Source organism: Streptomyces sp. NPDC029296 (assembly GCF_055569255.1).
In genome coordinates this window covers 415-57,088 of sequence record NZ_JBVHXT010000008.1, presented here as the reverse complement: position 1 = coordinate 57,088, position 56,674 = coordinate 415, and the positions used below count along the sequence as shown (strand labels likewise).

Genomic DNA, 56,674 nt, shown 5'->3' with positions numbered 1-56,674 from the left:
CGTCGCACTCGCACCCGGAGGAAACCCCCCCCCCCTTTACGACCCCCCCCCCCCCCCCCCCCCCCCCCCCCCCCCCCCCCCCCCCCCCCCCCCCCCCCCCCCCCCCCCCCCCCCCCCCCCCCCCGGGACGACGGCCACCGCACACGGGGGCCGCGGGGAAGCGCCCGGCGCCGGGAAGCCCACCAGGGCCTCCCGGCGCCGCCCCGCGTGTTCACGGGCCCACCCGCCCGACGCGGGCACCCCCGGCCGCGGGCACCTTCCGTGCCCGCGGCCCAGGAGTTGTCCACAAGGCCGGGCCCGAGGTTGTCCACAGGCCCCCGCACGGCCGCCGACACCGTCGTACGCTGGACAGCCCCGGCCCGTCGCACGAGTCGGGCCCTTCGTGTTGCCGACCCCCTGGACGGAAAAAGCCTCCATGAGCCTGCACGGTCTGCTCGACGCCGTCGTCAAGGACCCCGCCCTCGCGGAAGCGATGCGCGCGGCAGCGGACGGCAACCGCCCGCACGTCGACCTGGTCGGCCCCCCGGCGGCCCGCCCCTTCGCCGTCGCCGCCCTGGCCCGGGACGCCGGCCGCCCGGTGCTGGCGGTCACCGCGACCGGCCGCGAGGCCGAGGACCTCGCCGCCGCCCTGCGCTCCCTGCTGCCGCCCGAGGGCGTCGTGGAGTACCCCTCCTGGGAGACCCTCCCGCACGAGCGGCTCAGCCCGCGCAGCGACACCGTCGGCCGCCGCCTCGCCGTCCTGCGCCGCCTCGCCCACCCCCGCCCCGACGACCCCGAGACCGGCCCCGTCTCCGTCGTCGTGGCCCCCGTGCGCTCCGTGCTCCAGCCGCAGGTCAAGGGACTCGGCGACCTGGAACCGGTGGCCCTGCGCACCGGCCAGAGCATCGATCTGGACGGGGTCGTCGAAGCCCTCGCGGCCGCCGCCTACGCCCGCGTGGAGCTGGTCGAGAAGCGCGGCGAGTTCGCCGTGCGCGGCGGCATCCTGGACGTGTTCCCGCCCACCGAGGAACACCCCCTGCGCATCGAGTTCTGGGGCGACGAGGTCGAGGAGATCCGCTACTTCAAGGTCGCCGACCAGCGCTCCCTCGAAGTCGCCGAACACGGCCTGTGGGCGCCCCCCTGCCGCGAGCTGCTGCTCACCGACGACGTCCGCGCCCGCGCGCGTGCCCTCGCCGAGGACCACCCCGAGCTGGGCGAACTGCTCGGCAAGATCGCCGAGGGCATCGCCGTGGAGGGCATGGAATCCCTGGCCCCGGTCCTGGTGGACGACATGGAGCTGCTCCTCGACGTGCTGCCCGAGGGCGCCATGGCCGTCGTCTGCGACCCCGAGCGGGTCCGCACCCGCGCCGCCGACCTCGTCGCCACCAGCCAGGAGTTCCTGCAGGCGTCCTGGGCGGCCACCGCCGGCGGGGGCGAGGCCCCCATCGACGTCGGCGCGGCCTCCCTGTGGTCCATCGCCGACGTCCGCGACCGCGCACGCGAGCTGGACATGATGTGGTGGTCGGTCTCCCCGTTCGCCGCCGACGCCGACGCGGCGGGCGACGCCGACACCCTCAAGCTCGGCATGCGCGCCCCCGAGTCCTACCGCGGCGACACCGCGCGCGCCCTCGCCGACACCAAGGGCTGGCTCGCCGACGGCTGGCGCACGGTGTTCGTCACCGAGGGCCACGGCCCGGCCGCCCGCACGGTGGAGGTGCTCGGCGGCGAGGGCATCGCCGCCCGCCTCGACTCCGACCTCGGCGAACTGAGCCCGTCGGTGGTGCACGTCTCCTGCGGCTCCATCGAGTACGGCTTCGTGGACCCCGCGCTGGGGCTCGCCGTGCTCACCGAGACCGACCTCTCCGGGCAGCGCACCGCCGGCCGCGAGGGCGCCCGCATGCCGGCCCGCCGCCGCAAGACCATCGACCCGCTCACCCTGGAGCCGGGCGACTACATCGTCCACGAACAGCACGGCGTCGGCCGCTACATCGAGATGGTGCAGCGCACCGTGCAGGGCGCCACCCGCGAGTACCTGGTCGTGGAGTACGCGCCCGCCAAGCGCGGCCAGCCCGGCGACCGGCTGTACATCCCGACCGACCAGCTGGAGCAGATCACCAAGTACGTCGGCGGCGAGGCACCCACCCTGCACCGCCTCGGCGGCGCCGACTGGACCAAGACCAAGGCCCGCGCCAAGAAGGCCGTCAAGGAGATCGCCGCCGACCTGATCAAGCTGTACAGCGCGCGCATGGCCGCCCCCGGCCACGCCTTCGGCACCGACACCCCCTGGCAGCGCGAGCTGGAGGACGCCTTCCCCTACGCCGAGACCCCGGACCAGCTCACCACCATCGCCGAGGTCAAGGAGGACATGGAGAAGTCGGTCCCCATGGACCGCCTGGTCTGCGGCGACGTCGGCTACGGCAAGACCGAGATCGCGGTGCGGGCCGCCTTCAAGGCCGTACAGGACGGCAAGCAGGTCGCCGTCCTGGTGCCCACCACCCTGCTGGTCCAGCAGCACTACGGCACGTTCTCCGAGCGGTACGCGCAGTTCCCCGTCAACGTGCGCGCCCTGTCCCGCTTCCAGACCGACACCGAGGCCAAGGCCGTCCTGGAGGGCCTGAAGGAAGGCTCGGTGGACGTCGTCATCGGCACCCACCGCCTGTTCTCCTCCGAGACCAAGTTCAAGGACCTCGGCCTGGTCATCGTCGACGAGGAGCAGCGCTTCGGCGTCGAGCACAAGGAGCAGCTGAAGAAGCTCCGCGCCAACGTCGACGTGCTGACGATGTCCGCCACCCCGATCCCGCGCACCCTGGAGATGGCGGTCACCGGCATCCGCGAGATGTCCACGATCACCACGCCCCCCGAGGAGCGCCACCCGGTGCTCACCTTCGTCGGGCCGTACGAGGAGAAGCAGATCGGCGCCGCCATCCGCCGCGAACTGCTGCGCGAGGGCCAGGTCTTCTACATCCACAACCGCGTCGAGTCCATCGACCGCGCGGCGGCCAGGCTCCGCGAGATCGTCCCCGAGGCGCGCATCGCCACCGCCCACGGCCAGATGTCGGAATCCGCGCTGGAACAGGTCGTGGTCGACTTCTGGGAGAAGAAGTCCGACGTGCTGGTGTCGACCACGATCGTGGAGTCCGGCATCGACATCTCCAACGCCAACACCCTGATCGTGGAGCGCGGCGACACCTTCGGCCTGTCCCAGCTGCACCAGCTGCGCGGCCGGGTCGGCCGGGGCCGCGAGCGCGGGTACGCCTACTTCCTGTACCCGCCGGAGAAGCCGCTGACGGAGACCGCGCACGAGCGCCTCGCGACCATCGCCCAGCACACCGAGATGGGCGCGGGCATGTACGTCGCGATGAAGGACCTGGAGATCCGCGGCGCCGGAAACCTGCTCGGCGGCGAGCAGTCCGGCCACATCGCCGGCGTCGGCTTCGACCTGTATGTCCGCATGGTCGGCGAGGCCGTCGCCGACTACCGGCGCCAGCTGGAGACCGGCGGGATCGAGGAGGAGCCGCCGCTGGAGGTCAAGATCGAGCTGCCCGTCGACGCGCACGTCCCGCACGACTACGCGCCCGGCGAGCGCCTGCGCCTGCAGGCGTACCGCTCGATCGCCTCCGCCAACAGCGAGGAGGACGTCAAGGCCGTCCGCGAGGAACTCACCGACCGCTACGGCAAGCTGCCCGAACCGGTGGAGAACCTGCTGCTGGTGGCCGGCCTCAGGATGCTCGCGCGCGCCTGCGGCGTCGGGGAGATCGTGCTCCAGGGCACCAACATCCGCTTCGCGCCGGTGGAGCTGCGCGAGTCGCAGGAGCTGCGCCTCAAGCGGCTCTACCCCGGCACGGTCATCAAGCCGACCGCCCACCAGGTGCTGGTCCCGCGCCCGAAGACCGCGAAGGTCGGCGGCAAGCCGCTGGTCGGCCGCGAACTGCTGGCCTGGGTCGGCGAGTTCCTCACCTCGGTCCTGGGCTAGGGCCTGTCCGGCCCCGGCGCGGGGTGTGCGGCGACGGGGGCGGCGCGGGGCGCCCGGCGGAGGGGATCGACGGGTGGCGGACGGGACCGGGGGCGCGCGTGCGGATCGGTGAGCTGGCGGAGGCGACCGGCACGACCCCGCGCGCCCTGCGCCACTACGAACGGCAGGGCCTGATCACCTCCGCGCGCGCGGCCAACGGCTACCGGGAGTACGACGCCGGGGCGGTCGTCCGGGTCCGCAACATCCGCCGGCTGCTGACGGCGGGCCTCACCCTGGACGACGTACGGGTGTTCCTGCCCTGCCTGGACGGCGACGTCACCGCCGGCCCCGCCTCGGCCGCGGGGCTGAGGGTCGCCCGGGACCGGCTGGCCGTTCTGGACGCCCGTATCGCGGCCCAGACCCGGCTGCGGGACCGGCTGGCGGCGGCCCTGCGGGAGGCGGACGCCGCCCCCCGGTGAACGGGGCGGGAACGTCCTCGTGGGCGGGCGGACCCGGGCGGGTCCCCGGGCGCGGGCCGGGTCAGGAGACGACCGCGCCGCCGTCCACCGGCAGCACCACGCCGGTCACGAACGACGCGCCCGGGGAGGCGAGCCGGGTGATGGCCCAGGCGACCTCCTCGGGGCGGCCGATACGGCCGAGCGGGGTGTGGTCGAGCTGCCACCGGCGCACGGCGGCCCGCCGCTCGGGCGAGTACCCGCTGTGCTCGGCGATGGGCGTGTCGATGGCGCCCGGGGCCACGGCGACCACCCGGATGCCGTGCGGCGCCAGTTCCACCGCCCAGCCGCGGGTCAGCACCTCCAGGGCGGCCTTGCCCGCCGCGTACAGGGAGTTGCCGGGCCAGCCGCGCTGGCCCACCGACGTCGTCACGTTCACCACCACGCCCCGGCTCTCCTCCAGCGCGGGCAGCGCGGCCTGGGTGAGCAGCACGGGCGCGAGGAGGTTGGTCTCCAGCAGCGGCCGTACCGACGCGCGGGTGTAGCTGCGCAGGGAGTCGTCGGTGACGACGGCCGCGTTGTTGACGAGCACGTCGATCCGGCCGTGGAGCTCCAGCGCGGCCCGTACCACGGAGGCGGGCCCGTCCTCGGCGGTCAGGTCGGCGGACAGGGGAGTGATACGCGGGTGCCCCTCGGCGGTCTTGGCCAGCGGCGCCGCCCGACGGCCGACGGCGACGACCCGGGCGCCCTCGGCGGCGAACGCGTGCGCGGTGGCCCGGCCGATGCCGGTGCCGGCGCCGGTCACGAGGACGGTACGAGAGGGCTGGTTCCCGGGGGTGCTGTTCTCGGTCATGCGGGGATCGTCGGACCCTGACGCCAATGACAAGGTCAAGCGGGACTTGCCCGACGGACAAAACGGTATGTGTCGCCCTATCAGGTGATGAGGCCCCATCTGCTGGACGGCTACGGGAAGTTACCGTGGGGAGCGGAACGATCCGCCCCGCTCCCGACGGGCGGACCAGCACGAGCAAGGGGGACGCACCGTGACGCGTCTGAGGGGCGGGGTGGTCGCCGCCGTGGCCATGCTGGTCGCCGCGACCGGCTGTACGGCCGAGCAGAGCAAGGGGGCCGCCGGGCCCGAGGAGACCGGAGGCGGGGGCGCGGCCCTGTCCGCCGCCGGCGCACTGACCGTCAAGGGACGCGCGCCGAAGACCGGTTACTCCCGCGACCGGTTCGGCACCGCCTGGGCGGACACCGACTCCAACTCCTGCGACACCCGCGACGACATCCTCAAACGCGACCTGAAGAACGTGAGGTTCACCGGCGGCACCTGCAAGGTCTCCGCCGGCCTGCTGGACCCCGACCCCTACTCCGGCAAGGAGATCACCTACCGGCGCGGCCGCAGTCAGGTCGACATCGACCACGTCGTGGCCCTCTCCGACGCCTGGCAGAAGGGCGCCAAGTACTGGGACGCGGCCAAGCGCATCGCCCTGGCCAACGACCCGCTCAACCTGCTCGCGGTCGACGCGAGCACCAACCGCGGCAAGGGCGACGGCGACGCGGCCACCTGGCTCCCGCCCAACAAGGGCTACCGGTGCGGGTATGTCGCCGCCCAGGTCGCGGTCAAGAAGAAGTACGGCCTGTGGGTCACCGCCGCCGAACAGTCGGCCATGAAGAAGGTCCTCGCCGGCTGCCCGGACCAGAAGCTGCCCACCGGCGGCAACCCGACCCGGGCACCGGAACGCTTCCGGGCCCGCTGACCGGGGAAGCCGGCGCCCGGCACCCGCGGTGACCCGGCGCCGGGCCCGGCCCCGTACCGGCCCTTACAGCGAGTCCAGGTCGATGATCTTCCCCGCGGGCTTGTCCGCGGGGACCGGACGGCCGTAGTCGCCGAACGCCAGGTGTATCTGCTCCTTGGCCTTGGCCCCGCTGTCGATCCGCAGCAGGTACGGCTTGCCCTCGGTCGCCACGTGGGCCGTGTAGTCGTCCTTGCCGTCCTTCTCGTGCAGGACGATCGCGGGCGTGCCGTCGACCTTGGTGGTCTTGCCGCGGGTGGCCTCCGTGTCGCCGTCGCTCACGTCGCCGAGGATCGTGTCCAGGTCGCAGAAGCTCGCGATGTCCTTGGCGTCCTGGCCCTTCACGGCCATCTTGGTCCACTTGCCGGCGAGCATGTCGACGGCCGCGTCGGTGTCCTCCTTGGACTCGCCCTCGCTCTGGGCGCGCAGGAACTTCTCGTCGTACTTCATGTAGACGGTGCTGCCGGTCTTGATCAGATCGGTCCTGCCCTCGCCGCCGATGCTCATCGTGCCGGCGCAGCGGCCCTTCTTGTCGAGCGCCATGTCGATCTCGATGATGCCCTTGCTCTCGTCGTCGGGGACCTGGCCCTTCAGGCGCAGGGACGAGGCACTGGTGGTGGTCTTCATCGCGCGCTCGGCGATCTCACTACCGCTCAGCCCGGCGAACGGGCCCTTCGGCTTGCTGTCGGCCGAGTCGTTCCCCGACTGGCAGCCGGTGGTGAGTCCCGCGGTGGCCGCGGCGGCGAGACAGAGAGCGGCAAAAGCGGTACGACGCATGACGGTTCCTTGCTGAGAGAGGTGTTCTGATGAGCGGGGAGCCGGGGGGCTCCGGGGTGAGTGGTACGGGGGTGAGTGGTGGGGCGTGGGTGGTGCGGGTGCTGGGGTCGTGGGGGGTGGTGCGGCGCCGGCGCGGGGTGAGTGTCCCCGCGCCGGGGTGGGCAAACGGGGTCAGGCCTTCTTCCAGTCGCCGCAGTCGGTCGTCTTGAAGTAGCCGTCCGAGGCGCTGATGGTGACCACGGCCGTGCCGGTCACGTTGTTGTTGGCGATGATCGAGTCCAGGCCCTGGTCGGCGTCCTTGCTGCGCTCCCAGTAGCAGGAGTCGTCGGCGTTCCCGGCCGACTTGTAGGTGCCCGGCGCGATGTCCGTACCCACCTTGAACATACCCCCGTCGCCGTCCATGGAGGTGGCGGGCGTGCCCTTCGCCTTCGGGTCGACGGCCTCCCAGTCGGAGCAGCCGTTGGACTTGAACAGCTTGTCGGTGGCCTTGATGGTCACGTAACTCGTGCCGCTCACATTGTCGTTGGCGAGCGTGGAGTCCAGTTCGCCGGAGGCGTCCTTGGCACGCTCCCAGTAGCACATGTCGTCGGTGTTGCCGGTCGTCCGGTACGTCCCCGGCTTGATGTCGGTGCCGACCTGGTACTCGCCGTCGCCCCCGAAGGCGGCCTTCTTCTCCTCGGCGGCCTTGGCGGCGCCCGAACCCTTCGAGCCGTCCGCCTCCTTGCCGCCGTCACCGGGCCGGTGCCCGGCCGAGGCCGAGGAACCGGCCTTGGCGCCGCCGCCGGAACCACCGTCCTTGTCGTCGCTGCCGACGGTGGCGGACACGGCCCCGATGACGGCGAGCCCCACTACCGCGCCGATCGCGACCTTGGCCTTCATGCCCATGACGATTCCCTCCCCGAATGCGGCGGCCTCCCCCTCCGGTGACCGCTCGTTCGCTGGGTCAATAACAGCAGAGCGTGTGAACCGAGTCAACACGATTCACACCTTCGTGTGTGTACACGTCCGTGAACCCATGGATCTTGTGTACGCCGGTATGCTCGGCGCACACACGGGACGAGGGGAGCGAAGCCGGTGCAGGACAACGCGACAGAGGTGACCGCGGCCGGGATCGCCCGGCTCGCCGGGGTGGGGCGGGCCGCCGTCAGCAACTGGCGCCGCAGGCACGCCGATTTCCCCAAGCCGGTCGGCGGCAGCGAGACCAGCCCGTCCTTCGCCCTGGCCGAGGTCGAGGCATGGCTGCGCAAGCAGGGCAAACTCGCGGAAGTACCCCTGCGGGAACGGGTCTGGCAGCAGCTCGCCGGCCATCCGGAAGGCCCGCTGACGGCCCTGGTGCACGCGGGGTGCGCGCTGCTGCTGATCCACGAACGCCCCACGGTCTGGCTCGACGCGAGCGCTGGCTCCGACGCGAGGCTGGCCGCGATGCTGCCGGGGGCGCTGGAGAAGGTGCTGACGCCTCGACTCGGGGGCGCGCGGGGGCGCGGGAGTGGCGGCCGGGGAGGGGGTGCGGGTGTGGGGCTGGGTGCGAGTGCGGGCGCGGGCGGGGGTGGCGGTGTGAACGCGGCTTTCGGGCGATTCGGTGCGAACGCCCCGCTCAAGGCCCCGGCTGTGAACGCGGATTCGGCGACGTCCGGTGTGAACGCGGACGTCACCACGCCCGACGTGAACGCGGACGCCACCGCGCCGCGTGTGAACGCCGGCCCCACCGCGCCCGCTGTGAACTCCTCACCGACGGCGCCGACTGTGAACACTCCACCCACCGTTCACACCGAACCAGCCGTCCACGCCACACCACCCGTTCACGCGAAGCCGGCCCTGCACACCGCGCCGGCCACCCCCACCCCGCCCGCACCCACCCCGCCGTTCACCTCCACCCCGCCTCCGCCCCCCGCCCCCGCCCTCACCACCCCCACCGGCCCCCAGCTCCTCCCCTCCGTCCCCCTCCTCCGCGGCGCCGCCGAACTCGCCGCCGAGACCGGCGCCCGGCAGACGTTCGAGTTCCTGCTCGGCCGGCACCTGGACGCCAACCCGCGCCAGTACACGCTCACCCCGGCCGAACTGGCGGGCCTCATGGCCGACCTGGCCGGCCCCGCCCGCACCGTCCTGGACCCGGCCTGCGGCACCGGCGCCCTGCTGCGCGCCGTCGACCCCCGCCCCGACCAGGAGCTGTACGCCCAGGACAGCGCCCCCGAACTCGCCGCGCTCAGCGCGCTGCGACTGGCGCTGCACAGCCGGGCCGCCGTGCGCGCCGCCGTCGGCGACACCCTGCGCGCCGACGCCCACCCCGCGCTGCGCGCCGACGCGGTCCTGTGCCATCCGCCGTTCAACGAGCGCAACTGGGGCCACGACGAACTCGCCTACGACCCCCGCTGGGAGTACGGCTTCCCGGCGCGCACGGAGTCCGAGCTGGCCTGGGCGCAGCACGCGCTGGCCCGGCTGGCCGACGGCGGCACCGCCGTCCTGCTGATGCCGCCGGCCGCCGCCTCCCGCCGCTCCGGGCGCCGGATCCGCGCCGATCTGCTGCGCCGGGGCGCGCTGCGGGCCGTGATCGCGTTGCCCGTCGGCGCGGCCCCGCCGTACAACATCCCGCTGCACCTGTGGGTGCTGCGCCGCCCCGACCGCACACCGGCGGCCCCCGAGGTGCTGCTCGTGGACACGGGACGGTTCGCCGGGGAGGCACGCGGCGGCCCCGACTGGGAGGCGGTGCGGGACGCGGTGCTGGACGCCTGGCGGGCCTACGCGCACGCGGGGCGGCTCGCGGAGCGGCCCGGGCTCGCCCGGTCCGTGCCGGTCATCGAACTCCTCGACGACGACGTGGACCTCGCCCCCGCCCGCCATCTGCCGCCGGCCGCGCTGGCCGAGGGCGCCGAGCAGCTCACCCGGGTGCGCGAACGCCTGGGTGCGACCCTGCGCCTGACCGCCGACCTCACCCCGCCGCCCGCCGACCCGGCAGCGCCCGCGCGCTGGCCGCTGACGACCGTCGGCGAACTCGCGCGCGGGGGCGCGCTGGTGATGCGTACCGGCGGAAACGGCGGCCACGCGCGCGTGCCGGTGCTCACCGACCACGACGTCCTCGCCGGGACGGCACCCTCCGGCACGCTGCCCGAGAGCGAGGAGGAGGCCGTGCTGACCGAGCCGGGCGACGTCGTCGTACCGGTGCTCGGCGGGGGCGCGGTGGCGCGGGTGATCGACGAGGCGACGGGGGGCGCCGCCCTGGGGCGCAACCTGGTGCTGCTGCGTCCCGACCGCACGGCGCTCGACCCGTGGTTCCTGGCCGGGTTCCTGCGCGGTACCGCCAACAACCGGCAGGCCAGCAGCTACGCCTCCACCGCGACCCGGCTGGACGTGCGCCGGCTGCACCTGCCCCGGCTCCCGCTGGAGGAGCAGCGGCGCTACGGCGCGCGGTTCCGCGCGCTCGACGAGTTCGAGCGGGCGCTGCGGCACGCGAGCCGGCTCGGGGAGCAGCTGGTGCGCGGGATGTACGACGGGCTCACCGACGGCACGGTGGCCCCGGACTGATCCCGCGCGGCCACCGGACAACGGTTCGGTACAACTCCGATCACTTGTCCCCGGCGGGCCATATGCTCGAAGCGACAACCGCGCGCCCGGCGCGGTCCGGGCCCCCGCGGACCAGGACGGGCGGGCGGCCACGCCCACTTCCAGGATCGGGAGCAGCCATGCAAGGCCACGGCTACGGACAGCCGGCGAAGCAGCCGCCGCACACCGCGTGGCTGGTTTTCCTGCGTGTGCTGTTCGTGGCGCTCGGGATCCTCACCCTCGGCTTCCTGTCCTGGGTGATGCTGCTGCGGCTGGCGGCCGTCACGCGCCGGTCGCTGGACTGGGGGCTGTTCGTGGCGGTGCTGGCCGCCGACGTCCTGGGCGTCGTCCTGCTGGCGATGGAGCCCGGCGACGAGATCCACACCACGGGCGGTTACGTGGGCCTGTTCCTGGTGCTCGGCACGCTCGTGGGCGCGATCGCGTACTACCTGGCCGCGGACATCCGCCACTTCCTGCTGCGCCAGGAGGCGTACGCGACGCCGCCCGGAGCCCCGGCGTACGGCTACCCGGCCCCCGCGACGCCGTACGGCGCGATGTCCGTGCCGACCACGCCGATCACGCCGTCCACACCGGCCGCCCCGGTCGTACCGGCCATGCCCTTCACCCCGGCCGCCCAGGCCGCGCACCGGGCGCCCGCCGCGCCGCACACCCCGCCCCCGGTGCCGCACACGCCCGTGCCCGCGCCCCCGCCGGCCGGCCCGGCGCCCGCGCGGATCGACCAGGTGCGCGCGGAGCTGGACGAGCTGAGCGACTACCTGCGCCGGCGGGACGGCCACGAGGGCGGACGGTGAGCGGGGCGACGGGACGCGTCGTCGCCGGTCGATACGAACTGTCCACGCTCATCGGGCAGGGCGGCATGGGCCAGGTCTGGACGGCGTACGACCGGCGGCTGGACCGGCGTGTGGCGGTGAAGCTGCTGCGCCCGGACAAGGTGGCGGGCCAGGAGGCGGACGAGCTGCGCCGCCGCTTCCTGCGCGAGTGCCGGGTCACCGCGCAGGTGGACCACCCCGGCCTGGTGACCGTGCACGACGCGGGCAGCGAGGGCGACGAGCTGTTCCTCGTCATGCAGTACGTCGACGGCGCCGACCTGTCCGACCACCTCGCCGAGCACGACCCGTACCCGTGGCCGTGGGCGGTCGCGGTGGCCGCGCAACTGTGCGCCGTGCTGAGCGCCGTGCACGCCGTGCCGATCGTGCACCGCGACCTCAAGCCGCGCAACGTGATGGTGAAGCAGGACGGCACGATCACCGTGCTCGACCTCGGCGTGGCCTCGGTGATGGACACCGACACCACCCGCCTCACCCACACCGGCTCCCCGATCGGCTCGCCCGCCTACATGGCGCCCGAGCAGGCGATGGGCGGCGCGGTCGGCCCGTACACCGACCTGTACGCGCTCGGCGTGCTCCTGCACGAACTGCTCAGCGGCGAGGTGCCCTTCGCGGGCTCCACGGCGCTCGGTGTGCTGCACCGGCACCTGTACGAGCCCCCGCTGCCCGTGCGCCGGATCCGCCCCGAGGTCCCCGAGGCGCTGGAGACGCTGGTGCTGCGCCTGCTCGCCAAGGACCCGCAGCACCGGCCGGCGTCCGCGCAGGAGGTCTACGAGGACCTGGCGCTGCTGCTGCCCGGGCGCGGCACCCCCACCGGGGCGCCCCTGGATCCCACGCGCCCCTTCCTGCGTCCGCACGCCCCCTGGCCGGACCGCGCGCGGACGCCCGCGCCGCGGCCCGCGCCCGTCGCGCCCGCGCCGCCGGTGGCCGGGAAGCCGGATGTCGCCGCCGCCGTGGACGAGGTCAAGCGGCTGCTGGGGGAGGGCCGTATCACCCAGGCCGTGGACATCCTGGGCGCGATCCTGCCGGCCGCCGCCGAGCAGCACGGCGAGCACTCCCCGGTCGTCCGCACCCTGCGCAAGCAGTACGTGGCCACCCTCCTGGACGACGGCCAGTACCGGCGTGCGCTGCCCGAACTGCGCCGGCTCGCCGACGAACGCGCCGCCGAGGCCGGCCAGGCGGACCCGCAGTCGCTGCGCTACCGCTACGAGGCCGCGCAGTGCCTGGAGCAGCTCGGCGAACCGGCGGCGGCGCTCGCCGAGTACCGCGCGCTGCTGCCGTACTACGAGAACCAGTACGTCTCCGGAGACCCGCACCTCGCCCACGAGGTGCGCCGGCGCATCGGCCATCTGCTGCTCGCGCTCGGCGACCGGCCGGCCGCCCACGACACGCTCGCGCGGCTGGTGCTGGACGTCGAGCGGCTGCACGGCCCCGGCCACCCGCTGGCCGTGGAGGTACGGCGGACCCTCCAGTGGCTCGGACAAGTGCGCGGATAGATTGTCCTCGGTTTCGTCAGACACGCACGCGTGCAAGCCGCCGTGCGCGACAAAGGGGTGGGGCACATGGCCGGTCACCGGCTGTCCAAGAAGCGCAGATACATCGCCTGGGGAGTGGCCGGCACGGTGGTCGCCGCCGGGGCCGGCATCGCCGCCCAGACCTCCATGGCCGCCACTTCCTGGCCCGCGCAGAAGACGTTCACCGGCCGTGCGTTCGACACCTGCACCGCGCCCTCGCTGTCCGCGATGAAGGCCTGGAACACCGGCTTCTACGGCGCCGCCGCCGTCTACGTGGGCGGCAAGAACCGCGGCTGCGCACAGCCCAACCTCACCGCGTCCTGGGTGAAGTCGGTGAACTCCCTCGGCTGGAAGCTCGTCCCGATCTACGTCGGCGCCCAGCCGCCCTGCCAGACCGGCTCCAGCCCCGAGAAGCTGAGCGCCGCCACGGCCGCCTCCCTGGGCGCGAAGGACGCCGCCGACGCCGTGGCCAAGGCGTCCGCGCTCCGCATGAAGGCCGGCAGCCCCATCTACCTCGACATGGAGGCGTACGACGTCAAGAACAAGGCGTGCAACGACGCCGTGCTGACGTACGTGCGCTCCTTCATGAAGACGCTGCGCGCCAAGACCTACCGCGGCGGCTACTACGGCTTCACCAGCTCCAGCGCCAAGGCCGTCGCCACCGCGGCCGACAAGAAGGACCTGCCGGGCAACCTCTGGTACGCGCTGTACGACAAGAAGAACACGACGACCGCGGACTGGCCGTGGGGCGCCGCCCAGTTCACCCCTCACAGCCGCGGCCACCAGTACATGGTCAACAGCAAGGAGACGCGCGGCGGCGTCACGCTGACCGTCGACCGGAACGCCTGGGACGCCCCGGTGGCCCTCATCGGCTGATCCGGCGGACCGCTCCGAAGGGGCGCGGCGGTGCCCGAAGCGGGCGCGAATCGTTGGTCGAATGGGTTGGCCGCGGCCTGCCCACTGCCTACCATCGATCATCGCAAGACTTTGTGCACCGCCGCACAATCTCCCCCAGGAGGTTTCCTTGCACCGCCGCCGTCGCACCGCGCTCGTCCTCACCGCCGCGATCGCCGCCGCGGCCCCCCTGCTGACCGCCTGCGGAAGCGACGCGCATCCGGGCGCCGCGGCCGTCGTCGGCGGGCAGCGGATCACCGTCGCCCAGCTGGAGAGCCGGGTCGACGAGGTCCGCCGGGCCCAGCGGGCCGCGGTGCCGGACGACACGCAGTACCAGCAGGTCGTCTCCTCCACCAGCAGCCTCACCCGCGACACCCTGCACAACATGGTGCTCGACCGGGTCCTGCACCACGCCGCCCGGGACAAGGGCGTCTCGGTCACCCGCAAGGAGATCCAGCAGATGCGCGCCGGCCTGGAGCAGCAGGCCGGCGGCGGCAAGGGCCTGGAGATGGCCTGGCTGCAGAAGTACGGCATCTCACCGGCCCGTCTCGACGACAACCTGCGCCTGCAACTGGAGGCGCAGAAGCTCGCCGCCAAGCTCGGCACCGACACCAGCCAGCCCGCGTTCTGGCAGGCCCTGTCCAAGGCGTCCACGAACCTCCACGTCGACCTCAACCCGCGCTACGGCACCTGGGACGTGCAGAAGAGCAGCCGGGTGGACGCCAAGACACCGTGGGTCCGGGAGGTCACGGCGGCGGGCGGGCAGCCCGTGACGGCGTAGGCGGGGCGGCGTAGACGGGTCGGTGTGGGCGGCCGGTTCGGTCATACGATCACACGAGTCCTCGGCCCTGTGGACAACTCGATCCACGCTTCCGAGCCGTGGGTTACGTTCGGATCGTGAACGAATCCAGTGCCGAAGCCCGTCCCGCCCCCGGCCGGGAAGCCGCCCCCGGCCGCGTCGTCCTGCTGACCACCAGCCACCGCGTCGCCCCCGGCCTGCTGTCCTGGCCCGCCTGGCAGGCCCTGCGCGCCGCCGACACCGTGCTGTGCGCGGACGGCGCGCATCCCCAGCTGCCGTATCTGCGGGAGGCCGGGATAGCGGTGACGCAGGCGTCCCCCACCGCGCCGGAACTGGTCGACGCCTGCGCCGGCGGGCGGACGGTGGTGGTCGTGGCGACCGGCGAGGGCGAGCCGGCGCTCACCGACGGCCTCGCCCGCCTGGCCGGCTCCGGCCGGGTCGCCATGCCCGAGCTGGAGCTGCTCCCCGCCTCCTACGACCTGCCCGGCGCCCGCCTGCTGGACCTGGTGCAGGTCATGGACCGCATCCGCGCCGAGTGCCCCTGGTCCTCCCGGCAGACCCACGAGGGCCTGGCCAAGTACGGCATCGAGGAGGCCTACGAACTGGTCGAGGCGATCGAGGCCGGCGACCGCGCGGAGCTGCGCGAGGAGCTGGGCGACGTCCTCCTCCAGGTCGTCTTCCACTCCCGGATCGCCGAGGAGGACCCGGACGCGCCCTTCTCCGTCGACGACGTGGCGGGCGGCATCGTCGCCAAGCTCATCCACCGCCACCCGCACGTCTTCGGCGACGAGGTGGCCGAGACCCCGGAGGACGTCAAGGAGCACTGGCTGCGCACCAAGGCCGAGGAGAAGCAGCGCACCTCCGTGACGGAGGGCGTCCCGCTCGGCCAGCCCGGCCTGGCCCTCGCCGCCAAGCTCGCCTCCCGGGTGCGTACGGCGGGCCTGGAGGTGCCCCTGCCCCGCGGGGAGGGCATCGGGTACGCACTGCTGGCGCTGGCGGTGCGCGCCGAGGCGGACGGCGTCGACCCGGAGGCGGCGCTGCGGGCGGCGGCCCGGGTGTACCGGGACGCGATCAAGGACAGTGAGGCGGCGCGCGCGGCCGGCGGCGGAGAGCAGGGCGAGGGGGCCGAGGGAGACGAGGGAGCCGAGGGGTAGGTACCGCCTCGGTGCCCTGCTGGACCGGCAGGGCAAGGAAGAGGAGGCCCGGCGCTGGTGGCGGGAGGCGGCCGGCCGCGGGCACCACGCCGCCCGCGAGGCCCCCGGCGAGCCGCCCGGGGCTCCGGATACGGTCGAGGAGTGACCGAGCAGCACCATCCCGACCAGCCGGGCCCCGACCAGCCGGCCCCCGCCCTCTTCACGTGGGAGTTCGCCGCCGACCCCTACCCCGCCTACGCCTGGCTGCGCGAGCACGCCCCGGTGCACCGCACGCGGCTGCCGAGCGGGGTCGAGGCGTGGCTGGTCACCCGGTACGCCGATGCCCGGCAGGCCCTGGCCGACCAGCGGCTGAGCAAGAACCCGGCGCACCACGACGAGCCCGCGCACGCCAAGGGCAAGACCGGCATCCCCGGCGAGCGCAAGGCCGAGCTGATGACGCACCTGCTGAACATCGACCCCCCGGACCACACCCGGCTGCGGCGGCTGGTCAGCAAGGCGTTCACCCCGCGCCGGGTCGCCGAGTTCGCGCCCCGGGTGCAGGAGCTGACCGACCGGCTCATCGACCGGTTCGCCGAGACCGGCTCCGCCGACCTCATCCACGACTTCGCCTTCCCGCTGCCCATCTACGCCATCTGCGACCTGCTCGGCGTCCCGCGCGAGGACCAGGACGACTTCCGGGACTGGGCGGGCATGATGATCCGGCACGGGGGCGGACCGAGGGGCGGGGTCGCGCGGTCGGTGAAGAAGATGCGCGGCTACCTCGCCGAGCTGATCCACCGCAAGCGCGAGGCGCTGTCCGCCACGCCCGCGCCCGGCGAGGACCTGATCTCCGGCCTCATCCGCGCCTCCGACCACGGCGAGCACCTCACCGAGAACGAGGCCGCCGCCATGGCCTTCATCCTGCTGTTCGCCGGCTTCGAGACCACCGTCAACCTCATCGGCAACGGCACCTACGCCCTGCTCACCCACCCCGGGCAGCGCACCCGGCTCCAGGGCTCCCTGGCCCGCGGCGAACGGGACCTGCTGGAGACCGGCGTCGAGGAACTGCTGCGCTACGACGGCCCGGTGGAGCTGGCCACCTGGCGGTTCGCCACCGAGCCGCTGACCATCGGCGGAAAGCGGATCGCGCAAGGCGACCCGGTGCTCGTCGTGCTCGCCGCCGCGGACCGGGACCCCGAGCGGTTCGCCGACCCGGACGTGCTGGACCTCGGCCGCCGCGACAACCAGCACCTCGGCTACGGCCACGGCATCCACTACTGCCTGGGCGCGCCGCTCGCCCGGCTGGAGGGCCAGACCGCGCTGGCCACCCTGTTCACCCGCCTGCCCGACCTGCGGCTGGCCGCCGATCCGGCCGAGCTGCGCTGGCGCGGCGGGCTCATCATGCGCGGCCTGCGCACCCTGCCGGTGGAGTTCACGCCGACCGCCTGAACACAGTCTCTCCCCGGCGAGATGACACTTTCTCAACTCTGTGATCTTCACGTGATCTGTGCGGCATGAACTTGTGACAAGTGATCGTCTGCCGATACGTTCACCCATCAGCGCGGCGAGCGGCTCCAACCGCCGCGCCGGCCCTGCTGTCGCTCGAAAGGCTTCTGCATGCTCACCGGGAACGGCCGACACCGTCGCCCCCGCCAGGCTCCGGCCCTCCTCGTCGCGGCCGGCGTGACCGGCTCCGCCATCGCCATCCCGCTGCTCGGCGCCGCGAGCGCCAACGCGGCCGACGGCACCACGTGGGACAAGGTGGCCGAGTGCGAGAGCGGCGGCTCCTGGAGCGCGGACACCGGGAACGGGTACCACGGCGGCCTGCAGATCTCGCAGGACGACTGGGACAAGTACGGCGGCGGCCAGTACGCGGCCAGCGCCGACCAGGCCAGCCGCCAGCAGCAGATCGCCGTCGCCGAGAAGATCCTGGCCGACCGGGGCACCACTCCCTGGGCCACCTGTGCCCTGCTGTCCGGCCTGACGCGCAACTCGGGCTCCATGGACGTCGACACGGGCGTCGGCGACTCCGGCGGGGCCGGCGGTTCCGGTGACTCGTCCGGATCGGCCGACGGCTCCGGTACCTCCGCGACCCCCGACGCCTCCGGCTCGTCCGGGCTGCCGGACGCGTCACCCTCCACCGGCACCGGCCCCGCCGACGGCTCCTCCTCGGACCCGACCGGCACGCCCACCGCCGAGCCGGGCAAGGGCAAGGGCAACGACAAGGGCAAGGACGCGGACACCGGCACCGGCACCGGCGAGGACGCCGGTACGGGCGCGGACAACGGGACCGGCGACGACGCGGGCCGGGCGGCGGACGAGGACACGGGCAAGGGCACCGGTTCCACCGGGACCGATACCCCCAAGTCCGACAAGTCCGCCACGCCGGACACCGGAAGCACCCAGGGCGCCGGCGGCTCCCCGGCGGCCACCCCGGACCCCGGGGCCGTGAACAACCCGCAGCGCGCGGCCGGTTCCTGGAGCCTGGTCGACACCGGCGCCGTCGGCACCGGCGGACGCCACCGGGGCGGGAGCGCCGACGAAAGCGTGACAAACGGTCATAATGCCGCCCCGTCCGGCCGGCACGCCTCCCGCGAACCGGACACCTACACGGTCCGCGAGGGCGACTCGCTGTCCTCCATCGCCGACTCCCTTGACGTCGACGGCGGGTGGCACGCGCTGTACGCCGGCAACAAGAAGGCCATCGGTGCCGACCCCGACCGCATCACCGCCGGTCAGACCCTGGATGTCCAGGGCGAAACGGGCTGAAAACGCCGGGACTTGACGCCCCGCTTAACGCCTTGATGTCCGGTTTGGCGAAAGTGTGGGATGAGTCTCAGAAGCCCTGATCGTCTTTGAAATTCCGGCGATCACCTGTCTACGGTCGAAGCCGCTCGTCACCACGAGCCCCGGCAGCCGCCACGCCGAATCCTGCCAGCGGCCGCCCGGGAACAGTCGTCGCGCCAAGCGCCGTAGGCAGGAGCGGGGGACCCAAGGTAAGTGCCGGGCCCGGCAGTTGAAGCTGGGACCGGCTGGGGGTGAAGCCGCGTCACGCGCAAGCGGACGACGCGGCCGGGCAACTCAACCGGCCCGAACCCGACAGCTCACCTCGTAGGCGTCGGTGAGGGGAATCGATCCATGCTGTTTACCGGCAAGGGCAAGCACCGTCGTCCGTCCAAGGCCGTCCGCGCCGTCACGCTCGCCGGTGTCACCGGCGCCGCCGTCGCCGCCCCGCTGATGGCGGCCGGCAACGCCTCCGCCGCCACCGCCTCCCAGTGGGACACGGTCGCCCAGTGCGAGTCCGGCGGCAACTGGTCCATCAACACCGGCAACGGCTACTACGGCGGTCTGCAGTTCTCCGCCTCCACCTGGGCCGCGTACGGCGGCACGCAGTACGCCTCCACCGCCGACAAGGCCTCCAAGGCGCAGCAGATCTCCGTCGCCGAGAAGGTCCTCGCCTCCCAGGGCAAGGGCGCCTGGCCGGTCTGCGGCACGGGCCTGTCGAGCTCCCCCTACAACGGCTCCGCCCCGAGCACCCCGGCGCCGTCCGCCCCGTCCACGCCGTCCACCCAGGACTCGGGCACCTCCACCCGCTCCGCCGACCAGCAGGCCGCCTCCCGCTCCGCCGAGCGCCCGGCCGCCTCCACCGGCACGAGCAAGAGCACCGGCGGCAGCACGGGCAAGACCGTCACCACCCCGACCGGCAAGAAGGTCGAGAAGGGCGACGGCGAGTACAAGGTCGTCCAGGGCGACACGCTCGGCACCATCGCCGCGCGGCACCAGGTCGCGGGCGGCTGGGAGAAGCTGTTCGAGCTGAACAAGGACATCGTCCAGGACGCCGACCTCATCTACCCGGGTCAGCAGCTCCACCTGAAGTGATCCCCGGCCCCCCGGCCGGACCCCAGGGCCCGTACTTCCCGGCGGGCCCCCCGAGAGCCACGGACCCGCACGGGCGGGCGGACCCCTGAAGTCCCCGGGGTCCGCGCGTCCCGGCGGATCCCCCCGCAAGACCCCGTGCGGGTCACCCCCGTCCCCACGGGCTCCCCGCCCCGGCGCGTTCTCCCCCGTACGCGCCGGGGCGGGGCTTTTTTCGCGCCCGCCCCGGCACCCGGCGCCCCCCGGCCGCCCCGGACCCCTTTGTTTCGATTGAAAACAAAAGGTACCGTCGGTCTGTCCACGGGACGGTCGGTCGGTGGCCAAGGCGCCCGGGACGGTTAGGCTCTAGTCGCAAGGCACACCAGCCCCGCACTTCCAGCGTCACATCCAAGAAGGAGATGCTCGTGCCGTCCATCGACGTCGTCGTAGCCCGGGAAATCCTGGACTCCCGAGGCAACCCCACGGTCGAGGTCGAGGTCGGCCTCGACGACGGCAGCACGGGTCGTGCCGCCGTCCCGTCCGGCGCCTCGACCGGCGCCTTCGAGGCCATCGAGCTGCGCGACGGTGACCCGAACCGCTACCAGGGCAAGGGCGTCGAGAAGGCCGTCCTGGCCGTCATCGAGCAGATCGGCCCCGAGCTGGTCGGCTACGACGCCACCGAGCAGCGCCTGATCGACCAGGCCATGTTCGACCTGGACGCCACCGACAACAAGGGCTCCCTCGGCGCCAACGCCATCCTCGGCGTCTCGCTCGCCGTCGCCCACGCCGCCTCCGAGGCCAGCGACCTGCCGCTCTTCCGCTACCTGGGCGGCCCGAACGCGCACCTGCTGCCGGTGCCGATGATGAACATCCTGAACGGCGGCTCGCACGCCGACTCCAACGTGGACATCCAGGAGTTCATGATCGCCCCGATCGGCGCGGAGTCCTTCTCCGAGGCGCTGCGCTGGGGCACCGAGGTCTACCACACCCTGAAGAAGGTCCTGAAGAACAAGGGCCTGTCCACCGGCCTCGGCGACGAGGGCGGCTTCGCCCCCAACCTCGGCTCCAACCGCGAGGCCCTCGACCTCATCCTCGAGGCGATCAAGGAGGCCGGCTACACCCCCGGCGAGCAGATCGCCCTGGCGCTCGACGTCGCCGCGTCCGAGTTCTACAAGGACGGCTCGTACGTCTTCGAGGGCAAGAACCGCACCGCCGCCGAGATGACCGAGTACTACGCCGAGCTGGTCGAGGCGTACCCGCTGGTCTCCATCGAGGACCCGCTGTTCGAGGACGACTGGGAGGGCTGGAAGACCATCACCGACAAGCTCGGTGACAAGGTCCAGCTCGTCGGCGACGACCTGTTCGTCACCAACCCGGAGCGCCTGGCCAGGGGCATCGAGGAGGGCGCCGCCAACGCCCTGCTGGTCAAGGTCAACCAGATCGGCTCGCTGACCGAGACCCTGGACGCCGTCGAGCTGGCCCAGCGCAACGGCTTCAAGTGCATGATGTCCCACCGCTCCGGCGAGACCGAGGACGTCACCATCGCCGACCTGGCCGTCGCCACCAACTGCGGCCAGATCAAGACCGGCGCCCCGGCCCGCTCCGAGCGCGTCGCCAAGTACAACCAGCTGCTGCGCATCGAGGAGATCCTCGACGACGCCGCGGTGTACGCCGGCCGCAGCGCCTTCCCGCGCTTCAAGGGCTGAGCGGACCCCACCTGGGGCAAGTCCTAGCCAGTCGTACGTACGTCCCCGGACCCGGTCCCGTACCGTGTCCGGGGACGTACGCGCGTGTGACGGGAGGCGGGGAAGATGGGCGTGAGGGACCGTGACCGGTTCTCCACCGCGACCAGGATCAGGCTGCTCGGCGAGCAGACCGCGGCCCGCGTCTACCGCTCGCAGACCAAACGGCAGGCCCGCCGCTCCCGGCTCACCGGCCGCGCGGCGCTGCTCGCGCTGGTGCTGTGCACGATGGTCGTCGCCCTCGCCTACCCGATGCGGCAGTACGTCTCCCAGCGCGCGGAGATCGCCGACCTCCAGCGCCGGCAGCAGCAGGCCCGCGAGCGGGTCGAGCAGCTGCGGGACCTCAAGGCGCGCTGGCAGGACGACGCCTACGCCGAGCAGCAGATCCGCCGCCGGCTGCACTACGTACGGCCCGGTGAGACCGGGTACGTGGTCGTCGACCCCGGCGCGGCCAAGCAGTCCCGCGCCGACCTCGGGGCCGCCCGCCGGCCCTGGTACGCGAACGTCTGGGACGGCGTCGACAAGTCCGACGCCTCCGACCAGTGAACCGACAGAAAGTCTCCGACAGCCAGTCATGGAAACCCCTCCGCCGCCCACTCCGCGCACCGAGCCCACCGACGCGGACGTAGAGGCCTTCAAGCAGCAGCTGGGCCGCCCGCCGCGGGGCCTCAGGGCCATCGCACACCGCTGCCCGTGCGGTCAGCCGGACGTCGTGGAGACGGCACCGCGCCTGCCCGACGGCACGCCCTTCCCGACGCTGTACTACCTGACGTGCCCGAAGGCGTCCTCCGCCATCGGCACGCTGGAGGCCGACGGCGTGATGAAGGAGATGACCGAACGGCTCGGGCGCGACCCGGAGCTGGCCGCCGCCTACCGGGCCGCGCACGAGGACTACCTCCGGCGCCGGGACGAGATCGAGGTCCTCCAGGGCTTCCCGAGCGCGGGCGGCATGCCCGACCGGGTGAAGTGCCTGCACGTCCTCGTCGCCCACTCGCTGGCCGCCGGCCCGGGCGTGAACCCGCTCGGCGACGAGGCCCTGGCGATGCTGCCCGAGTGGTGGCGCAAGGGCGCCTGCGTGACGCTCGAGACGACCGGGGGGGACGAGAAGTGACCCGTGTGGCCGCCGTCGACTGCGGTACGAACTCCATCCGGCTGCTGGTCGCGGACGCCGATCCGGCGACGGGCGAACTGACCGAGCTGGACCGCCGGATGACGATCGTGCGGCTCGGCCAGGGCGTCGACCGCACCGGACGGCTCGCCCCCGAGGCGCTGGAGCGCACCTTCGCCGCCTGCCGCGAGTACGCCGAGGTCATCAAGGAGCACGGCGCCGAGCGGGTCCGCTTCGTCGCCACCTCCGCCTCCCGGGACGCCGAGAACCGCGAGGACTTCACGCGCGGCGTCCTGGACATCCTCGGGGTGGAGCCGGAGGTCATCACCGGCGACCGGGAGGCCGAGTTCTCCTTCACCGGCGCCACGAAGGAACTCACCGGCCGCACCGACCTCGCCCGGCCCTACCTGGTGGTGGACATCGGCGGCGGCTCCACCGAGTTCGTCGTCGGCGACGACCACGTCCGTGCCGCGCGGTCGGTGGACATCGGCTGTGTGCGCATGACCGAGCGGCACCTGGTGCACGACGGGAAGGTCTCCGACTCGCCCGCCCCGGAGCGGATCGCCGCCATAAGGGCCGACATCGAGGCCGCCCTGGACCTGGCCGAGCGGACGGTCCCGCTGCGCGAGGCGCGCACCCTGGTGGGCCTCGCCGGATCCGTCACCACGGTGTCCGCGATCGCCCAGGAGCTGCCCGAGTACGACTCCGCGCGCATCCACCACTCCCGGATCTCCCGGGACCGGGTGCGCGAGATCACCGAGTGGCTGCTGCGCTCCACGCACGCCGAGCGCGCCGCGGTGCCCTCCATGCACCCCGGCCGGGTCGACGTCATCGGCGCGGGCGCCCTCGTCCTGCTGGCGATCATGGAGCGCACGGGCGCCGAGGAGGTCGTGGTGAGCGAGCACGACATCCTCGACGGCATCGCGTGGTCGGTGGCGTAGCTCACTTTGTTACCGACTGGTAGCAATCCGCTGAGCAGGTTCGATAACGTTTGAGCGACCTCAAGGGCCCCCTCGGGGGCCCTTTGCCGCGGGCGCGCGGAAAGGTTCGTGAAGTTCTTCACAAGGAATTCGGTCCCGGGGGACCCCCGAAAGGGGCCGGTTGGCCCTTCCGGGGGATCAAAACCCGTTTGAACATGTTCAGATGAAGGGCGCGAAGGGGCCCTGGAGGAGGTTGTTCCGGAGGTGTCACGGCACGCTCACGGTCACCCCGGTCCTCCGGAGAGGCTGCTCACGCGGCCTTGACAACGGGGCGAACCGCCGCGCGGTTCCGGCCGGCCCGCATGGCCTGCGTCACGCGGGGCGCGGAGTTTAACACAGGGCCTGTCGGTTCTTGTGAAGGGGCGCACGAGCGACCCCCTCGGGGCGGGTGGATACTCGATGGCATGAGCACCACGGAGCGTCCCAGGATCCTCGTAGTAGGCGGTGGGTACGTAGGCCTGTACGCAGCTCGGCGCATCCTCAAGAAGATGCGCTACGGCGAGGCGACCGTCACGGTCGTCGACCCCCGGTCGTACATGACCTACCAGCCCTTCCTCCCCGAAGCCGCCGCCGGCAACATCTCCCCTCGCCATGTCGTCGTCCCGCTGCGACGCGTGCTGCCGAAGGCGGAGATCCTCACCGGTCGGGTCACCACCATCGACCAGGACCGCAAGGTCGCCACGATCGCCCCGCTGGTGGGCGAGGCGTACGAGCTGCCCTTCGACTACCTGGTCATCGCCATGGGCGCGGTCTCCCGCACCTTTCCGATCCCCGGCCTCGCCGAGCAGGGCATCGGCATGAAGGGCATCGAGGAGTCCATCGGCCTGCGCAACCACGTCCTGGAGCAGCTGGACAAGGCCGACTCCACGACCGACGAGGAGATCCGCCGCAAGGCGCTCACCTTCGTCTTCATCGGCGGTGGCTTCGCGGGTGCGGAGACCATCGGCGAGGTCGAGGACATGGCCCGGGACGCGGCCAAGTACTACAAGAACGTGTCCCGTGAGGACATGCGCTTCATCCTCGTCGACGCCGCCGACAAGATCCTTCCCGAGGTCGGCCCGAAGCTCGGCCAGTACGGCAGGGAGCACCTGGAGAGCCGGGGCGTGGAGATCTACCTCTCCACCTCGATGGACTCCTGCGTCGACGGCCACGTGGTGCTCAAGAACGGCCTCGAGGTCGACGCCAACACGATCGTGTGGACGGCCGGCGTCAAGCCGAACCCGGCGCTCGCCCGCTTCGGTCTGCCCCTCGGCCCGCGCGGTCACGTCGACTGCGAGCCCACGCTCCAGGTCAAGGGCACGGACTACATCTGGGCCGCCGGTGACAACGCACAGGTCCCGGACCTCGTCGGCCGCAAGGCGGGCAACGAGAACGCCTGGTGCCCGCCGAACGCCCAGCACGCGCTGCGCCAGGCCCGGGTCCTCGGCGACAACGTGATCTCCGGCATGCGGGGCTTCCCGCAGAAGGAGTACGAGCACGCCAACAAGGGCGCCGTCGCCGGCCTCGGCCTGCACAAGGGCGTGGCGATGATCGTCATGGGCAAGATGAAGATCAAGCTCAAGGGCCGCCTCGCCTGGTACATGCACCGCGGCTACCACGGTCTGGCGATGCCGACCTGGAACCGCAAGATCCGCGTCTTCGCCGACTGGACGCTCGGCATGTTCCTCAAGCGCGAGGTCGTCTCCCTCGGCGCGATGGAGAACCCGCGCGAGGAGTTCTACGAGGCCGCCAAGCCGGCGCCGGTCGCCGCGAAGCCGGAGGAGAAGGCCAAGGCCTCCTGACCTCCCGGTCACCCGTTCCGAGCCCGAAGGGGCCGCCTGCCATCCGTGGTGCGGGCGGCCCCTTCGGGCTGTCCGGCGCCCAACCGCCTCTGAAAACCGGTAAATCGGGAGAAACGTGCGGTGCCGGGCGGACCCGGCGCGCGGCAGGGCGGGAGGAGTGTGGCGCGTACCCGCTTTTTACCCGGCCGCAACACGGCGTGGGGACTACGGCCGGGCCCCGCGTGTGTTTACGTGGTGTTGGCATTCCGGGATCGTCCGTCACGGAGGTGTGCGTCATGGCCGACGCCGCGCAGCGGCTGAGGAGTCTTGCCGAACAGGTACTGGGAGTTCCGCTCCCGGTGCGGCTGAGGGCCTGGGACGGATCGCAGGCCGGTCCGCCGGACGCGCCCGCGCTCGTCGTGCGCAACCGCCGCGCCCTGCGCCGCATGCTCTTCAAACCCGGTGAACTGGGCCTCGCCCGCGCCTGGGTCTCCGGTGACCTGGACGTCGAAGGCGACCTGTACACCGTGCTGGAGGCGATGGCGGGCCTCGTCTGGGAGCGGGGCGAGGACGCCCGCACCCTGCGCCAGGCCGTGCGCGACCCCGCCGTCCGGGCCGCCGTCCGGGACCTGCTGAAACTGGCCGGCCCCCCGATCCCGCCCACCCCGCCGCGCGAGGAGATGCGCAGACCCCGCCGGCACCTGCACACCCGCCGCACGGACAAGCGGGCCATCAGCCACCACTACGACGTCGGCAACGACTTCTACGAGATCGTCCTCGGTCCCTCCATGGTGTACTCCTGCGCCTACTGGGAGGACGCCGGCACCCTGGAGACCGCCCAGCGCGACAAGCTCGAACTGGTCTGCGCCAAGCTGGGCCTGAAGGAAGGGCAGCGGCTGCTGGACGTCGGCTGCGGCTGGGGCTCCATGGCCATCCACGCGGCCCGTGAACACGGGGTGAGCGTCGTCGGGATCACCCTGTCGCAGGAGCAGGCCGCGTACGCCCGCAAGCGCGTCGCCGACGCGGGGCTGACCGACCGGGTGGAGATCAGGGTCCAGGACTACCGGGACGTCGTGGACGGCCCCTACGACGCGATCTCCTCCATCGGCATGGCCGAACACGTCGGCGCCGAACGCTATCTGGAGTACGCCCGCCAGCTGTACGCCCTGCTCAAGCCCGGCGGCCGGCTGCTCAACCACCAGATCGCCCGCCGCCCGCAGCGGGACGAGTCGGCGTACGAGGTGGACGAGTTCATCGACGCCTACGTCTTCCCCGACGGCGAACTCGCCCCCGTCGGCACCACCGTCACCCAGCTGGAGCGGGCCGGCTTCGAGGTGCGGGACGTGGAGTCCATCCGGGAGCACTACGCCCGCACCCTGCGCCGCTGGGTGGGCAACCTGGAGGCCGACTTCGACCGCGCGATCCGGCTCACCAGCCCCGGCCGCGCCCGGGTGTGGCGGCTCTACATGGCCGCCTCCGCGCTCGCCTTCGAACGCAACCGGATCGGCGTCAACCAGGTCCTCGCCATCCGCACCCCCGTCTCCGGGGCCTCCGGGCTCCCGCTGCGCCCCCGCACCTGGCACGGCTGACGGGCCGGCGCGTACGGCGAAGGGGGCCCCTTCCCGAGGGGCCCCCTTCATCGTCGTACGACCGGCTACTCGGCCTTGATCGCCGTGAGCATGTTCAGCCGGGCCGCGCGGCGGGCCGGCCACAGGGCGGCCAGGACGCCGATCAGGCCCGCCAGCAGCAGGAAGACCGTCATCCGGCCCCAGGGCAGGATCAGTTCGTACGTCGGTATCTTCATGGCCAGCAGCTCACCGGCCGCCAAGCCGAAGAACACGCCCAGGCCGAGGCCCAGCACCCCGCCGAACAGGGAGATCACCAGGGACTCCAGGCGGACCATCCGCTTGACCGCCCGGCGGTCCAGGCCGATCGCGCGGAGCATGCCGATCTCCTGCGCGCGCTCGAACACGGACATGGCCAGCGTGTTGACGACACCCAGTACGGCGACGATCACCGCCATGCCCAGCAGGCCGTAGACCATGTTGAGCACCTGCGTGAACACGTTCCCGATCTCACGCGAGATGTCCTGCTTGTCCTGGATCTTGATCGCCGGGTTGGTGCCGAGGGTCTTCACCAGGCCGTCCCTGGCCGCGTCGGACGCGCCGGCCGCCGTCTTGACCATGACCTGCATGTCGGCCGGGTCGGTCAGATGCGGGGTGAGGACCTTGTTGTCGAGGATGATCCCGTTGAACATGTCGTTGCCCTCGTAGACCCCGGCGACGGTCAGCCGGCGGGCCGCGCCGTCCTCGAAGTGCGCGGTGAGCCGCGAACCGGCCTTCCAGCCGTGTTTCTTGGCCCGGTCGTCGTCCACGACGATCCGGTCGCCGCCCACCGAGAAGGAGCCGTCGGTCACCTTCAGGTCGGTCAGCTCGCCGATGGCCGCGCCGTCGACGCCGGTCAGCCACTGGGTGCCGCCGTCGATACGCGACTCGCCGTTGCGCAGCGGGCTGCTGGCGGTGACGCCGTCGGAGGTGGCGAGCTTCTTCGCCACGTCGGGGGAGAGCGGGCCGCTGTTGGCCATCGAGACGACGTAGTCGGCGCGGATCGCCGAGCTGGCCAGCCGGTCGATGGACGTCTGCAGGCTGCCCGCCATCACCGTCATGCCGGTGATCAGGGTCAGGCCGATCATCAGCGCGGAGGCGGTGGCCGCGGTGCGGCGCGGGTTGCGCACCGAGTTCTGGCGGGCCAGTTTGCCCGACACCCCGAAGGCGCGCAGCACCGGAGCGGCGGCGGCGATCAGCGGGCGGGACAGCAGCGGGGTCAGCACGAACACGCCGATGATCAGCAGGACGGCGCCGATGCCCATCGGGCCCTGGGCGGACTCGGCGTCCATGCTCGTGGCCATCAGGACCACCGCGACACCGGCCGCCGCGAACAGCGCGCCCAGCGTGTTGCGCAGCACCAGGGACTTGGTGGTGGCCGTGGCGTGCAGGCTGCTCATCGCCGCCACCGGCGGGATCTTCGCGGCCCGGCGGGCGGGCAGCCAGGCGGCCAGCACGGTGACGAGGATGCCGACGGCGAGGGCGGCGACCACCGTGCCGGGGCTGATCACCAGCGGTCCGTCGGGCACGGTCTCGCCGAAGGAGCCCAGCAGGGAGCGCAGGCCCGCGCCGATGCCGATACCGGCGGCCAGGCCGGCCACGGCGGCGATCGTGCCGACCGCGAACGCCTCGGTCAGCACCGAGCGGGTGACCTGGCGGCGGGAGGCGCCGACCGCCCGCAGCAGGGCCAGTTCCCGGGTGCGCTGGGCGACCAGCATGGTGAAGGTGTTGGCGATGATGAACGTGCCGACGAACAGGGCGATGCCCGCGAACACCAGCAGCATCTGCCTCAGGCCGTTCATGGAGTCGGCGATCGCCACCGCCTGGTCGTCGGCGAGCTGCTCGCCGGTGGTGGTCTCCACCAGCCGGGCGGGCAGCGCCTTGTCGAGCGCGGCCTTCAGCTGCTCCTGGCTGGTTCCGGCGGCGGCCCGCACGTCGATCTCGTCGTACGTGCCCTTCTTGCCGAACAGGGACTGCGCGGTCGGCGTGTCGAACAGGGCGAGACTGCCGCCGGCGGCCACGTTGCCGTCGTCGGTGGTGAAGATGCCGCTGATGGTGGGCGTCAGGACCGGGCCGTCGACGGAGAGGCGCACAGTGTCGCCGACCTCGAAGCCGGCCCGCTTCGCGGTCGCCGAGTCGATCAGCACCTCGCCCTTGCCGCGCGGGGCGTGGCCGCTGACGAGGGGGTAACGGGGATCCTTGGCGCCCCAGTAGTTGCCGCCGGCCGACTGCCAGTCACCGCCGGCGAGTTCGCCGTCCTTGCCGGCGACGGCGGTGAAGCCGGTGACGACACCGCCGGCGGAGGCGGCCCCGGGGACCTTGGCGGCCCGGTCGAGCAGGGCCTGGGTCAGCTCGGGGGTCCGCCCGACCCGGTCGCCCTCGGAATCCTGGGACTTGGGCCGTACGGCGACATCGACCTGGTCGAAGCCCTTGGCGGAACTCTTCTGGTAGGCCTGGGAGATGGTGTTGGTGAAGACCAGCGTCCCGGAGACGAACGCCACGCCGAGCATGACGGCGAGCACGGTCATCAGGAGCCGGGCCTTGTGCGCGAGGACGTTGCGCAGGGCGGTGCGGAACATCAGCTGGTACGGCCCTTCGCGTCGAACTGCTTCATCGTGTCGAGGACGGACTCGGCCGTGGGGCCGTGCATCTCGTCGACGATCCGGCCGTCGGCCAGGAAGATCACGCGGTCGGCGTAGGCGGCGGCCACCGGGTCGTGGGTCACCATGACCACCGTCTGGCCCAGCTCGCGCACGGAGTTGCGCAGGAAGCCGAGGACCTCGGCGCCGGAGCGCGAGTCCAGGTTGCCGGTGGGCTCGTCACCGAAGATGATCTCGGGCCTGGCGGCGAGGGCCCGGGCGACGGCGACGCGCTGCTGCTGGCCGCCGGAGAGCTGGGAGGGCCGGTGGCCGAGCCGCCCGGAGAGCCCGACCATGTGGATGACCTGGTCCAGCCACGCCTTGTCCGGTTTCCGGCCGGCGATGTCCATCGGGAGGGTGATGTTCTCCAGCGCGGTCAGTGTCGGCAGCAGGTTGAACGCCTGGAAGATGAAGCCGATCTTGTCCCGGCGCAACTTGGTGAGCTGCTTGTCCTTCAGGGAGCCCAGCTCGGTGTCGCCTATCCGCACGGACCCGGAGGAGAAGGTGTCCAGACCGGCCACGCAGTGCATCAGGGTGGACTTGCCGGAGCCGGAGGGGCCCATGATGGCGGTGAACTCGGCGGCGCGGAAGTCGACGGAGACCCGGTCCAGGGCGACCACCCGGGTCTCACCCTGCCCGTAGATCTTCGACAGCTCCGTGGCGCGTGCGGCCACTGCGGTGGTCCGGCCGGCGGTGGGTGTGGTGGTCACGGGACGGTGCTCCTGTCGGGACGACGTGTTTCCTGGGGACCGTTCCATCGTCCCGGCGCGGAGCACGCGCGGAGTCAGCCGCTGTTCCGGTTCCGGGGGGCGACTCGGGTCGCACGGGAGGCCCTCGTGTCATACCTGGGGAGGACGGCCGACCCCGAGAAGGGAGGGGGCGGCCCGGCCGTCCGTTCGGGATCCCGTTAACCGGGGGACCGGTCTTGTTCGGACGGTGAAATTCCGTCATTTCGCGTACACGCGCGCACCTCTCGCGTCACGCTATTGGCAAGTGCGGATGGCGAGTTCCAACGGCTGATGCACCCTCAGACGTCAATAAAATAAGACAACATCGGCCCACCCGCCCGCTGTTCGAGGGGTGGGTCCCGATAGGCTCGGACCCTCGTTGCGGAGCCCCTGGCAAGCCCGGATGGTGGAATGCAGACACGGCGAGCTTAAACCTCGCTGCCCCTTCGCGGGCGTGCCGGTTCGAGTCCGGCTCCGGGCACTTTCCTCCCTTTTCGGGCGATTCGCTGGCTGTTGATTCACCCCGCCACTCGCCGAGCGCGCCGCGGCCCGCTGCGCGTGCGTGTACCCCCGATCCCGGCACTCCATGCCTTCCAGGTCATTGACAGGGAGGAGCGAGGGGCGGAGACTCGCCGCAACTTGGTGAAGGAAAGTTCACTATGCGAACAAGCGGTGAGAGAAGGGGACGGCGATGCGTACCACCGTGGGGATCATCGGGGCGGGGCCGGCCGGGCTGTTGCTCGCGCGGCTGCTCCACCGCGCCGGGATCGAGTCGGTCGTCCTGGAGGGCCGCGACCGCGCCTACGTCGAGCAGCGGCAGCGGGCGGGGATCCTCGAGCAGGGCACGGTGGACGTGCTGCGCGCCGCCGGGGCCGGGGAGCGGATGGACCGGGAGGGGCTGCGGCACGACGGGATCGAGCTGCGCTTCGACCGGCGCCGGCACCGCGTCGACTTCCCCGCGCTCACCGGCGGACGGTCCGTGACCGTCTACGCCCAGACCGAGGTCTGCAAGGACCTCATCGCGCTCCAGCTGAAGGAGGGCGGGCCGCTGCTGTTCGGGGCCGAGGCCCTGGCGGTGGAGGGCGCCGAGGGCGGCCGGCCGCGGATCCCCTTCCGGTACCAGGGGCGCGAGGACGTGCTGGAGTGCGACTACGCCGTCGGCTGCGACGGATTCTGGGGCGTCGCCCGCAAGGCCTTCCCGGCCGGGGTCTCCCGGGTGTTCGAGCGGTCCTACCCGTACGCCTGGCTCGGCGTCCTCGCCGACGTCGCCCCCTCGCACGACGAACTCGTCTACGCCCGCCACGACCGCGGCTTCGCCCTGCTGTCCATGCGCTCCCCGTCCGTGTCCCGGCTCTACCTCCAGGTGCCCGCCGGGACGGACGCCGGCCGGTGGGGCGACGAGGAGATCTGGGACGAGCTGGAGCGGCGGCTGGAGACGGACGACGGCTGGCGGCTGGAGCGCGGTCCCCTCACCCAGAAGTCGGTCACCCCCATGCGCTCCTTCGTGCACGAGCCGATGCGGCACGGCCGGCTCTTCCTCGCCGGCGACGCCGCCCACATCGTGCCGCCGACCGGCGCCAAGGGCCTGAACCTGGCCGTCGGCGACGTCGTCACCCTCGCCCGGGCGCTCACCCACGAGCGGGAGACCGGCTCACCGGACCTCCTCGACGCCTACTCCGCGACCTGCCTGCGCCGTGTCTGGCAGGCCGAACGCTTCTCCTACGACATGACGACCCTGCTGCACCGCGCCCCGGACGCCACCCCCTTCGACGCCCGCCTCCAGCGCGCCCGGCTGGAGCGCATCGCCGCCTCCCGCGCGGCCGAGACCGACCTCGCGGAGGCGTACACGGGCTTCCCGCTCGGTTAGCCGTACGTCCGTGGCCGGGAATCGGGCGTGCGCGTAGCGTGTTGGGCAGCATGCAAGGGGAAGGATCCTCCTCAAGTATCATGGTCGATCCTTTGCCAATCCATTACTCTGGAGCCAAGACTGCACTCGGCAGTCATGGAGGAGTGAAATGAGGAGCAGCAACCCGGTCTTCTCGCGACGGGGCTTCAGCCGCGACAACGGCTACGCCGGCTTCAACACCGCACCGCAGGCCGGGTCCGCCCAGGGCACCCCCTACGCGCCGAACCCGTACGCGCAGAACCCCTACGCCCAGAACCCGTACGCGCAGTCGGACGTCCGGGCCCCGGCCGCCACGGACCGGATGACCATGGACGACGTCGTCCTGCGGTCGGCCCTCACGCTCGGCACGGTCGCGGTCGGCGCCGTCCTCGCCTGGGCGCTGCTGCCGGTCTCCGGCACCAGCTACGGCCTGGCCTTCGGCGCCGCGATCGTCGCGTTCGTCCTGGCCATGGTCCAGAGCTTCAAGCGCACCCCGTCGCCCGCGCTGATCCTCGGGTACGCCGCCTTCGAAGGCGTCTTCCTCGGTGTCTTCAGCGAGATGTTCAACAGCCGCTGGAGCGGCGCCCCGTTCCAGGCGGTGCTCGGCACCATGGCGGTCTCCGGCGCGACCCTGCTGGTCTACAAGGCAGGCTGGATCCGCGTCACCGCCCGCTACGCCCGCGTCGGCATCGCCATCGCGATGGCCTTCATGGTGGTCATGGCGATCAACCTGCTGCTGGTGGCGTTCGGCGTCGCCGAGGACGGGGGCCTGCGCAGCTTCGGCCCGCTCGGCGCGCTCGTCGGCATCATCGCGATCGTGCTCGGCGCGTTCTTCCTGACCCTCGACTTCAAGCAGATCGAGGACGGCATCGCCTACGGCGCCCCGCGCAAGGAGTCCTGGCTCGCCGCGTTCGGCCTCACCATGACCCTGGTGTGGATCTACGTCGAGATGCTGCGCCTGGTGGCCATCTTCAGCAGCAACGACTAGCGACGGTCACGTGACGGCGAAGTGCCCCGGGTGCGTCACCCGGGGCACTTCGGCGTTCAGAGCAGCTTGCGCGCCGCCCTCCTCAGGTCGTACTCGTGCACGATCGCCTTGGCGTGGCCGTACGCCAAGTCGTACTCGTGCCGGAGCCAGCTGACCTTCTCCTCGAAGCGGAACAGGGCCGGGCCCTCTTCCACGGCGCGCAGCCAGTCGGAGACCTCACGACCGGTGCAGTGCGGGATGCGGGCGAGCAGATTGCGGTGGGTCTCCTCGGAGAAGACGTGGGACATCGGCGCCTCCGGACACAAAGGGGATGTAAGCCGGTCCTTCACGTCACCGTGCCCGAGCGTTCGCGAGTTGGCAACAGTGCGGGGCGCTACGCTCGGCGGGTGGTTGATACGACGCCCCTGACCCAAGCAGTGGATCATTTCGCCGACCGGCTGCGGGCCGCGCCGCAGAGCCGGCTCCAGCGGGGAGCCGCCGCTCAGGCGCTGGCGCTGGCCCGGGAGCTGTCCGGCTGGGCCCAGCGCGAGGAGGCGCCCGGCGCCGAACCCCGTGAGATGCCGGACGCCGGGATGTTCGCCGCCGCCGACCAGATCCTGGTGGCCGCCCATGACCTCGCGGTCGTGCTGGACAGCGACGCACAAGTCGCCGAGGCGGTACGACTGGTGGAGGAGGCCCGGCAGCGGGCCGGGGTCTGACCGGCCCCGAGGACCGCGCCGGCAGGGACCGCGCCGACAGGGACTACAGGGACGCGATCACCCGGTCGGCCAGGATGTACACCATGTCCTCGCCGCACGCGAAGGTGAGCGTGTAGGCGCCCGAGACGCCCGAGCCGCCCAGGAGGTACGGCGTCCGGCCCGACTCCAGGGCCGCGGCCAGCCGTTCCGCCGTCTCGCGGTGGCCCGGGGTCATGCACAGGGTGGTGCCGTCGGCGAAGACGTAGACGTCGAGCGTGCCCAGCGGACCGGGGCGCACGTCGGCGAGCCGGACCTGCCCGGCGGCCAGCTCCTCCAGGACGGCCACCGTGCGCTCGTGGTCGTTGACGACCGGGGGCTGCGCCGGGACGAAGTCCGGGTGCGAGGGGTGCCGGCGGCGGGCCGCGGCCAGCTCCGGTGACTCGCCCCCGGAGAACTCGTCGGCGTCGGCGGTCGGCTCGGAGACCGGCTCCAGCGGCTCCAGGCCCGCGAAGTCCGCCTGCCGGGGCATGAAGAGATCGGCCTCGGGCAGGCCGAACAGCAGCGGCGCGTCGGAGGCGTCACGGGCCTCCTGGGCCGCCCAGAAGGCGTGCGCCTCGGCCAGTTCCCGCTCCCGCTCCTCGGCCAGCGCCTCGGCCACGGCCGCCCGTATCCGGTCGGCGTCCATGGCGGAGCGGGCGCCGGGCAGCAGGGCGCGCGTGGTGGCCGCCTGGTCGTCGGCGAGCTGCCGCTGCAACTCGGTGAGCTGGCGGCGCAGCTTCCAGACGGTGCGCAGGACGGCGACACCCACGGCGCCGGTGGCTGCCGTGGTGAGCAGCAGGGCGATCGGCATGGCGCTCACTGACATACTCCCGGTTCAAAGTCGACCCCCGACTTCCTACATCAGCTTGAAGGGCGGACTAACCAGCTGTCAGTGCGTAACGTCACGAATCGGACAGGACGTACGGCTCGTGGTGTCGCCGCACGCCGGGCAGATCGGCGCTGACCTGCGCTGATGTGCCCGGCGAGCGAGATAGGTCACATCATGGGGGAGATTGGATCACGGAAAGACCCAAAACCGTGGTGTTTCCCCGGTTGTGGGCCCTTCTGCGACGTACCGTGCGGGACGCGTCACGAACGGTGGATCAGCTGAGGCGCTCGACGACCATCGCCATGCCCTGGCCGCCGCCGACGCACATCGTCTCCAGGCCGAACTGCTTGTCGTGCCACTGGAGCGAGTTGATGAGGGTGCCGGTGATGCGGGCGCCGGTCATGCCGAAGGGGTGGCCGACGGCGATGGCGCCGCCGTTGACGTTCAGCTTGTCGAGGTCGATGCCCAGCTCCCGGTAGGAGGGGATCACCTGGGCGGCGAAGGCCTCGTTGATCTCGACCAGGTCGATGTCGTCGATGGTCAGGCCCGCGCGCCGCAGGGCCTGCCTGCTGGCCTCGACCGGGCCGAGGCCCATGATCTCGGGGGAGAGGCCGGAGACGCCGGTGGACACGATCCGGGCGAGCGGGGTCAGGCCCAGCTCGCGGGCCTTGGTGTCGGACATGATGACGAGCGCGGCGGCGCCGTCGTTGAGCGGGCAGCAGTTGCCGGCCGTGACGAGTCCGTCCGGGCGGAAGACCGGCTTCAGGCCGGCCACGCCCTCCAGGGTGACGCCGGCGCGCGGGCCGTCGTCCTTGCCGACCACCGTGCCGTCGGGGAGGGTCACCGGGGTGATCTCGCGTTCCCAGAAGCCGTTCTCGATGGCCTGCTCGGCGAGGTTCTGGGAGCGGACGCCGAACTCGTCCATCTCCTCGCGGGTGACGCCCTTGGCGCGGGCGAGGTTCTCGGCGGTCTGGCCCATCGCGATGTACGGGTCGGGCAGCAGGCCGTCCTCGCGCGGGTCGTGCCAGGTCGTGCCCTCCTGCCGGGCGACGGCCTCGGTGCGGGCCTCGGCCTCGGCGAACAGCGGGTTGTGCGTGCCCGGCATGCCGTCCGAGCTGCCCTTGGCGTAGCGGGAGACCATCTCCACGCCGGCCGAGATGAAGACGTCGCCCTCGCCGGCCTTGATGGCGTGCAGCGCCATGCGGGAGGTCTGCAGGGAGGAGGAGCAGTAGCGGGTGACCGTGCAGCCCGGCAGGTGGTCCATGCCCATCTGCACGGCGACGACGCGGCCGAGGTTGTGGCCCTGCTCGCCGCCGGGCAGACCGCAGCCGAGCATCAGGTCGTCGATGTCCTTCGGGTCGAGCTCGGGGACCTTGGCGAGCGCGGCCTGGATGATCGTGGCGGTGAGGTCGTCGGGGCGCAGGTCCTTCAGGGAGCCCTTGTTCGCGCGGCCGATGGGGGAGCGGGCGGTCGAGACGATGACGGCTTCGGGCATCACGGCTCCAGAGGGAGGGGGTCGGGCAGGGCCGGTTCGGAAGTTACCCGGCCGTATGGTCCAGGTCACCGGTGGCGCGGTGTGACACTGACCGCAGTTTCCAAGCGCTTGCTTGGTCGCTCGCGAGCATCACACCGACGGGGCCGCCGGTTCCGCTTCCGGGACGTGGCGGCGGCGTCTGCGCTTGAGCAGCGCCCACGGTCCCCGCGGCCCCGTCGGCATCGCCGCCGTGACCTCGGTGCCCGCCTCCGCCGCCGCCTCGGCCGCGGCCCGCGCGACGGGCAGGAAACCCTCGCGGCGCGACACGTCCGGCCGCTCCTCCTCCGCCGGCCACAGCCCCAGCGCCGCGCACACCGTCGGCAGGACCGCCATCGCCGCCGTCGCGTACCCCTCCGCCGACGGGTGGTAGTTGTCCGGCCCGAACAGCTCCCGCGGATGCGCCTCGAACTCCGGCCCGAGCAGATCGCCCAGCGACACCGTGCGCCCGCCCTGCGCCACCACCCCGATCGTCTGGGCCGCCGCCAGCTGCCGGGACGCCCGCCGGGCCAGCCAGCGCAGCGGCTGCTGCACCGGCTCGATCGTGCCGAGGTCGGGACAGGTGCCGACCACCACCTCCGCCCCGGCCGTGCGCAGCCGCCGGACCGCCGCCGACAGCCGCCGTACCGACTGGGCCGGCGGCATCCGGTGGGTCACGTCGTTCGCGCCGATCATGATCACGCACACGTCCGGGGCGGGCCCCGGCGCCGACAGCACCCGCCCCACCTGACGGTCCAGGTCGTCGGACCGCGCGCCGGTCACCGCCACGTTCCGCAGCTCCACCGGGCGCTCCGCCACCGCCGCCAGCCCCGACGCCAGCAGTGCCCCGGGCGTCTGGCCGGCCCGGTGCACGCCCTGGCCCGCCGCCGTGGAGTCGCCGAGCATCGCCAGGCGCAGCGGCGGCTCGCCCGGGATGTCGTACACGCGCCCGTACACGCCGTCGGCCGCCGGCACCCGGTCGTCGAGCCCGTTGCCCAGCTGGCGCCGCGCCAGCCGCACCTCCGCCAGCACCAGGCCGACGACGGCCGCGCCGACCAGACCGGCCCCGCCACCGCCGTACGCCGCCCCGGCCGCGATGCGCCGGGCCACCCGTGCCCTCGACATGCTCGTCATGCGTCGCCGCCACCTCCTCGTAGCCGTACACCCACTCCTTGCCCCGTACGGACCGTGCGTCAATCCCGACGGCGAGTGAACGGCCGCGCCCGCCGCACGGCTGGCCTTAGGCTGGCGACACCACTACGAACGCATCCTTTTATGCAGCGACCGGAGACAACGGTGCAATACCACGACTCGATGATCAGCCTCGTCGGCAACACCCCGCTGGTACGGCTCAACAACGTCACCAAGGGCATCCGGGCGACCGTCCTGGCCAAGGTGGAGTACTTCAACCCCGGCGGCTCCGTGAAGGACCGCATCGCCCTGCGCATGATCGAGGCCGCCGAGAAGAGCGGCGAACTGCGGCCGGGCGGCACGATCGTCGAGCCGACCAGCGGGAACACCGGTGTCGGTCTCGCCATCGTGGCCCAGCAGAAGGGCTACAAGTGCATCTTCGTCTGCCCGGACAAGGTGAGCACCGACAAGATCAACGTGCTGCGCGCGTACGGCGCCGAGGTCGTCGTCTGTCCGACCGCCGTGGCGCCGGAGCACCCGGACTCCTACTACAACGTCTCCGACCGGCTCGTCCGTGAGACCCCCGGCGCCTGGAAGCCCGACCAGTACTCCAACCCCCACAACCCCCTCTCGCACTACCACTCCACCGGCCCCGAGCTGTGGGAGCAGACCGAGGGCAGGATCACCCACTTCGTGGCGGGCGTCGGCACCGGCGGCACCATCTCCGGCACCGGCCGCTACCTGAAGGAGGCCAGCGAGGGGAAGGTCCGGGTCGTCGGCGCCGACCCGGAGGGCTCGGTGTACTCCGGCGGCTCGGGACGGCCGTACCTGGTCGAGGGCGTCGGGGAGGACTTCTGGCCGACCGCCTACGACCGCGAGGTCGCGGACGAGATCGTCGCCGTCTCCGACAAGGACTCCTTCCAGATGACCCGCCGGCTGGCCAAGGAGGAGGGCCTGCTGGTGGGCGGCTCCTGCGGCATGGCCGTCGTGGCCGCGCTGAAGGTCGCCGAGCGGCTCGGCCCGGACGACGTCGTGGTGGTCCTGCTCCCGGACAGCGGGCGCGGCTACCTCAGCAAGATCTTCAACGACGAGTGGATGGCCGACTACGGCTTCCTGGAGGACGAGGGCCCCAGCGCCCGCGTCGGCGACGTCCTGAACGACAAGGTCGCCGGCTCCATCCCCTCCCTGGTGCACATGCACCCGGAGGAGACCGTCGGCCAGGCCATCGAGGTGCTGCGCGAGTACGGCGTCTCCCAGATGCCCGTCGTCAAGCCGGGCGCCGGCCACCCGGACGTGATGGCCGCCGAGGTCGTCGGCTCCGTGGTGGAACGCGAGCTGCTGGACGCCCTGTTCAGCAAGCGTGCCTCGCTGGACGACCCGCTGGAGAAGCACATGTGCTCCCCGCTGCCCCAGGTCGGCTCCGGCGAGCCGGTCGGCGACCTGATGCAGGTGCTGGGCGAGGCGGACGCGGCGATCGTCCTGGTCGAGGGCAAGCCGACCGGTGTGGTCAGCCGGCAGGACCTGCTCGCCTTCCTCGCCAAGGGCGGGAACAAGTAGCCGCGTCCGGCGCGGGGACGGGGTTCGCGCAAGTGGTACGAGCGTGTCACGTGCGCGCAGCACCCGCTTAACACGCGTCCGGCAGATTAAGGGGCGTCGGCAGGGCGGGATCGGCTCCCCGCCCGGGCCGGCGCCGAACGGCGCCAGGACCTCCGGAGCGGCTCCCGGACCTCCATGGACGCCAAGGACGCGCACGTCCGGTCCTGACCGGCTCGCGTCCCTCGCGGGGACCGCCGTCGTCCCGCCCCCCGGCTACGGGGGTGCGGCGGTCCCCGCGACAGTCTTCCCGGCGGTCAGACGCCGGCCCAACTTCCCAGCAGCGCGAGGCGTTCCGCCGTCTCCGAGCCCGGTTCCGGGGTGTAGACCACGAGGGTCTGGTCCGGCTGGGACGGGACCGTCAGGGATTCGTACGGCAGGGTCAGCAGGCCCGCGACCGGGTGCCGGATCCGTTTCACGCCGTAGGAGCACTCCCGTACCTCGTGGTCCGCCCACAGCCGGCGGAAGTCCTCGCTCTTCACGGAGAGTTCGCCGACCAGCGCGCACAGCCCGGCGTCGTCGGCGTACCGCCCGGCGCCGACCCGCAGATGGGCCACCGCCTGCGCGGCCACCGCCGCCCACTCGGGATACAGCTCCCGGGCGCCCGGGTCGAGGAAGAGCTGCCGGGGCATGTTCCGTTCGGCCGGCGCCATCCGGCCGAAGCCGTTCAGCGCGTCGGCGAGCGCGTTCCAGGCCAGCACGTTCATGCGGTGGTCCAGCACGAACGCCGGGCTGCGCTCCATGCCGTCGAGGAGCGCCTGGACGCCGGGGCGGACCCGGGACGCCGCGGCGGGCCGCGTGCGCCGCCGGCCGGGGCGCGCCACCGCCCGCAGATACGCGTGCTCGGTGTCGTCCAGCCGCAGCACTCGCGCGACCGCGTCGAGCACGGCGTCGCTGACGCTCGCGCCCCGGCCCTGTTCCAGCCGGATGTAGTAGTCGACGCTCACACCCGCGAGCTGGGCCACCTCCTCGCGGCGCAGGCCCGGCACGCGGCGCCGCCCGTGCGCGGGCAGCCCCACCTCCTCGGGCCTGATGCGGGCGCGGCGCGAGCGCAGGAAGTCGCCCACCTCTGCTTCGGTCCAGTCCCCGTCCATGCGCCGATCGTAGGGGACCGGGGCCGGTCCCATCCTGGTACTGGCGGACCCAGGAAAAGCGCATCCCTGGGTACGGGCCCCGGACCCGGCGAGAGTGGTGCCGGCCGCCGGGGAGCCGCCCCGGACGGCAGCCGTCGAGGGAGCACCCATGTCGTACGAGAGCCTGTCCGGCCGTACCGCCGTCGTCACCGGAGCCGCCAGCGGCATCGGGGAGGCCGTCGCCCTCCAGCTGGCCGCCGAGGGCGCCCGGGTGGCACTGCTCGCCCGCCGCGCGGACCGGCTCGACGCGCTGGCGCAGAAGATCCGGGCGGACGGCGGGCAGGCGCTGGCCGTGGTCGCCGACGTCACCGACGACGCGTCCGTGACGGCCGCCCGGGACCGGATCCAGGAGGCGTTCGGGGCCGTCGACCTCGTCGTCAACAACGCCGGCGTCATGCTGCCGGGCCCGGTGGAGGAGGGCCGGCTCGATGAGTGGCGGCGGATGCTGGACACCAACGTCACCGGAGTGCTGCGGGTCGTGGGTGCCTTCACCGGCGACCTGGTCGCCGCCGCGGCGGCGGGACGCGCCGCCGACCTGGTGAACGTCTCCTCCATCTCCGCCCATCTGACCTTCCCCGGCTACACGGTGTACGGGGCGACCAAGGCGGCCGTCACGCATCTGTCGCAGTCGCTGCGCACCGAGCTGGGGCCGCGGGACGTCCGGGTCACCAACATCGAGCCGGGACTGACCGAGACCGAGCTGAAGACGTTCGTCCGCGACCCGGAGCTGTCCGGGCAGCTGGAGGGGATGTTCGAGGAGATCGGCGCGCTGTCGGCGGCGGAGGTGGCGGACGTCGTCGCCTACGTGGCCAGCCGCCCCCGGCACGTCAACCTCCGCCAGATCATGGTGCTGCCGACCCGGCAGGCGTGACCTGCCCGGGTCCGGTCAGTCCTCGGGCGCGGGCAGGTCGCGGCCGGCCGGGGGTTCCCGGTTGAGGCGCACGGCCTGCGCCGCGTTGACGCCGATGATGCCGAACCAGGCGACCGCCATCCCGGACAGTCCGGCCATGCCGCCCGCGATCGCGGACAGCGGGATCGCCAGGACCAGGGTGATCAGCGCGAAGCCGTACCGCTCGGCCCAGGAGTCGCCCGCGCCCGGCCGCCGGGTCGTGCGGGCGTCGGCGAGCCGCCGCTCGGCCAGCTGCCGGCGCACCCGGCGGTCCACCGTGTCGTCGATCCGCCGCTCGACCTTCTCCAGGAACGAGTCGACGAGGGCCGCGTCGTAGTCCTCGCCCAGTTCCGCGCGGGCCCGCACGGTCGCCTCCAGCTCTCCGCGCAGGTCGGAGTCCTGACGGAGGCCGGGATCCGTCCGGGGGGCGGGGTCCTTTCCGGGGCCGGCGTCGCGGGGGTCGCGTGTGTCCATGCCGGCCAGCCTAGGGAGCGGCGGGCCCCACCGCACTGGTGCCAGCCCCCGGTTCCGGCACCGGGACGGCCGGCGGGGCGTCCGGCGGCGGGACCCGGCGGGCGACGAGCCGGTACAGCAGCGCCGGCACGGCCAGGCCGACGATCCAGGAGATGTCCGCGCCGCCCAGCGGGTCCACCAGCGGGCCGGTGTAGAAGCCGGTGGCGAGGAACGGCAGCTGGGCCAGCAGACCGGCCGCGTACACCGCGAGGGCGTCCCAGCGCCAGGCGCCGTAGCGGCCGTGCGGGTCGGTGAGGGCCGCGAGGTCGTAGCGCTCCTCGGAGATCAGGTAGTAGTCGACCAGGTTGATCGCCGACCAGGGCGTGAAGAAGGTCAGCAGGAACAGCAGGAAGTCCTTGAAGGAGGCCAGGAAGCCGTCCTTGCCCAGCAGGGCCACGGCGGTGCCCGCCGCCATCACCAGCGCGATGTACGCCACCCGGCCCGCCCGGGACAGCCGCCGCTGCCCGCGGAAGCCGCTCACGCCGGTCACCAGGGACATGAAACCGCCGTAGGTGTTGAGGACGTTGACGGTGAGCTTGCCGAGGGCGATGACGAAGTACAGGAAGGACGCGACCGGGCCGGTGCCGCCGAGGCCGACGACATAGCCGACCTGACTGTCCAGGAAGCTCTCCCCGGCCGTGGCCGCGACCAGCACCCCGAAGGTCATGGACGTCTGGGAGCCCAGCGCCGAGCCGGACAGCGTCCACCAGAACGTCGCCTTCGTGGACGTCGTGCGCGGCAGATAGCGGGAGTAGTCCGCCACGTACGGCCCGAACGCCAGCTGCCAGGACGCCGACAGGGACACCGCCAGCAGGAACACCGGTGCCGAGAAGTGGGCGTCGTGCAGCAGCGCCGAGGTGTCGGCGCGGTCCAGGAGGCGTACGGCGAGGTACACGAAGGCGAGCGCGCACACCGTGCTCGCCACCCGGCCGAGGGCGTGCACGACCCGGTACCCGGCGGTCGCGATGACTCCCGTGACGGCCGCGAAGACGAGGATCCCGGTGGTGTCGTCCGTGTGCGTCAGCTCGCCCACCGCCTGACCGGCCAGCACGCTGCCGGACGCGAAGAAGCCGACGTACATCACGACCACCAGCAGCAGCGGCACGACCGCCCCGCGCACCCCGAACTGGGCCCGGGACTGGATCATCTGGGGCAGGCCGAGGCGCGGGCCCTGCGCGGAGTGCAGGGCCATCACCGCGCCGCCGAGCAGGTTGCCGAGCAGCAGGCCGAGCACCGACCAGACCACGTCGCCGCCGAAGACGACCGCGAGGGCGCCGGTGACGACGGCCGTGATCTGGAGGTTGGCCCCCAGCCACAGCGTGAACTGGCCGAAGGGCCTGCCGTGCCGTTCCTCGTCCGGGACGACGTCGATGGAGCGCGGCTCCACGAACTGTGCCATGCGTTCTCCCCACACCGGGCTGTATAACGGTATGCAGCGACACACTGTCTGAATAGGCGGCCGGTGTTTGTCAATGCCCCGGCGCTGTACTCTCCCGGGGCGTCGAGGAGATCTGGAGGGGGAGTACGTCATGAGCGCGAGCGACAGCCCTGCGACCCGGTTGCAGGCGCTCTTCGAGGGCCACCGGCTCACGCCGACCCAGCGCCGCATCGCGCACAGCATGGTGCGCCGGGCCGCCGACGTGCCCTTCCTGTCCAGTGTGGAGCTGGCCGAACTGGCCGGGGTCAGCCAGCCGTCGGTGACCCGGTTCGCGGTCGCCCTCGGCTTCGACGGCTACCCCGCCCTGCGCCGGCACCTGCGCGAGGTCGTCCCGGCCGAACCGGCCGCCGACGACGGCGCCTACAACGAGTACCAGCAGGCCGTCGAGGCCGAGATCGAGAACCTCAGGCACCTGGCCGAGCTGCTCGCCGACCCGCGCCCGGTGCGGCGGGCCGGCCGGATCCTCGCCGCCTCCCGCCCGCTGCCGGTGCTCGGCCTGCGCGCCGCCGCCTCCCAGGCCTACGGCTTCGCCTACTTCGCCGCCAAGGTCCACCCGGACGTCCGGCTGCTCCACGAGGGCGGCACGATGGTCCACGACCGGATCGACGCCGCCGTCCGGGCCGGCGCCACCGCCCTGCTGTGCTTCGCGCTGCCCCGGCATCCGCGCGAGGTCGTGGACACCCTCGCCTACGCCAAGGGCGCGGGGCTGACCGTGGTCACGGTCGCCGACTCGGCGTTCGCGCCCGTCGCCGTCCACTCCGACCTGCTGCTGCCCGCCGCCGTCGGCACCGGGCTCGCCTTCGACACCGCCTGCGCGCCGATGCTGCTCGGCCGGGTACTGCTGGAGGCGCTGTGCGACGACCTGCCGGACGCGCAGGCCCGGCTGGAGGAGTTCGACGCCAAGGCGGCGGCCCGGGGGCTGTTCGCGGAGTGAAGCGGGTGAACGGGTGAACCGGGTGTCCCGGCCCCGTCGCTCTCAGATTCGTCTCACGTTCCGCCCTTAGTTTTTCCGGTGAGACACAAGCGCTGTGTGGACACGTGACACGGGAGGCTGACGTGGCGCGCGCGGGACGCGGAGAACGCGGAGGACGCGGAGGGCAGGGACTGGCGCGGGTGGCGGTCGTCGTACGGGCGGGCGCCGCGCCGCTGTGGTGGCTGGGAGCGGTCGCCGCCGGGCTCGGGGCCGTCCCCGAGGGGCTCACCGGGCGGCGGATCGGGGTGACGGCGGGGGCGGCGCTGTTCCTGCTGGGCGCGGCCGGTGTGGTGCTGGCCCGCCGGGGCCGGTACGCGGCGCTCGCCCGCGGGGCGGCCCGCGCGGGCAAGTACGACGTGCTCCAGGACCGGGCGGTGACCGTGCGGGCCTGGCGCCGGGGGCACCGGTGGTGGCTGCTGCTGCTGGGCTGGGCGCTCGCGCTCGGCTCGGCGTTCGCGGTGCCCGCGGCCGGCGGGCTGCTGCTGGCCGGGCTCGGTGCCGGGCTGTGGCTGAAGGCGGCCTGGATCGGGCGGCTGGAGCGGTCCGCCGAGGCCCTGCTGTGGGTGCGCGTCGACTGGCTGGGCCGGGGCGGCGGGAGTCCGGCGGGCAAGGCCGTGAAGAGCCTGCGGGCCACGGGTGTCGCGGCCGGCGACGCGGCCCCGGGCGGGGCCCGCCGCCGTACCCCGGCGCTGGTCTGAGCGGCCCTCAGACCTCCAGTTCCTCCTCGATCCTGCGCAGCTGGTGCCGGGCCATCGCGAGGTTGGCCCGGGAGGAGTCCAGGACCAGGTACAGGAACAGCCCGTTGCCGCCGCGGCCCTTGAGCAGGCGGATCAGGTGGTACTGGCCGGTGAGGGTGATCAGGATGTCCTCGATCTCGCCCTTGAGGCCGAGGAGTTCCATCGTGCGCATCTTGGCGCGGACGACGTCGGTGTTGCCGGCGGCGGCCACGTTCAGGTCGAAGCCGGTGCTGTCGCCCATCGTGCCCAGCGCCATCCCGCTGGTGTAGTCGACGAGCGCGGCGCCGGTGGCGCCCGCGATGGTGGTGAGGGCCTGCTTCAGCGCGGTGGCGGTGTCGGACATGGTGGTCCTCTCAGCTGTCGGTTGCAGTGCGGGTCTCGGCGGGCGCGGGGGCGCCGGGTCCCCGGGTGCGCCGGGGGGCGGTGCCGGGGAGCGGGCGGGCGGCCTCGGCGGCGTCCAGCAGTTCCCCGATGCGGGCGCCGGCCCGGCGGCCCTCCAGGTGCAGCCGGCCCACGTTGACCCGGTCCTGGGCGAGCAGCGTCAGCACGGCGGTGCGGCCGGCCGCGTAGGTGGCGACGTAACCGCGCTCGCCGCGCACCAGCAGCTCCCGCAGGGCGCCGTTCCCGGTGGCGTCGGTGACCCGTACGGCGACCCCGAGCGCGGCGGCGGTGAGCGCGGCCAGGCCCTCGGGGTCGACGCCGGGGGTGTCGTGGGCGACGACGAGTCCGTCGACGCCGGCCGCGAGGGCGCCGGTGAGCTGCGGGACCCGGGTGCGCAGCCGGTGCAGTTCGGCCAGCACGGCGCGCAGGTCCTCCTCGGTCACCATCAGCTGTCTCCTCTCGGCGGTGCGGTGCCGTTCAAAGCGCCTCCAGCGCATCCCTGAGCCTCTTCAGCAGCGCGACGTCGGGGTCGGTGGCGACCGGGCGGGGCGGTGGTGCGGGCGGCGGGGCGGGGTCCGGGGACACCGGCGCGATCCGTCCGGCCGCGGTGAGCCGGCGGACGTCGACCAGCGTGTGGAAGGCCTGCCGGCCGAGGTCCCGGGCGATGTCGGCGGCCGTGCGGACCCCGTCCACACGGTCCAGGACGGCCCGCTGCCGGGGGGTGACCGGCGCCGCGGGGGCGCGGCCGGGGCCGGTGCGGCGCAGCGGGGCGCTGTCGGCGGCCGGGTCGGGCCACAGCCGGTGCAGCAGCAGCCGGCGGCGCAGCGTCTCCCGCTCCAGCGCGACCACCGGCACCGAGGGCAGCGGGCCGGGCCGGGGCCCGGCCTCGTACCGGAACCGGCCCGGGGTGCCGCTCGGCGCCAGCGCGAAGTACCCGGCGTCGTACAGCGCGTCCAGGTGGCACAGCTCCAGCGCCCCGGTGGGCAGCACGCCGGAGCGCAGCAGCAGCGCGGTGGCGTGCGCGGGGTCCGGGGCCCGGGCCGCGGCCCGCTGCCAGGCGGCGGCCGCGAGGGTGCCGTGGGCCGTGAGGAGCACGTCGAGGCCCGGGGCGAGGGGGCTCTCGGCGTGCACCACCCGGCCCTCGGCGAGGCGCAGCACGCCGTGTTCGCGGACCAGGACGCCGGTGGCCCGCTCCTCGGCGAGCCGGGTCAGCATCGGGGACAGGGCGCGGGCGGCCCGCCTGTCCCGCACCGGCAGGGCCGGGGGAGGGATCCGGACCATGGTCATCCCAGCACCAGCCGGGCGGCCATCTCGCCGAGCCGGATCCGGGCGAGCGCGAGATTGCCCTCCGCGCGGCCGAGCCACAGGTGCAGGAACACGCTGCTGTCGAAGGAGGTGTCCACGAACCGCAGCAGGTGGTAGCTGTCACCGTTGCTGACGATGAGGTCCTCCACGGGCGGCGGCCCCGCGCCGGCCGCCGCGAAGGTGCCGTGCTCGGCGGCCGTCCGGGCCAGTTCGGCGGCCTCGGCGGCGGCCGTCTCGTGGTCGCCGCCGGGGGCCTCCCCGACCGTGCCGAGGGCCAGCCCGCTCGTCCAGTCCACCAGCGCGGCCCCCCGGGCACCGGGCAGTCGCATCGCTTCCAGTAAGCACTCGTCGATTCCGGGCACCGTGGCTTCCTCCCGCCTGGGACGCCGGCTGAGTGACGCCGACACTACGCATCGTGTGTGCGGGAGGAGAGTGCTTTGGCATTTTCCGGTGGAACATGCGTCCGGCGTACTAGTGTTGCCCGACTGACGTGTGTTCTCCGGCCGTCGAGCCGTTTGTTCGATTGACGGGCGGGGCGCGTCAAGGGCTCCCGGGAGCGCGGAGGGTGGTGAGCGCGGACGCGTGCGCCCCTCCGGAGTCGGCCACCACCTCGGCGACCGTCTGGGCCCGCCGCACGGTCGCGAAGGCGATGCCCCCGTCGCCGTCCGGCGCGTAGCCGTAGATCCCCGGCCGGGTCAGGGAGTTGTACGCGTAGTGGTGGGCGAAACCGTACGCGCCGGTGTCCAGCGCCGCCGCGTAGTCGCCCTGCTCCAGCGGGGGCAGCGTGCGCCCCCGGGCGAGCAGGTCGCCCGAGAAGCAGGCCGGCCCCGCGATGTCCTGCACGGCCTCCGGTCCCTCCTTCGGCCGCCCCTCGGCGTCGTACGCGGCGATCCGAAGGGGCCACACATCCGGCGCGTACACCGTCCGCACCGCCACCTGCACGCCCGCGTGCGTCACCGCGATCCGCCGCCCGCCCGCGCTCTTGGTGTACTCCACCCGGGCCACCACCGTCCCGTGCCGGGCCAGCAGCGACCGCCCGAACTCGGTCACCAGCCCGTACCGCCCGTCGAACAGCCCGGGCACCCGCGCGGCCAGCAGCCGCGCGTACTGCGCGAACGTCGGCGCCGTCTCCTCCGCCGTGTAGTCCACCGGCAGCCCGCCGCCGATGTCGATCGTGCCGACCTGGCGGCGCCCCACGGCGGCGTTGATCTCCTCCGCGAGCGCGTACACCTCCGCCACCCCCCGGGCCAGCAGCGGCAGCGGGACGCCCTGCGAGCCGGTGTGCGTGTGCAGCCGGGTCAGCCAGGGCCGGCGCGCGTACGCCTCCACCACCCAGGCACGCGCCCCCTCGTCCCGCAGGGCCACCCCGAACTTCGAGGTCCGGGTCGCCGTCGAGGTCGCCCCGATGGCGCCGGCGCCGAGCTGCGGGTTGACCCGCAGGCCGAGCGGGGACCGGGAGGGGGCGGCGCGCACCAGCGCGTCGAGCCGGTCCAGCTCCTGCGGGCTGTCCGCGTTCACCGCGACGCCGAGGGCGAGGGCCTCGCGCAGCTCCGCCGGGGTCTTCGCCGGCGAGTCCAGCACCGTCCGGGCGGCCGGCACCCCCGCCGCCCGGGCCAGCGCCAGTTCCCCGGGGCTCGCCGCCTCCGCGCCAAGGCCGGCCTCGTGCAGCAGTCGCACCACCGGGACCAGCGGGGACGCCTTCACCGCGAAGGCGTGCAGCACCGGCGTCCCGGGCGCCGCGACCGCGTCGAACGCCGCCCGCAGCGCCGCCGCCGACTCCCGGATACCGGTGACGTCCAGCAGGCCCGCCACGGCCGCGTCCGGGCCCAGCAGTCCCTGCTCGACCGCCGCCCGCACCGCCCGGTCCCGCCGGGCCGCCCGCTCCCGGGCCTCGATGGCGACGTCCTCCACGGGCCTCTCCGTCCTGTCCCGGCCTCCGGTGTCCCCCGTCGGATACCCGCCACGCCCCCGCCCGGACCGCCCCCTGTATTGACTAGCTCTATTCAGGTCGACAGGATGTGAATAGTCGTAGGCATAGGAGGCAGAGATGTCGGGACCCCGACCCGTACGAGCACCGCGCGGCACGGAACTCAGCGCCCTGGGATGGCAGCAGGAAGCCGCCCTGCGCATGCTGCAGAACAACCTCGACCCCGAGGTCGCCGAGCACCCCGACAAGCTCGTCGTCTACGGCGGCACCGGCAAGGCCGCCCGCGACTGGCGCTCCTTCGACGCCATGGTCCGCACGCTGAGGACCCTCAAGCAGGACGAGACCATGCTGGTCCAGTCCGGCCGCCCGGTCGGCGTGATGCAGACCCACGAGTGGGCCCCGCGCGTCCTCATCGCCAACTCCAACCTGGTCGGCGACTGGGCCACCTGGGAGGAGTTCCGCCGTCTGGAGGCCCTCGGTCTGACCATGTACGGCCAGATGACCGCCGGCTCCTGGATCTACATCGGCACCCAGGGCATCCTCCAGGGCACCTACGAGACCTTCGCCGCCGTCGCCGCGAAGAAGTTCGGCGGCACGCTCGCCGGGACCATCACGCTGACCGCCGGCCTCGGCGGCATGGGCGGCGCCCAGCCGCTCGCCGTCACCATGAACGACGGCGTCGCGATCTGCGTCGACTGCGACCCGCGCGCCATCGAGCGCCGCATCGAGCACCGCTACCTCGACGTCAGGGCCGACTCCCTCGAGCACGCGCTCCGGCTGGCCGTGGAGGCCCGCGACGCCCGCCGCCCGCTGTCCATCGGCGTCCTCGGCAACGCGGCCGACGTGGTCCCGCGGCTGCTCGCCATGAACGCCCCGATCGACATCGTCACCGACCAGACCTCCGCCCACGACCCGCTGTCCTACCTGCCGGCCGGCACGGCCTTCGAGGACATGGCCGACGAGGCCGCGAAGGACCCGGCCGGCTTCACCACCCGCGCCCGCGAGTCCATGGCCCGGCACGTGGAGGCCATGGTCGGCTTCCTGGACGCCGGTGCCGAGGTCTTCGACTACGGCAACTCCATCCGGGGCGAGGCCAGGCTCGCCGGCTACGACCGGGCGTTCGCCTTCCCCGGCTTCGTCCCCGCCTACATCCGCCCGCTGTTCTGCGAGGGCAAGGGCCCCTTCCGCTGGGCCGCGCTGTCCGGCGACCCGGCCGACATCGCCAAGACCGACAAGGCGATCCTGGACCTGTTCCCGGAGAACGAGTCCCTGGCCCGCTGGATCCGGCTGGCCGGCGAGCGGGTCCACTTCCAGGGCCTGCCCGCGCGGATCTGCTGGCTCGGCTACGGCGAGCGGGACAAGGCCGGCGAGCGGTTCAACGACATGGTCGCGAGCGGGGAGCTGGCCGCGCCGCTGGCCATCGGCCGGGACCACCTGGACTGCGGGTCGGTCGCCTCGCCGTACCGGGAGACCGAGGCCATGCGCGACGGGTCCGACGCGATCGCCGACTGGCCGCTGCTGAACGCCATGGTCAACGTGGCCTCGGGCGCGTCCTGGGTGTCCCTCCACCACGGCGGCGGCGTGGGGATGGGGCGGTCCCTCCACGCGGGGCAGGTGACGGTGGCCGACGGCACGAAGCTGGGCGGCGAGAAGATCCGCCGCGTCCTCACCAACGACCCGGGGATGGGCGTCATCCGGCACGTGGACGCCGGGTACGACATCGCCGAGTCCGTCGCGGGGGAGCGCGGGGTCCGGGTTCCCATGCGTGAGGGTGAGGAGGCGTGACGGTGGACGAGACGGGACACGGCGGCCCTCCGCCGGGGGCCGGTTGCCCGTCGCCGTCCGCGGGTGTGGCCGTACCCGCCCGTGCCGGCGCCTCCTTCCAGGAGATGTGGCGCGAGCTGCTCCCCATCGGCCGGCACCCCGGATCCGGCGGCTACCGGCGGTACGCCTGGACCGGGGCCGACGCCGAGTGCCGGGCCTGGTTCGAGGAACAGGCCGGGGCGCGCGGGCTGGCGTACGAGGTCGACCGGAACGGGAACCAGTGGGCCTGGCTGGGGGACCCGTCCGCCGGGGACGCCGTCGTCACCGGGTCCCACCTGGACTCCGTACCCGACGGAGGGGCCTTCGACGGGCCCCTCGGAGTGGTGTCCTCCTTCGCCGCGCTGGACGAACTGCGCCGGCGGGGCGTCGAGTTCACCCGGCCCCTCGCCCTCGTCAACTTCGGCGACGAGGAGGGGGCCCGGTTCGGGCTCGCCTGTGTCGGGTCGCGGCTGACCGCCGGGCAGCTCACCGTCGAGCAGGCGCACCGGCTCACCGACGGCGACGGGATCGGCCTGCCCCGGGCCATGGAGGCGGCCGGGTACGACCCGGAGGCCATCGGACCCGACCCCGAACGGCTGGCCCGCGTCGGCGCCTTCGTGGAGCTGCACGTCGAACAGGGGCGTGCGCTCGATCTGTCCGGCCAGAGGGTGGGCGTCGCCAGCGCCATCTGGCCGCACGGGCGGTGGCGGTTCGACTTCCGGGGCGAGGCCAACCACGCCGGCACCACCCGGCTGGCCGACCGGCGCGACCCCATGCTGTCGTACGCCGAGACCGTGCTCGCCGCCCGCCGCGAGGCCGAACTCGCCGGTGCCGTCGCCACCTTCGGGAAGATCGTGGTGGAACCGAACGGCGTCAACGCGATCCCCTCGCTGGTGCGCGGCTGGCTGGACTCCCGCGCCGCCGACCAGGAGACCCTGGACACGGTCGTCGGGGCAGTGGAGGAGGCCGCGCGCGCGTACGCCGCCGCGCACGGCATCGATCTCGACGTCGTCCGGGAGTCCTTCACCCCGGTGGTCGAGTTCGACCACGCGCTGCGGGACGAACTCGCCCGGATCCTGGGCAAGGACACCGGCCTGACCGTGCCCGTCCTCGGCACCGGGGCGGGACACGACGCCGGGATCCTGTCCGGGAGCGTTCCGACCGCCATGCTGTTCGTGCGCAACCCCACCGGTGTCTCGCACTCCCCGGCCGAGTTCGCGGCCGAGGACGACTGCGTGGCCGGGGTGCGCGCACTCGCCGACGTACTGGAAGGACTGGCCTGCCGGTGACCCAGGGAACCTACTGGCTGGAGCACGCCTGGCTCGGCGACCGCGTCGAGCCGGGCGTGGCCGTGGACGTGGCCGGCGGGCGCGTCGGCGCCGTGCGCACGGACGTGGCCGCCCCGCCGCCCGGCGCCGAGGTGCTGCGCGGGCTGACCCTGCCGGGGCTCGCCAACGCCCACTCGCATGCCTTCCACCGCGCCCTGCGCGGCACCGCGCAGGTCGGGTCCGGCACCTTCTGGACCTGGCGCGAGGTGATGTACTCCGTCGCCGACCGCCTCACCCCGGACACCTACCACGCCCTGGCCCGCGCGGTGTACGCCGAGATGGCCCTCGCCGGCATCACCTGCGTCGGCGAGTTCCACTACGTGCACCACGCCCCCGGCGGCACCCGCTACGCCGACCCCAACGCCATGGGCGAGGCGCTGATCGCGGCCGCCGCCGAGGCCGGCATCCGCATCACCCTCCTCGACACCTGCTACCTCTCCGCCGGCTTCGGGGAGCCGCCGGACGCCCACCAGGCGCGGTTCTCCGACGGCAGCGCGCAGCGGTGGGCCGAACGCTGCGGAGTCCTCGAGGACCGGGAGCACGCACGGATCGGGGCGGCGATCCACTCCGTACGGGCCGTGCCCGCCGGTCAGCTGTCCACGGTGGCGGAGTGGGCCGGGGAGCGGCGGGCGCCGCTGCACGTGCACCTGTCGGAGCAGACCGCCGAGAACGACGCCTGCCTCGCCGCGCACGGCCGTACCCCCGCCCGGCTGCTCGCCGACCACGGCGTCCTCGGGCCGCGCACCACCGGGGTGCACAACACCCACCTCACCGACGAGGACATCGCCCTGCTCGGCGGCTCGGGCACCGGCACCTGCATGTGCCCCACCACCGAGCGGGACCTGGCCGACGGCATCGGCCCGGCCGTCGCCCTCCAGCGGGCCGGCTCCCCGCTCTCCCTCGGCTCCGACAGCCACGCCGTGATCGACCTGTTCGAAGAGGCGCGCGCGATGGAGCTGAACGAGCGGCTGCGCACCCGCACCCGGGGCCACTGGACGGCCGCCGCCCTGCTGCGGGCCGCCACCGCCGACGGCCACGCCGCCCTCGGCTGGGACGAGGCCGGCGCCCTCGAGCCCGGCGCGCTCGCCGACTGGACGACGATCGCCCTGGACTCGGTCAGAACGGCGGGGCCACTGCCCCGGCTGGGCGCCGAGACGGCCGTGTTCGCGGCGTCGGCGGCGGACGTGCGGCACACCGTCGTAGGCGGCCGGCAGGTCGTGCGCGACGGGGCGCACACGCTCGTCCCCGATGTGCCGCAAGCCCTCGCGCGGGCCGTCGAGGCCCTCCGCGCCTGACGATCATCCACGAGGACACCATGAGCAGCACCGTCATCACCAACATCGCCACGCTGGTCACCAACGACCCCTCCCTCGGTGACCGCTCCCCGCTCGGTCTGGTCCGGGACGCGGCCGTCGTCATCGACGGCGACCGGGTCGTGTGGACCGGTGAGTCGCGCAGGGCACCCGCCACCGACAACCGGGTCGACGCGGGCGGCCGGGCGGTACTGCCGGGCTTCGTCGACTCCCACTCCCACCTGGTCTTCGCCGGGGACCGGACCGAGGAGTTCAACGCCCGCATGTCCGGCCGCCCCTACAGCGCGGGCGGCATCCGCACCACGGTCGCGGCCACCCGTGCCGCGAGCGACGCGGAACTGGAGGCGAACCTCACCCGGTACCTCACCGAGGCCCTGCGCCAGGGCACGACCACGTGCGAGACCAAGTCGGGCTACGGCCTCACCGTCGAGGACGAGGCCCGCGCCCTGCGCCTCGCGGCGAAGCACACCGAGGAGGTGACGTACCTCGGCGCGCACATCGTCGGCCCCGACCACGCCGACGACCCGGCGGCCTACGTCGCCCTGGTCACCGGCGAGATGCTGGACGCCTGCGCGCCGCACGCCCGCTGGATCGACGTGTTCTGCGAGAAGGGCGCCTTCGACGGCGACCAGGCCCGTGCCGTCCTCACCGCGGGCAGGGCGAAGGGCCTGCACCCGCGGATCCACGCCAACCAGCTCTCGTACGGCCCCGGTGTGCGGCTGGCCGTGGAACTGGACGCGGCCAGCGCCGACCACTGCACCCACCTGACGGACGCGGACGTCGACGCCCTGGCCCAGGGCCGTACGGTCGCCACCCTGCTGCCCGGCGCCGAGTTCTCCACCCGCGCCGAGTGGCCCGACGCCCGCCGGCTGCTGGACGCGGGGGTGACGGTCGCCCTGTCCACCGACTGCAACCCGGGCTCGTCCTTCACCTCGTCCGTGCCCTTCTGCATCGCCCTGGCGGTCCGCGACATGGGGATGACCCCCGACGAGGCGGTGTGGTCGGCCACGGCGGGCGGTGCCGCCGCCCTGCGCCGCACCGACATCGGCCGGCTCGCCCCGGGCGCCCGCGCGGACCTGCTCCTGCTCGACGCCCCGAGCCACGTCCACCTCGCCTACCGCCCGGGCGTGCCGCTGGTCGCCGGGGTGTGGCGCGGGGGCGAACGCGTGGTCTGACCGGCGCGCGTAGGGGCCGCGCGCGGAGGGTCCGGCCGCACCGGCCGGACCCTCACCGCAGCGCACGAGGTGTTGTGCGGAGGTCACTCCTCCAGGGTCAGCCCCTTGCGCAGCCGCACCAGCGTGCGCGACAGCAGGCGGGACACGTGCATCTGGGAGATGCCCAGTTCCTCGCCGATCTCCGACTGGGTCATGTTCGCCACGAAGCGCAGGGAGAGGATCTTCCGGTCCCGGGCCGGCAGTCCGGCGATCAGGGGCTTGAGCGACTCGATGTACTCGATGCCCTCCAGCCCGTGGTCCTCGTAGCCGATGCGGTCCGCGAGCGCGCCCTCGGTGTCGTCCTCCTCGGGCTGGGCGTCCAGCGAGGAGGCGGTGTAGGCGTTCGAGGCGGCCATGCCCTCGACGACCTCCTCGCAGGAGATGCCGAGGCGTTCGGCGAGTTCCGCGACGGTGGGGGCGCGGTCCAGCTGCTGCGCCAGCTCGTCGCCCGCCTTGGCGAGGTCCAGGCGCAGCTCCTGGAGCCGGCGCGGGACCCGCACGGACCACGAGGTGTCACGGAAGAATCGTTTGATCTCGCCGATGATGGTCGGCATCGCGAAAGTGGGGAACTCGACGCCGCGAGAGAGTTCGAAGCGGTCGATCGCCTTGATCAGGCCGATGGTGCCGACCTGGATGATGTCCTCCATCGGCTCGCTGCGGGAGCGGAAACGGGAGGCGGCGAACTTGACGAGCGCGAGGTTGAGCTCGACGAGGGTGTTGCGGACGTACGCGTGCTCGTACGTCCCCTCCTCCAGCGACTCGAGACGCTCGAAGAGGGTCTTGGACAGGGCCCGCGCGTCGACCGGGCCGATCTCGTCGTAAGGGGGGATATCCGGGAGTCCCTCGAAGGGGTCGAGGGGGTCGATGGGATGTTCCAGTTGAACCGGTGGGGGTGTCGACGTCGCGATCGGGGTAGGCGATGCGTCGAGCCGGGGTGACATGGGTGTCCTCCATCGTTCTCGGCATATGGCTGCCGAAGCCAGTCACGTGCACTGCGGTGTGCGGCGCCTCCGAAGCCGGCGTGTAGGAATGTGTGTCCTTACTAGCCCTACCCGCTTCACCGAGCGGGTCGCAAGTGCGTTTTGTTGCGATATGTCCGTTTCTGTGCGGAAGTTCGGGTGTCGTTGTGCGCGAGGAAGGCGTAATGTTCGAGGGCATCAGCAGCCACGACCTCGGGAGAGAGAGACGGCATGGACCACGGGACGGTCGGCAGCGCACAGTCGGGCCGACTTCTGGTGGAAGTGCGGCAAGAGGGCTCCAGCGCCGTTGTGACACCGGCGGGCGAGCTCGACCACCACACCGCCGATCTTCTGCGCGAGCCCCTCGACGACCTGCTCGACAAGGGTTTCTCGCGGCTCGTGGTGGACTGCTCCCGCCTGGAGTTCTGCGACTCCACGGGGCTGAACGTCCTGCTCGGCGCCCGGCTGAAGGCGGACGCCGCCGGCGGCGGCGTCCATCTGGCCGGCATGCTGCCGGTGGTGGCCCGGGTGTTCGAGATCACCGGTGCCGAGACGGTCTTCACCGTCCACCACTCCGTGGAGGCCGCCTTGGCCGACAGTGCCGACTGATCGGCTCCGCCCTCCCCGCCGGACCGTTCCGGCGCCCGGCCCCCGCGAGCGTTGCGCGGGTCACCCCGAACACGGGGGTGTTCCCCGGGATCGGCCGGGCAGGAGAGGGCAGAAGAAGACGGGGGACGGCCCGGCCGGCACGCGCACGGGACTGCGCGTACGGCGGACGGGCGGCCGGCCCCCGGGTGGTGCGACGGCCGACGGGGCCGGTGCCTATCGTCCGGTCTGCCGACCGGACCGCGGGCCGCAGTGTCGATCGGACCGCCGACCGGACTTTTGTAATCGTGAACTGGTGAATCGGTGAGGTGAAGCGCTGATGAGCACCACCCGGCCTTACTCGCCGGGCGACCGCGGCCCGGAGCCCAGCGGCGCTTCCGGGGCGTCCGAGGGGGCCGCGCCGGCTGTCGGCGCGTCCGAGGGGGCAGCCGCGCCGTCCGTGACGTCCAAAGCGGCCGACGCCGCTCCGCGGGCCCATGAACGGCAGGTGCGTACGCTCCGCCTGGAAGGCGAGAGCGGGGTGGTCCCGCTCGCTCGTGACTTCACCCGCCAGGCGCTGTACGCGTGGGGCTGGCTGCCCGCCGCCACCGCCGACCGGCGGGCCGCCGCCGACGACGTGCTGCTCGTCGTCTCCGAACTGGTCACCAACGCCTGCCTGCACGCCGAGGGCCCGGACGAGCTGCGGCTCACCTGTGACAACAAGGTGATCCGGATAGAAGTCTCCGACCGGGGCACCGGCCAGCCGGCTCCGCGCACCCCGCACCGGGCCGGCCGGCCCGGCGGCCACGGCATGTTCATCGTGCAGCGGCTGTGCCTGGACTGGGGCGTCGTCCGGGTCACCGGCACGCCGGGCAAGACGGTGTGGGCGGAGCTGGGCGCCCCCGCCTGACCGGACGCGAGAAGCACCCGCCGGGCCGCCACGACCCCGGCGTGTGACGCGACTTCCTTCCTCACGGTTCCGGCGTACCGGGCACCACTGGGCGGCCGGGTGACGGCGTCGCCGGGTCCGGCGCGAGTGGGCCACGGCGCCTGCGTGCCCCGGGTCCGGTGGCGGGCACTCGTGGCGTGTGACGCGTCTTCTTTCCTCGCGGTTCCGGCGTACCGGACATCACCGGGCGGCCGGGCGGCGGTCTCGCCGGGTCCGGCGCGAGTGGGCCACGCCGTCTGCGTGCCCCCGGGTCCGGTGGCGGGCACTCGTGGCGTGTGATGCGACTTCCTTCTTCACGGTTCCGGCGTACCGGGCACCACTGGGCGGCCGGGCGGCGGTCTCGCCGGGTCCGGCGCGAGTGGGCCACGCCGCCTGTGGGCCCCGGGTCCGGTGGCGGGCACTCGTGGCGTGTGACGCGTCTTCTTTCCTCGCGGTTCCGGCGTACCGGACATCACCGGGCGGCCGGGCGGCGGTC

49 protein-coding genes, 1 tRNA gene and 1 riboswitch are annotated in these 56,674 nt (G+C 73.1%); of the genes, 32 read left to right on the top strand and 18 right to left on the bottom strand.

What is annotated here, in order from left to right; genetic code table 11:
• Positions 1–415 precede the first annotated feature (415 nt).
• Together mfd and ACZ4W9_RS09095 are read left to right on the top strand one after the other, a co-directional pair.
• Positions 416–3,952 carry a transcription-repair coupling factor gene (gene mfd / locus ACZ4W9_RS09100; protein WP_467934266.1) on the top strand — a complete coding sequence of 1,179 codons (3,537 nt, stop codon included), beginning with the start codon at positions 416–418 and terminating at the stop codon, positions 3,950–3,952.
• Positions 3,953–4,050: 98 nt separating this feature from the next.
• Positions 4,051–4,410, top strand: coding sequence for a MerR family transcriptional regulator (locus tag ACZ4W9_RS09095; RefSeq protein WP_467934265.1), 360 nt, complete (start codon positions 4,051–4,053; stop codon positions 4,408–4,410).
• Positions 4,411–4,471: 61 nt separating this feature from the next.
• Here the strand turns inward: ACZ4W9_RS09095 and ACZ4W9_RS09090 are convergent, their stop codons facing one another.
• Positions 4,472–5,239, bottom strand: coding sequence for an SDR family NAD(P)-dependent oxidoreductase (locus ACZ4W9_RS09090; protein ID WP_467934264.1), 768 nt, complete (start codon positions 5,237–5,239; stop codon positions 4,472–4,474).
• 190 nt (positions 5,240–5,429) lie between these two features.
• Between ACZ4W9_RS09090 and ACZ4W9_RS09085 the strand changes: the two genes are divergently transcribed.
• Positions 5,430–6,146 carry an HNH endonuclease family protein gene (locus ACZ4W9_RS09085; RefSeq protein WP_467934262.1) on the top strand — a complete coding sequence of 239 codons (717 nt, stop codon included), beginning with the start codon at positions 5,430–5,432 and terminating at the stop codon, positions 6,144–6,146.
• Positions 6,147–6,209: 63 nt separating this feature from the next.
• Here ACZ4W9_RS09085 and ACZ4W9_RS09080 read toward each other — a convergent pair whose 3' ends face one another.
• Both ACZ4W9_RS09080 and ACZ4W9_RS09075 read right to left on the bottom strand, forming a co-directional pair.
• Positions 6,210–6,959, bottom strand: coding sequence for a hypothetical protein (locus tag ACZ4W9_RS09080; protein WP_467934261.1), 750 nt, complete (start codon positions 6,957–6,959; stop codon positions 6,210–6,212).
• A gap of 171 nt (positions 6,960–7,130) precedes the next feature.
• Positions 7,131–7,844 carry a hypothetical protein gene (locus ACZ4W9_RS09075; RefSeq protein WP_467934260.1) on the bottom strand — a complete coding sequence of 238 codons (714 nt, stop codon included), beginning with the start codon at positions 7,842–7,844 and terminating at the stop codon, positions 7,131–7,133.
• Between the two features lie 189 nt (positions 7,845–8,033).
• On the opposite strand from ACZ4W9_RS09075, the gene ACZ4W9_RS09070 reads away from it, so the two are divergent.
• From ACZ4W9_RS09070 to ACZ4W9_RS09000, 15 genes are all read left to right on the top strand, one after another.
• Positions 8,034–10,478 (top strand): N-6 DNA methylase, encoded by a 2,445-nt coding sequence (locus ACZ4W9_RS09070; RefSeq protein WP_467934259.1) that lies wholly within the window; start codon positions 8,034–8,036, stop codon positions 10,476–10,478.
• Positions 10,479–10,636: 158 nt separating this feature from the next.
• The gene (locus tag ACZ4W9_RS09065) at positions 10,637–11,308 is read left to right on the top strand and encodes a hypothetical protein (protein ID WP_467934258.1); all 672 of its coding nucleotides are present in this window, start codon (positions 10,637–10,639) and stop codon (positions 11,306–11,308) included.
• 38 nt (positions 11,309–11,346) lie between these two features.
• Positions 11,347–12,840, top strand: a complete 1,494-nt coding sequence (locus tag ACZ4W9_RS09060; protein ID WP_467934442.1) for a protein kinase domain-containing protein — start codon at positions 11,347–11,349, stop codon at positions 12,838–12,840.
• Positions 12,841–12,906: 66 nt separating this feature from the next.
• The gene (locus tag ACZ4W9_RS09055) at positions 12,907–13,734 is read left to right on the top strand and encodes a glycoside hydrolase domain-containing protein (RefSeq protein ID WP_467934257.1); all 828 of its coding nucleotides are present in this window, start codon (positions 12,907–12,909) and stop codon (positions 13,732–13,734) included.
• 148 nt (positions 13,735–13,882) lie between these two features.
• Positions 13,883–14,533 (top strand): SurA N-terminal domain-containing protein, encoded by a 651-nt coding sequence (locus ACZ4W9_RS09050; protein ID WP_467934256.1) that lies wholly within the window; start codon positions 13,883–13,885, stop codon positions 14,531–14,533.
• A gap of 116 nt (positions 14,534–14,649) precedes the next feature.
• Positions 14,650–15,705: a nucleoside triphosphate pyrophosphohydrolase gene (locus tag ACZ4W9_RS09045; RefSeq protein WP_467934255.1), complete on the top strand. Its 1,056-nt coding sequence runs from the start codon at positions 14,650–14,652 to the stop codon at positions 15,703–15,705.
• A 141-nt stretch (positions 15,706–15,846) separates the two neighbouring features.
• Positions 15,847–17,133 (top strand): cytochrome P450 family protein, encoded by a 1,287-nt coding sequence (locus tag ACZ4W9_RS09040; RefSeq protein WP_467934253.1) that lies wholly within the window; start codon positions 15,847–15,849, stop codon positions 17,131–17,133.
• Positions 17,134–17,301: 168 nt separating this feature from the next.
• Positions 17,302–18,453, top strand: coding sequence for a transglycosylase family protein (locus tag ACZ4W9_RS09035; protein WP_467934252.1), 1,152 nt, complete (start codon positions 17,302–17,304; stop codon positions 18,451–18,453).
• A gap of 182 nt (positions 18,454–18,635) precedes the next feature.
• Positions 18,636–18,817: riboswitch (cyclic di-AMP (ydaO/yuaA leader) on the top strand.
• A 5-nt stretch (positions 18,818–18,822) separates the two neighbouring features.
• Complete coding sequence (locus ACZ4W9_RS09030; protein ID WP_467934250.1) at positions 18,823–19,563, top strand: transglycosylase family protein; 741 nt, start codon at positions 18,823–18,825, stop codon at positions 19,561–19,563.
• Between the two features lie 401 nt (positions 19,564–19,964).
• Complete coding sequence (gene eno, locus ACZ4W9_RS09025; protein ID WP_030788173.1) at positions 19,965–21,245, top strand: phosphopyruvate hydratase; 1,281 nt, start codon at positions 19,965–19,967, stop codon at positions 21,243–21,245.
• Positions 21,246–21,350: 105 nt separating this feature from the next.
• A complete protein-coding gene (locus tag ACZ4W9_RS09020; RefSeq protein WP_467934249.1) occupies positions 21,351–21,827 on the top strand; it encodes an FtsB family cell division protein in 477 nt (158 codons plus the stop codon).
• A gap of 28 nt (positions 21,828–21,855) precedes the next feature.
• Entirely contained in the window at positions 21,856–22,392 is a 537-nt protein-coding gene (locus ACZ4W9_RS09015; protein WP_467934247.1) for a DUF501 domain-containing protein, read from the top strand.
• On the top strand, positions 22,389–23,330 hold the full coding sequence (locus tag ACZ4W9_RS09010) for a Ppx/GppA phosphatase family protein (RefSeq protein WP_467934246.1): 942 nt from the start codon (positions 22,389–22,391) through the stop codon (positions 23,328–23,330). The genes ACZ4W9_RS09015 and ACZ4W9_RS09010 overlap by 4 nt, the downstream gene beginning before the upstream one ends.
• Before the next feature lie 443 nt (positions 23,331–23,773).
• Complete coding sequence (locus ACZ4W9_RS09005; protein WP_467934245.1) at positions 23,774–25,150, top strand: NAD(P)/FAD-dependent oxidoreductase; 1,377 nt, start codon at positions 23,774–23,776, stop codon at positions 25,148–25,150.
• Positions 25,151–25,425: 275 nt separating this feature from the next.
• Positions 25,426–26,718, top strand: a complete 1,293-nt coding sequence (locus ACZ4W9_RS09000) for a class I SAM-dependent methyltransferase (protein ID WP_467934243.1) — start codon at positions 25,426–25,428, stop codon at positions 26,716–26,718.
• Between the two features lie 65 nt (positions 26,719–26,783).
• Here ACZ4W9_RS09000 and ACZ4W9_RS08995 read toward each other — a convergent pair whose 3' ends face one another.
• Together ACZ4W9_RS08995 and ACZ4W9_RS08990 are read right to left on the bottom strand one after the other, a co-directional pair.
• Complete coding sequence (locus ACZ4W9_RS08995; protein ID WP_467934242.1) at positions 26,784–29,312, bottom strand: ABC transporter permease; 2,529 nt, start codon at positions 29,310–29,312, stop codon at positions 26,784–26,786.
• A complete protein-coding gene (locus tag ACZ4W9_RS08990) occupies positions 29,312–30,082 on the bottom strand; it encodes an ABC transporter ATP-binding protein (RefSeq protein ID WP_467934240.1) in 771 nt (256 codons plus the stop codon). The genes ACZ4W9_RS08995 and ACZ4W9_RS08990 overlap by 1 nt, the downstream gene beginning before the upstream one ends.
• A gap of 415 nt (positions 30,083–30,497) precedes the next feature.
• Between ACZ4W9_RS08990 and ACZ4W9_RS08985 the strand changes: the two genes are divergently transcribed.
• From ACZ4W9_RS08985 to ACZ4W9_RS08975, 3 genes are all read left to right on the top strand, one after another.
• Positions 30,498–30,581 (top strand) — tRNA-Leu (locus tag ACZ4W9_RS08985).
• A 210-nt stretch (positions 30,582–30,791) separates the two neighbouring features.
• Positions 30,792–31,967 (top strand): 4-hydroxybenzoate 3-monooxygenase, encoded by a 1,176-nt coding sequence (locus ACZ4W9_RS08980; protein WP_467934239.1) that lies wholly within the window; start codon positions 30,792–30,794, stop codon positions 31,965–31,967.
• Between the two features lie 148 nt (positions 31,968–32,115).
• Positions 32,116–32,973: a Bax inhibitor-1/YccA family protein gene (locus tag ACZ4W9_RS08975; protein ID WP_467934238.1), complete on the top strand. Its 858-nt coding sequence runs from the start codon at positions 32,116–32,118 to the stop codon at positions 32,971–32,973.
• Between the two features lie 56 nt (positions 32,974–33,029).
• Here ACZ4W9_RS08975 and ACZ4W9_RS08970 read toward each other — a convergent pair whose 3' ends face one another.
• Positions 33,030–33,260 carry a DUF4287 domain-containing protein gene (locus ACZ4W9_RS08970; RefSeq protein ID WP_318203156.1) on the bottom strand — a complete coding sequence of 77 codons (231 nt, stop codon included), beginning with the start codon at positions 33,258–33,260 and terminating at the stop codon, positions 33,030–33,032.
• A gap of 99 nt (positions 33,261–33,359) precedes the next feature.
• Between ACZ4W9_RS08970 and ACZ4W9_RS08965 the strand changes: the two genes are divergently transcribed.
• On the top strand, positions 33,360–33,671 hold the full coding sequence (locus ACZ4W9_RS08965; RefSeq protein WP_467934236.1) for a hypothetical protein: 312 nt from the start codon (positions 33,360–33,362) through the stop codon (positions 33,669–33,671).
• Positions 33,672–33,714: 43 nt separating this feature from the next.
• On the opposite strand, the gene ACZ4W9_RS08960 is transcribed toward ACZ4W9_RS08965, so the two are convergent.
• The 3 genes from ACZ4W9_RS08960 to ACZ4W9_RS08950 all read right to left on the bottom strand — a co-directional run bounded on the left by ACZ4W9_RS08960 (position 33,715) and on the right by ACZ4W9_RS08950 (position 37,162).
• A complete protein-coding gene (locus ACZ4W9_RS08960; RefSeq protein ID WP_467934235.1) occupies positions 33,715–34,509 on the bottom strand; it encodes a hypothetical protein in 795 nt (264 codons plus the stop codon).
• Between the two features lie 283 nt (positions 34,510–34,792).
• Positions 34,793–36,013, bottom strand: a complete 1,221-nt coding sequence (locus tag ACZ4W9_RS08955) for an acetyl-CoA C-acetyltransferase (protein ID WP_467934234.1) — start codon at positions 36,011–36,013, stop codon at positions 34,793–34,795.
• A gap of 129 nt (positions 36,014–36,142) precedes the next feature.
• Positions 36,143–37,162: an SGNH/GDSL hydrolase family protein gene (locus ACZ4W9_RS08950; RefSeq protein ID WP_467934232.1), complete on the bottom strand. Its 1,020-nt coding sequence runs from the start codon at positions 37,160–37,162 to the stop codon at positions 36,143–36,145.
• 162 nt (positions 37,163–37,324) lie between these two features.
• Here ACZ4W9_RS08950 and ACZ4W9_RS08945 point away from each other — a divergent pair, with 162 nt between their 5' ends.
• On the top strand, positions 37,325–38,716 hold the full coding sequence (locus ACZ4W9_RS08945) for a cystathionine beta-synthase (protein WP_467934230.1): 1,392 nt from the start codon (positions 37,325–37,327) through the stop codon (positions 38,714–38,716).
• A gap of 293 nt (positions 38,717–39,009) precedes the next feature.
• On the opposite strand, the gene ACZ4W9_RS08940 is transcribed toward ACZ4W9_RS08945, so the two are convergent.
• Complete coding sequence (locus ACZ4W9_RS08940; protein WP_467934229.1) at positions 39,010–39,846, bottom strand: helix-turn-helix transcriptional regulator; 837 nt, start codon at positions 39,844–39,846, stop codon at positions 39,010–39,012.
• A gap of 148 nt (positions 39,847–39,994) precedes the next feature.
• Here ACZ4W9_RS08940 and ACZ4W9_RS08935 point away from each other — a divergent pair, with 148 nt between their 5' ends.
• The gene (locus ACZ4W9_RS08935; RefSeq protein WP_467934228.1) at positions 39,995–40,756 is read left to right on the top strand and encodes an SDR family oxidoreductase; all 762 of its coding nucleotides are present in this window, start codon (positions 39,995–39,997) and stop codon (positions 40,754–40,756) included.
• Positions 40,757–40,771: 15 nt separating this feature from the next.
• Here the strand turns inward: ACZ4W9_RS08935 and ACZ4W9_RS08930 are convergent, their stop codons facing one another.
• Complete coding sequence (locus ACZ4W9_RS08930; RefSeq protein ID WP_467934226.1) at positions 40,772–41,248, bottom strand: hypothetical protein; 477 nt, start codon at positions 41,246–41,248, stop codon at positions 40,772–40,774.
• 10 nt (positions 41,249–41,258) lie between these two features.
• Positions 41,259–42,686: a purine-cytosine permease family protein gene (locus ACZ4W9_RS08925; RefSeq protein ID WP_467934225.1), complete on the bottom strand. Its 1,428-nt coding sequence runs from the start codon at positions 42,684–42,686 to the stop codon at positions 41,259–41,261.
• 130 nt (positions 42,687–42,816) lie between these two features.
• Here ACZ4W9_RS08925 and ACZ4W9_RS08920 point away from each other — a divergent pair, with 130 nt between their 5' ends.
• Both ACZ4W9_RS08920 and ACZ4W9_RS08915 read left to right on the top strand, forming a co-directional pair.
• The gene (locus ACZ4W9_RS08920; RefSeq protein ID WP_467934224.1) at positions 42,817–43,659 is read left to right on the top strand and encodes a MurR/RpiR family transcriptional regulator; all 843 of its coding nucleotides are present in this window, start codon (positions 42,817–42,819) and stop codon (positions 43,657–43,659) included.
• Between the two features lie 179 nt (positions 43,660–43,838).
• Positions 43,839–44,396, top strand: coding sequence for a hypothetical protein (locus ACZ4W9_RS08915; RefSeq protein WP_467934222.1), 558 nt, complete (start codon positions 43,839–43,841; stop codon positions 44,394–44,396).
• A 7-nt stretch (positions 44,397–44,403) separates the two neighbouring features.
• On the opposite strand, the gene ACZ4W9_RS08910 is transcribed toward ACZ4W9_RS08915, so the two are convergent.
• From ACZ4W9_RS08910 to ACZ4W9_RS08890, 5 genes are all read right to left on the bottom strand, one after another.
• Positions 44,404–44,778: a roadblock/LC7 domain-containing protein gene (locus ACZ4W9_RS08910; protein ID WP_467934221.1), complete on the bottom strand. Its 375-nt coding sequence runs from the start codon at positions 44,776–44,778 to the stop codon at positions 44,404–44,406.
• Between the two features lie 10 nt (positions 44,779–44,788).
• On the bottom strand, positions 44,789–45,262 hold the full coding sequence (locus tag ACZ4W9_RS08905; RefSeq protein WP_467934219.1) for a roadblock/LC7 domain-containing protein: 474 nt from the start codon (positions 45,260–45,262) through the stop codon (positions 44,789–44,791).
• 31 nt (positions 45,263–45,293) lie between these two features.
• A complete protein-coding gene (locus tag ACZ4W9_RS08900; RefSeq protein WP_467934218.1) occupies positions 45,294–46,103 on the bottom strand; it encodes a transcriptional regulator in 810 nt (269 codons plus the stop codon).
• Entirely contained in the window at positions 46,100–46,483 is a 384-nt protein-coding gene (locus tag ACZ4W9_RS08895) for a hypothetical protein (protein WP_467934216.1), read from the bottom strand. Before ACZ4W9_RS08895 ends, ACZ4W9_RS08900 begins: the two co-directional genes overlap by 4 nt.
• A gap of 178 nt (positions 46,484–46,661) precedes the next feature.
• Positions 46,662–48,032, bottom strand: coding sequence for a type III PLP-dependent enzyme domain-containing protein (locus tag ACZ4W9_RS08890; RefSeq protein ID WP_467934215.1), 1,371 nt, complete (start codon positions 48,030–48,032; stop codon positions 46,662–46,664).
• Between the two features lie 136 nt (positions 48,033–48,168).
• Between ACZ4W9_RS08890 and hutU the strand changes: the two genes are divergently transcribed.
• The 4 genes from hutU to hutI all read left to right on the top strand — a co-directional run bounded on the left by hutU (position 48,169) and on the right by hutI (position 53,667).
• Entirely contained in the window at positions 48,169–49,833 is a 1,665-nt protein-coding gene (hutU, locus tag ACZ4W9_RS08885) for a urocanate hydratase (RefSeq protein WP_467934214.1), read from the top strand.
• A 104-nt stretch (positions 49,834–49,937) separates the two neighbouring features.
• Entirely contained in the window at positions 49,938–51,140 is a 1,203-nt protein-coding gene (locus ACZ4W9_RS08880; RefSeq protein ID WP_467934441.1) for an allantoate amidohydrolase, read from the top strand.
• Positions 51,137–52,474, top strand: coding sequence for a formimidoylglutamate deiminase (locus ACZ4W9_RS08875; RefSeq protein WP_467934212.1), 1,338 nt, complete (start codon positions 51,137–51,139; stop codon positions 52,472–52,474). The genes ACZ4W9_RS08880 and ACZ4W9_RS08875 overlap by 4 nt, the downstream gene beginning before the upstream one ends.
• A gap of 20 nt (positions 52,475–52,494) precedes the next feature.
• Positions 52,495–53,667: an imidazolonepropionase gene (gene hutI, locus ACZ4W9_RS08870; protein ID WP_467934211.1), complete on the top strand. Its 1,173-nt coding sequence runs from the start codon at positions 52,495–52,497 to the stop codon at positions 53,665–53,667.
• Between the two features lie 83 nt (positions 53,668–53,750).
• On the opposite strand, the gene ACZ4W9_RS08865 is transcribed toward hutI, so the two are convergent.
• A complete protein-coding gene (locus tag ACZ4W9_RS08865) occupies positions 53,751–54,647 on the bottom strand; it encodes an RNA polymerase sigma factor SigF (RefSeq protein WP_467934210.1) in 897 nt (298 codons plus the stop codon).
• Positions 54,648–54,896: 249 nt separating this feature from the next.
• On the opposite strand from ACZ4W9_RS08865, the gene ACZ4W9_RS08860 reads away from it, so the two are divergent.
• Complete coding sequence (locus tag ACZ4W9_RS08860) at positions 54,897–55,274, top strand: STAS domain-containing protein (RefSeq protein WP_467934208.1); 378 nt, start codon at positions 54,897–54,899, stop codon at positions 55,272–55,274.
• Positions 55,275–55,590: 316 nt separating this feature from the next.
• Positions 55,591–56,160 carry an ATP-binding protein gene (locus tag ACZ4W9_RS08855; RefSeq protein WP_467934207.1) on the top strand — a complete coding sequence of 190 codons (570 nt, stop codon included), beginning with the start codon at positions 55,591–55,593 and terminating at the stop codon, positions 56,158–56,160.
• Positions 56,161–56,674: the final 514 nt, after the last annotated feature.

What these genes read in the sequence shown, in the direction of transcription:
- mfd (WP_467934266.1), top strand. Translation starts at nt 416, where the DNA reads ATGAGCCTGCACGGTCTGCTCGACGCCGTCGTCAAGGACCCCGCCCTC.
- ACZ4W9_RS09090 (WP_467934264.1), bottom strand. Translation starts at nt 5,239, where the DNA reads ATGACCGAGAACAGCACCCCCGGGAACCAGCCCTCTCGTACCGTCCTC.
- ACZ4W9_RS09080 (WP_467934261.1), bottom strand. Translation starts at nt 6,959, where the DNA reads ATGCGTCGTACCGCTTTTGCCGCTCTCTGTCTCGCCGCCGCGGCCACC.
- ACZ4W9_RS09075 (WP_467934260.1), bottom strand. Translation starts at nt 7,844, where the DNA reads ATGGGCATGAAGGCCAAGGTCGCGATCGGCGCGGTAGTGGGGCTCGCC.
- ACZ4W9_RS09065 (WP_467934258.1), top strand. Translation starts at nt 10,637, where the DNA reads ATGCAAGGCCACGGCTACGGACAGCCGGCGAAGCAGCCGCCGCACACC.
- ACZ4W9_RS09055 (WP_467934257.1), top strand. Translation starts at nt 12,907, where the DNA reads ATGGCCGGTCACCGGCTGTCCAAGAAGCGCAGATACATCGCCTGGGGA.
- ACZ4W9_RS09035 (WP_467934252.1), top strand. Translation starts at nt 17,302, where the DNA reads ATGCTCACCGGGAACGGCCGACACCGTCGCCCCCGCCAGGCTCCGGCC.
- ACZ4W9_RS09030 (WP_467934250.1), top strand. Translation starts at nt 18,823, where the DNA reads ATGCTGTTTACCGGCAAGGGCAAGCACCGTCGTCCGTCCAAGGCCGTC.
- ACZ4W9_RS09020 (WP_467934249.1), top strand. Translation starts at nt 21,351, where the DNA reads ATGGGCGTGAGGGACCGTGACCGGTTCTCCACCGCGACCAGGATCAGG.
- ACZ4W9_RS09015 (WP_467934247.1), top strand. Translation starts at nt 21,856, where the DNA reads ATGGAAACCCCTCCGCCGCCCACTCCGCGCACCGAGCCCACCGACGCG.
- ACZ4W9_RS09005 (WP_467934245.1), top strand. Translation starts at nt 23,774, where the DNA reads ATGAGCACCACGGAGCGTCCCAGGATCCTCGTAGTAGGCGGTGGGTAC.
- ACZ4W9_RS09000 (WP_467934243.1), top strand. Translation starts at nt 25,426, where the DNA reads ATGGCCGACGCCGCGCAGCGGCTGAGGAGTCTTGCCGAACAGGTACTG.
- ACZ4W9_RS08995 (WP_467934242.1), bottom strand. Translation starts at nt 29,312, where the DNA reads ATGTTCCGCACCGCCCTGCGCAACGTCCTCGCGCACAAGGCCCGGCTC.
- ACZ4W9_RS08980 (WP_467934239.1), top strand. Translation starts at nt 30,792, where the DNA reads ATGCGTACCACCGTGGGGATCATCGGGGCGGGGCCGGCCGGGCTGTTG.
- ACZ4W9_RS08975 (WP_467934238.1), top strand. Translation starts at nt 32,116, where the DNA reads ATGAGGAGCAGCAACCCGGTCTTCTCGCGACGGGGCTTCAGCCGCGAC.
- ACZ4W9_RS08970 (WP_318203156.1), bottom strand. Translation starts at nt 33,260, where the DNA reads ATGTCCCACGTCTTCTCCGAGGAGACCCACCGCAATCTGCTCGCCCGC.
- ACZ4W9_RS08955 (WP_467934234.1), bottom strand. Translation starts at nt 36,013, where the DNA reads ATGCCCGAAGCCGTCATCGTCTCGACCGCCCGCTCCCCCATCGGCCGC.
- ACZ4W9_RS08950 (WP_467934232.1), bottom strand. Translation starts at nt 37,162, where the DNA reads ATGACGAGCATGTCGAGGGCACGGGTGGCCCGGCGCATCGCGGCCGGG.
- ACZ4W9_RS08940 (WP_467934229.1), bottom strand. Translation starts at nt 39,846, where the DNA reads ATGGACGGGGACTGGACCGAAGCAGAGGTGGGCGACTTCCTGCGCTCG.
- ACZ4W9_RS08935 (WP_467934228.1), top strand. Translation starts at nt 39,995, where the DNA reads ATGTCGTACGAGAGCCTGTCCGGCCGTACCGCCGTCGTCACCGGAGCC.
- ACZ4W9_RS08930 (WP_467934226.1), bottom strand. Translation starts at nt 41,248, where the DNA reads ATGGACACACGCGACCCCCGCGACGCCGGCCCCGGAAAGGACCCCGCC.
- ACZ4W9_RS08925 (WP_467934225.1), bottom strand. Translation starts at nt 42,686, where the DNA reads ATGGCACAGTTCGTGGAGCCGCGCTCCATCGACGTCGTCCCGGACGAG.
- ACZ4W9_RS08920 (WP_467934224.1), top strand. Translation starts at nt 42,817, where the DNA reads ATGAGCGCGAGCGACAGCCCTGCGACCCGGTTGCAGGCGCTCTTCGAG.
- ACZ4W9_RS08910 (WP_467934221.1), bottom strand. Translation starts at nt 44,778, where the DNA reads ATGTCCGACACCGCCACCGCGCTGAAGCAGGCCCTCACCACCATCGCG.
- ACZ4W9_RS08905 (WP_467934219.1), bottom strand. Translation starts at nt 45,262, where the DNA reads ATGGTGACCGAGGAGGACCTGCGCGCCGTGCTGGCCGAACTGCACCGG.
- ACZ4W9_RS08900 (WP_467934218.1), bottom strand. Translation starts at nt 46,103, where the DNA reads ATGACCATGGTCCGGATCCCTCCCCCGGCCCTGCCGGTGCGGGACAGG.
- hutU (WP_467934214.1), top strand. Translation starts at nt 48,169, where the DNA reads ATGTCGGGACCCCGACCCGTACGAGCACCGCGCGGCACGGAACTCAGC.
- ACZ4W9_RS08880 (WP_467934441.1), top strand. Translation starts at nt 49,938, where the DNA reads ATGTGGCGCGAGCTGCTCCCCATCGGCCGGCACCCCGGATCCGGCGGC.
- hutI (WP_467934211.1), top strand. Translation starts at nt 52,495, where the DNA reads ATGAGCAGCACCGTCATCACCAACATCGCCACGCTGGTCACCAACGAC.
- ACZ4W9_RS08865 (WP_467934210.1), bottom strand. Translation starts at nt 54,647, where the DNA reads ATGTCACCCCGGCTCGACGCATCGCCTACCCCGATCGCGACGTCGACA.
- ACZ4W9_RS08860 (WP_467934208.1), top strand. Translation starts at nt 54,897, where the DNA reads ATGGACCACGGGACGGTCGGCAGCGCACAGTCGGGCCGACTTCTGGTG.
- ACZ4W9_RS08855 (WP_467934207.1), top strand. Translation starts at nt 55,591, where the DNA reads ATGAGCACCACCCGGCCTTACTCGCCGGGCGACCGCGGCCCGGAGCCC.